Annotated in this window: 51 protein-coding genes and 1 riboswitch (2 of these 52 cut by a window edge); of the genes, 33 read left to right on the top strand and 18 right to left on the bottom strand. The window is 68.2% G+C overall.

What is annotated here, in order from left to right:
* Window positions 1–991: the 3' portion of an ABC transporter substrate-binding protein gene (locus tag ACSLUQ_RS14920; RefSeq protein ID WP_461808961.1), read on the top strand. Its footprint begins 602 nt before the window's first position; only the last 991 of its 1,593 coding nucleotides appear in the window; its start codon lies off the left edge, out of view; it ends in the stop codon at window positions 989–991.
* Window positions 992–1,089: 98 nt separating this feature from the next.
* The gene (locus tag ACSLUQ_RS14915) at window positions 1,090–2,034 is read left to right on the top strand and encodes an isoaspartyl peptidase/L-asparaginase family protein (protein ID WP_461808960.1); all 945 of its coding nucleotides are present in this window, start codon (window positions 1,090–1,092) and stop codon (window positions 2,032–2,034) included.
* A 57-nt stretch (window positions 2,035–2,091) separates the two neighbouring features.
* Here the strand turns inward: ACSLUQ_RS14915 and ACSLUQ_RS14910 are convergent, their stop codons facing one another.
* The gene (locus ACSLUQ_RS14910; protein WP_461808959.1) at window positions 2,092–2,757 is read right to left on the bottom strand and encodes a TetR/AcrR family transcriptional regulator; all 666 of its coding nucleotides are present in this window, start codon (window positions 2,755–2,757) and stop codon (window positions 2,092–2,094) included.
* A gap of 454 nt (window positions 2,758–3,211) precedes the next feature.
* On the opposite strand from ACSLUQ_RS14910, the gene ACSLUQ_RS14905 reads away from it, so the two are divergent.
* Entirely contained in the window at window positions 3,212–4,393 is a 1,182-nt protein-coding gene (locus ACSLUQ_RS14905; protein WP_417771744.1) for an HlyD family secretion protein, read from the top strand.
* Window positions 4,394–4,404: 11 nt separating this feature from the next.
* Window positions 4,405–5,976 carry a DHA2 family efflux MFS transporter permease subunit gene (locus ACSLUQ_RS14900; RefSeq protein ID WP_461808958.1) on the top strand — a complete coding sequence of 524 codons (1,572 nt, stop codon included), beginning with the start codon at window positions 4,405–4,407 and terminating at the stop codon, window positions 5,974–5,976.
* 162 nt (window positions 5,977–6,138) lie between these two features.
* Here ACSLUQ_RS14900 and ACSLUQ_RS14895 read toward each other — a convergent pair whose 3' ends face one another.
* The 9 genes from ACSLUQ_RS14895 to ACSLUQ_RS14855 all read right to left on the bottom strand — a co-directional run bounded on the left by ACSLUQ_RS14895 (window position 6,139) and on the right by ACSLUQ_RS14855 (window position 17,148).
* The gene (locus tag ACSLUQ_RS14895) at window positions 6,139–7,440 is read right to left on the bottom strand and encodes a TRAP transporter large permease (RefSeq protein WP_417771746.1); all 1,302 of its coding nucleotides are present in this window, start codon (window positions 7,438–7,440) and stop codon (window positions 6,139–6,141) included.
* Window positions 7,441–7,449: 9 nt separating this feature from the next.
* On the bottom strand, window positions 7,450–7,968 hold the full coding sequence (locus ACSLUQ_RS14890) for a TRAP transporter small permease (protein WP_417771747.1): 519 nt from the start codon (window positions 7,966–7,968) through the stop codon (window positions 7,450–7,452).
* Between the two features lie 31 nt (window positions 7,969–7,999).
* Window positions 8,000–8,989 carry a TRAP transporter substrate-binding protein gene (locus tag ACSLUQ_RS14885; protein ID WP_417771748.1) on the bottom strand — a complete coding sequence of 330 codons (990 nt, stop codon included), beginning with the start codon at window positions 8,987–8,989 and terminating at the stop codon, window positions 8,000–8,002.
* Between the two features lie 286 nt (window positions 8,990–9,275).
* The gene (locus ACSLUQ_RS14880) at window positions 9,276–9,977 is read right to left on the bottom strand and encodes a FadR/GntR family transcriptional regulator (RefSeq protein ID WP_417771749.1); all 702 of its coding nucleotides are present in this window, start codon (window positions 9,975–9,977) and stop codon (window positions 9,276–9,278) included.
* An 88-nt stretch (window positions 9,978–10,065) separates the two neighbouring features.
* On the bottom strand, window positions 10,066–10,536 hold the full coding sequence (locus tag ACSLUQ_RS14875; RefSeq protein ID WP_461808957.1) for a RidA family protein: 471 nt from the start codon (window positions 10,534–10,536) through the stop codon (window positions 10,066–10,068).
* 1 nt (window position 10,537) lies between these two features.
* Window positions 10,538–11,740: an aminotransferase class I/II-fold pyridoxal phosphate-dependent enzyme gene (locus ACSLUQ_RS14870; protein ID WP_461808956.1), complete on the bottom strand. Its 1,203-nt coding sequence runs from the start codon at window positions 11,738–11,740 to the stop codon at window positions 10,538–10,540.
* A 29-nt stretch (window positions 11,741–11,769) separates the two neighbouring features.
* Window positions 11,770–13,407, bottom strand: a complete 1,638-nt coding sequence (locus ACSLUQ_RS14865) for a hydantoinase B/oxoprolinase family protein (protein WP_417771752.1) — start codon at window positions 13,405–13,407, stop codon at window positions 11,770–11,772.
* Between the two features lie 14 nt (window positions 13,408–13,421).
* On the bottom strand, window positions 13,422–15,506 hold the full coding sequence (locus ACSLUQ_RS14860; protein WP_461808955.1) for a hydantoinase/oxoprolinase family protein: 2,085 nt from the start codon (window positions 15,504–15,506) through the stop codon (window positions 13,422–13,424).
* 130 nt (window positions 15,507–15,636) lie between these two features.
* A complete protein-coding gene (locus tag ACSLUQ_RS14855; RefSeq protein ID WP_461808954.1) occupies window positions 15,637–17,148 on the bottom strand; it encodes an aldehyde dehydrogenase (NADP(+)) in 1,512 nt (503 codons plus the stop codon).
* A gap of 218 nt (window positions 17,149–17,366) precedes the next feature.
* Between ACSLUQ_RS14855 and kdgD the strand changes: the two genes are divergently transcribed.
* Complete coding sequence (kdgD, locus tag ACSLUQ_RS14850) at window positions 17,367–18,281, top strand: 5-dehydro-4-deoxyglucarate dehydratase (RefSeq protein ID WP_417771755.1); 915 nt, start codon at window positions 17,367–17,369, stop codon at window positions 18,279–18,281.
* Window positions 18,282–18,411: 130 nt separating this feature from the next.
* Here the strand turns inward: kdgD and ACSLUQ_RS14845 are convergent, their stop codons facing one another.
* On the bottom strand, window positions 18,412–19,083 hold the full coding sequence (locus tag ACSLUQ_RS14845) for an IclR family transcriptional regulator (RefSeq protein ID WP_461808953.1): 672 nt from the start codon (window positions 19,081–19,083) through the stop codon (window positions 18,412–18,414).
* A 119-nt stretch (window positions 19,084–19,202) separates the two neighbouring features.
* Here ACSLUQ_RS14845 and ACSLUQ_RS14840 point away from each other — a divergent pair, with 119 nt between their 5' ends.
* The 6 genes from ACSLUQ_RS14840 to ACSLUQ_RS14815 all read left to right on the top strand — a co-directional run bounded on the left by ACSLUQ_RS14840 (window position 19,203) and on the right by ACSLUQ_RS14815 (window position 27,150).
* Complete coding sequence (locus ACSLUQ_RS14840; RefSeq protein WP_461808952.1) at window positions 19,203–21,542, top strand: cytochrome P450; 2,340 nt, start codon at window positions 19,203–19,205, stop codon at window positions 21,540–21,542.
* Between the two features lie 66 nt (window positions 21,543–21,608).
* The gene (locus ACSLUQ_RS14835; RefSeq protein WP_417771758.1) at window positions 21,609–22,634 is read left to right on the top strand and encodes a TRAP transporter substrate-binding protein; all 1,026 of its coding nucleotides are present in this window, start codon (window positions 21,609–21,611) and stop codon (window positions 22,632–22,634) included.
* Window positions 22,612–23,175 (top strand): TRAP transporter small permease, encoded by a 564-nt coding sequence (locus tag ACSLUQ_RS14830; protein WP_417771759.1) that lies wholly within the window; start codon window positions 22,612–22,614, stop codon window positions 23,173–23,175. Before ACSLUQ_RS14835 ends, ACSLUQ_RS14830 begins: the two co-directional genes overlap by 23 nt.
* Window positions 23,175–24,476 carry a TRAP transporter large permease gene (locus tag ACSLUQ_RS14825; RefSeq protein ID WP_417771760.1) on the top strand — a complete coding sequence of 434 codons (1,302 nt, stop codon included), beginning with the start codon at window positions 23,175–23,177 and terminating at the stop codon, window positions 24,474–24,476. The genes ACSLUQ_RS14830 and ACSLUQ_RS14825 overlap by 1 nt, the downstream gene beginning before the upstream one ends.
* Window positions 24,477–24,666: 190 nt before the next feature.
* Window positions 24,667–26,559 (top strand): asparagine synthase (glutamine-hydrolyzing), encoded by a 1,893-nt coding sequence (gene asnB, locus ACSLUQ_RS14820; protein WP_461808951.1) that lies wholly within the window; start codon window positions 24,667–24,669, stop codon window positions 26,557–26,559.
* A 69-nt stretch (window positions 26,560–26,628) separates the two neighbouring features.
* The gene (locus ACSLUQ_RS14815; RefSeq protein ID WP_461808950.1) at window positions 26,629–27,150 is read left to right on the top strand and encodes a GNAT family N-acetyltransferase; all 522 of its coding nucleotides are present in this window, start codon (window positions 26,629–26,631) and stop codon (window positions 27,148–27,150) included.
* Between the two features lie 41 nt (window positions 27,151–27,191).
* On the opposite strand, the gene ACSLUQ_RS14810 is transcribed toward ACSLUQ_RS14815, so the two are convergent.
* On the bottom strand, window positions 27,192–27,518 hold the full coding sequence (locus ACSLUQ_RS14810) for a hypothetical protein (RefSeq protein ID WP_417771763.1): 327 nt from the start codon (window positions 27,516–27,518) through the stop codon (window positions 27,192–27,194).
* A 441-nt stretch (window positions 27,519–27,959) separates the two neighbouring features.
* Here ACSLUQ_RS14810 and ACSLUQ_RS14805 point away from each other — a divergent pair, with 441 nt between their 5' ends.
* From ACSLUQ_RS14805 to ACSLUQ_RS14740, 14 genes are all read left to right on the top strand, one after another.
* Complete coding sequence (locus ACSLUQ_RS14805) at window positions 27,960–28,820, top strand: TauD/TfdA dioxygenase family protein (protein WP_461808949.1); 861 nt, start codon at window positions 27,960–27,962, stop codon at window positions 28,818–28,820.
* Between the two features lie 33 nt (window positions 28,821–28,853).
* The gene (locus ACSLUQ_RS14800) at window positions 28,854–31,007 is read left to right on the top strand and encodes a GNAT family N-acetyltransferase (protein WP_461808948.1); all 2,154 of its coding nucleotides are present in this window, start codon (window positions 28,854–28,856) and stop codon (window positions 31,005–31,007) included.
* Window positions 31,000–32,391 (top strand): hypothetical protein, encoded by a 1,392-nt coding sequence (locus tag ACSLUQ_RS14795; protein ID WP_461808947.1) that lies wholly within the window; start codon window positions 31,000–31,002, stop codon window positions 32,389–32,391. Before ACSLUQ_RS14800 ends, ACSLUQ_RS14795 begins: the two co-directional genes overlap by 8 nt.
* A gap of 42 nt (window positions 32,392–32,433) precedes the next feature.
* Window positions 32,434–33,201, top strand: coding sequence for a class I SAM-dependent methyltransferase (locus ACSLUQ_RS14790; RefSeq protein WP_461808946.1), 768 nt, complete (start codon window positions 32,434–32,436; stop codon window positions 33,199–33,201).
* Window positions 33,202–33,205: 4 nt separating this feature from the next.
* Window positions 33,206–34,504, top strand: a complete 1,299-nt coding sequence (locus ACSLUQ_RS14785) for a diaminopimelate decarboxylase family protein (protein ID WP_461808945.1) — start codon at window positions 33,206–33,208, stop codon at window positions 34,502–34,504.
* Between the two features lie 14 nt (window positions 34,505–34,518).
* Window positions 34,519–34,621, top strand: a riboswitch (TPP riboswitch).
* A gap of 121 nt (window positions 34,622–34,742) precedes the next feature.
* Window positions 34,743–35,597, top strand: a complete 855-nt coding sequence (thiD, locus tag ACSLUQ_RS14780; RefSeq protein ID WP_461808944.1) for a bifunctional hydroxymethylpyrimidine kinase/phosphomethylpyrimidine kinase — start codon at window positions 34,743–34,745, stop codon at window positions 35,595–35,597.
* Window positions 35,594–36,634 (top strand): glycine oxidase ThiO, encoded by a 1,041-nt coding sequence (gene thiO / locus ACSLUQ_RS14775; RefSeq protein ID WP_417771770.1) that lies wholly within the window; start codon window positions 35,594–35,596, stop codon window positions 36,632–36,634. The genes thiD and thiO overlap by 4 nt, the downstream gene beginning before the upstream one ends.
* Window positions 36,603–36,800, top strand: coding sequence for a sulfur carrier protein ThiS (thiS, locus tag ACSLUQ_RS14770; RefSeq protein WP_417771771.1), 198 nt, complete (start codon window positions 36,603–36,605; stop codon window positions 36,798–36,800). Before thiO ends, thiS begins: the two co-directional genes overlap by 32 nt.
* Before the next feature lie 3 nt (window positions 36,801–36,803).
* The gene (locus ACSLUQ_RS14765; protein WP_461808943.1) at window positions 36,804–37,577 is read left to right on the top strand and encodes a thiazole synthase; all 774 of its coding nucleotides are present in this window, start codon (window positions 36,804–36,806) and stop codon (window positions 37,575–37,577) included.
* Window positions 37,574–38,224, top strand: coding sequence for a thiamine phosphate synthase (locus ACSLUQ_RS14760; protein WP_461808942.1), 651 nt, complete (start codon window positions 37,574–37,576; stop codon window positions 38,222–38,224). The genes ACSLUQ_RS14765 and ACSLUQ_RS14760 overlap by 4 nt, the downstream gene beginning before the upstream one ends.
* A gap of 17 nt (window positions 38,225–38,241) precedes the next feature.
* Entirely contained in the window at window positions 38,242–39,177 is a 936-nt protein-coding gene (locus tag ACSLUQ_RS14755) for an ABC transporter substrate-binding protein (RefSeq protein ID WP_417771774.1), read from the top strand.
* A 45-nt stretch (window positions 39,178–39,222) separates the two neighbouring features.
* Window positions 39,223–39,957: a thiaminase II gene (gene tenA, locus ACSLUQ_RS14750; protein WP_461808941.1), complete on the top strand. Its 735-nt coding sequence runs from the start codon at window positions 39,223–39,225 to the stop codon at window positions 39,955–39,957.
* Complete coding sequence (locus ACSLUQ_RS14745; protein WP_461808940.1) at window positions 39,954–40,682, top strand: ABC transporter ATP-binding protein; 729 nt, start codon at window positions 39,954–39,956, stop codon at window positions 40,680–40,682. The genes tenA and ACSLUQ_RS14745 overlap by 4 nt, the downstream gene beginning before the upstream one ends.
* A complete protein-coding gene (locus ACSLUQ_RS14740; RefSeq protein ID WP_417771777.1) occupies window positions 40,679–41,455 on the top strand; it encodes an ABC transporter permease in 777 nt (258 codons plus the stop codon). The genes ACSLUQ_RS14745 and ACSLUQ_RS14740 overlap by 4 nt, the downstream gene beginning before the upstream one ends.
* A 25-nt stretch (window positions 41,456–41,480) precedes the next feature.
* Here ACSLUQ_RS14740 and ACSLUQ_RS14735 read toward each other — a convergent pair whose 3' ends face one another.
* Entirely contained in the window at window positions 41,481–42,152 is a 672-nt protein-coding gene (locus ACSLUQ_RS14735) for a thiamine diphosphokinase (RefSeq protein WP_461808939.1), read from the bottom strand.
* Between the two features lie 116 nt (window positions 42,153–42,268).
* On the opposite strand from ACSLUQ_RS14735, the gene ACSLUQ_RS14730 reads away from it, so the two are divergent.
* Window positions 42,269–43,612 carry an NAD(P)H-dependent oxidoreductase gene (locus ACSLUQ_RS14730; RefSeq protein ID WP_461808938.1) on the top strand — a complete coding sequence of 448 codons (1,344 nt, stop codon included), beginning with the start codon at window positions 42,269–42,271 and terminating at the stop codon, window positions 43,610–43,612.
* Window positions 43,613–43,823: 211 nt separating this feature from the next.
* On the top strand, window positions 43,824–44,441 hold the full coding sequence (locus tag ACSLUQ_RS14725; RefSeq protein ID WP_461808937.1) for a CoxG family protein: 618 nt from the start codon (window positions 43,824–43,826) through the stop codon (window positions 44,439–44,441).
* Between the two features lie 36 nt (window positions 44,442–44,477).
* On the opposite strand, the gene ACSLUQ_RS14720 is transcribed toward ACSLUQ_RS14725, so the two are convergent.
* Window positions 44,478–45,137, bottom strand: a complete 660-nt coding sequence (locus ACSLUQ_RS14720; protein WP_417771781.1) for a TetR/AcrR family transcriptional regulator — start codon at window positions 45,135–45,137, stop codon at window positions 44,478–44,480.
* Window positions 45,138–45,301: 164 nt separating this feature from the next.
* On the opposite strand from ACSLUQ_RS14720, the gene ACSLUQ_RS14715 reads away from it, so the two are divergent.
* The 6 genes from ACSLUQ_RS14715 to ACSLUQ_RS14690 all read left to right on the top strand — a co-directional run bounded on the left by ACSLUQ_RS14715 (window position 45,302) and on the right by ACSLUQ_RS14690 (window position 52,158).
* Window positions 45,302–46,177 (top strand): FAD binding domain-containing protein, encoded by an 876-nt coding sequence (locus tag ACSLUQ_RS14715; protein WP_461808936.1) that lies wholly within the window; start codon window positions 45,302–45,304, stop codon window positions 46,175–46,177.
* Window positions 46,170–46,673 carry a (2Fe-2S)-binding protein gene (locus ACSLUQ_RS14710; protein ID WP_417771783.1) on the top strand — a complete coding sequence of 168 codons (504 nt, stop codon included), beginning with the start codon at window positions 46,170–46,172 and terminating at the stop codon, window positions 46,671–46,673. The genes ACSLUQ_RS14715 and ACSLUQ_RS14710 overlap by 8 nt, the downstream gene beginning before the upstream one ends.
* Window positions 46,667–49,042 (top strand): xanthine dehydrogenase family protein molybdopterin-binding subunit, encoded by a 2,376-nt coding sequence (locus ACSLUQ_RS14705; protein WP_461808935.1) that lies wholly within the window; start codon window positions 46,667–46,669, stop codon window positions 49,040–49,042. The genes ACSLUQ_RS14710 and ACSLUQ_RS14705 overlap by 7 nt, the downstream gene beginning before the upstream one ends.
* A gap of 56 nt (window positions 49,043–49,098) precedes the next feature.
* On the top strand, window positions 49,099–50,175 hold the full coding sequence (locus ACSLUQ_RS14700) for a C4-dicarboxylate TRAP transporter substrate-binding protein (RefSeq protein ID WP_417771785.1): 1,077 nt from the start codon (window positions 49,099–49,101) through the stop codon (window positions 50,173–50,175).
* A 64-nt stretch (window positions 50,176–50,239) separates the two neighbouring features.
* Window positions 50,240–50,839, top strand: coding sequence for a TRAP transporter small permease subunit (locus ACSLUQ_RS14695; RefSeq protein ID WP_461808934.1), 600 nt, complete (start codon window positions 50,240–50,242; stop codon window positions 50,837–50,839).
* A complete protein-coding gene (locus ACSLUQ_RS14690) occupies window positions 50,836–52,158 on the top strand; it encodes a TRAP transporter large permease (protein WP_417771787.1) in 1,323 nt (440 codons plus the stop codon). The genes ACSLUQ_RS14695 and ACSLUQ_RS14690 overlap by 4 nt, the downstream gene beginning before the upstream one ends.
* 24 nt (window positions 52,159–52,182) lie before the next feature.
* On the opposite strand, the gene ACSLUQ_RS14685 is transcribed toward ACSLUQ_RS14690, so the two are convergent.
* The 4 genes in view from ACSLUQ_RS14685 to ACSLUQ_RS14670 are tightly spaced (at most 29 nt apart) and all read right to left on the bottom strand, a layout consistent with a single transcriptional unit that may run on beyond the window.
* Window positions 52,183–53,220: an NAD(P)-dependent alcohol dehydrogenase gene (locus ACSLUQ_RS14685; RefSeq protein ID WP_461808933.1), complete on the bottom strand. Its 1,038-nt coding sequence runs from the start codon at window positions 53,218–53,220 to the stop codon at window positions 52,183–52,185.
* Window positions 53,221–53,244: 24 nt separating this feature from the next.
* Window positions 53,245–54,006 (bottom strand): SDR family NAD(P)-dependent oxidoreductase, encoded by a 762-nt coding sequence (locus tag ACSLUQ_RS14680; protein ID WP_461808932.1) that lies wholly within the window; start codon window positions 54,004–54,006, stop codon window positions 53,245–53,247.
* A gap of 29 nt (window positions 54,007–54,035) precedes the next feature.
* A complete protein-coding gene (locus ACSLUQ_RS14675; protein ID WP_461808931.1) occupies window positions 54,036–54,995 on the bottom strand; it encodes a C-terminal binding protein in 960 nt (319 codons plus the stop codon).
* A protein-coding gene (locus tag ACSLUQ_RS14670; protein ID WP_417771791.1) for a fumarylacetoacetate hydrolase family protein crosses the window boundary here: on the bottom strand, window positions 54,992–55,531 show its 3' portion. It continues 606 nt past the right edge of the window; the window shows 540 of its 1,146 coding nt (coding positions 607–1,146); the start codon falls outside the window, past its right edge; its stop codon occupies window positions 54,992–54,994. Before ACSLUQ_RS14670 ends, ACSLUQ_RS14675 begins: the two co-directional genes overlap by 4 nt.

The raw sequence follows: 55,531 nt of genomic DNA, 5'->3' as shown, positions 1-55,531 counted from the left end.
GGAAGAGCTGGTGCTCGAGAGCTTCGATGGTTACTGGGGCGGCAAGGAGCCCTGGGACAAGGTGGTGCGCAAGGAGATCCCCAACGATGCCGCCCGCGTCGCCCAGCTCAAGGCCGGCCAGGTCGACCTGATCGCCCGCGTTCCCGCCTCCGACATTGCGACGCTGGAGCGGGATTCGAGCGTCAATCTGGTGCGCGAGAACAGCGTCTATCTCTTCAACGTCTCCTTCGACTTCCGCGAGAACACACCGCAGGTCACGGCGAAGGACGGTTCGGCGCTCGCCGCAAATCCCTTCCGCGATCCGCGCGTGCGTGAGGCCTTCGATCTCGCCATCGACCGCGAGACGATCACCGAGATCGCCATGGAAGGCATGGGCACCGCCCAGTCGCAGCTCGTGACGCCGAACATCTTCGGCTACAATCCCGAGATTGCCGTTCCGACGCCGGATGTGGCGAAGGCGAAAGCGCTGCTGGCCGATGCCGGCTATCCGGACGGCTTCAAGGTGGTGTTCTCCTTCACCAACGACCGCCTGCCGGGCGACAAGGACGTCGGCACGACCATCGCGCAGATGCTGGCCGCCATCGGCATCGAGGCGGAGGCGAACGCTCTCCCGGGCGCCGTCTTCTTCCCCGCCAACACGCGCGGCGACTTCTCGCTGACCATGTCGGGTTGGGGCACGCTGACGGGCGAGGCCAACTACACGCTCTCTTCGCTGGTCCACACCAATGAGCCGGAAAAGAAGCTCGGCGCGTTCAACGTGCGCGGCTACTCCAATCCCGAGATGGACAAGCTGATCGAGACGGCGGCCTCCGAGATGGACGTGGCCAAGCGCGAGAAGGCGCTCCAGGATGCCAACGCGCTGGTGGCGAGCGACCGGCCGAACCTGCCGATCGCCTCGATCGTCACCGCCTGGGGCATGAAGAACGGGCTCACCATCACCCCGCGCTCCGACGAGGACACGCTGGCGATGAACATCCGCCCGGCCAAGTGATCGCGCGGGCTGGCTGACAGATCGGGCCGGGTCCGTCGGGACCCGGCCTTTTTTCGGACATTCCGCCGCGGGTGGCGGGAGCATTGGAGATTTCGGATATGGGTCCTGTCGCGCTGGCAATTCACGGCGGTTGCGGTGTCATGGCGAAGCTCGACCTGAGCGAGGAGGAATGGGTCGCCGCGCGCGCCGACCTGGCCCGCGCGCTCGCTGCGGGCTGGGCTGTCCTCAGGGCAGGTGGCCCGGCGCTTGATGCGGTCGAGGCGGCGGTCGTGGTCATGGAGGACAGCCCCCATTTCAACGCCGGTTACGGCGCTGCGCTGAACACCGCCGGCGCTCATGAACTCGACGCCTCGATCATGGACGGCGCGAGCCTTTCCGCCGGCGGTGTGACGCTGGCCGCCCGCATCCGCAATCCGGTAAAGGCGGCGCGCAAGGTGATGGAAGCTGGCGATGCGGTGCTGCTTGGTGGCCCGGCGGCGGATGATTTCGCCCGTTCCGCCGGTCTCGCCATGGTCGAGCCCGACTATTTCACCACCCCGCGTCGGGTTCAGGCTCTGGCCGCTATGAAGGCCCATCGGGCTGCGGGAACGGCGGCGAAGGCGAGCGAGGCGGAAAAGCACGGCACCGTCGGCGCGGTTGCGCTCGATGGCCGCGGCCATCTCGCCGCCGCGACCTCGACCGGCGGCTACAACGACAAGCCGGCGGGGCGCATCGGCGACAGCCCCATCGCCGGGGCCGGAACCTACGCACGCGACGGCGTCTGCGCCGTTTCGGGCACCGGCAAGGGGGAGTATTTCATCCTGCATGCGGTCGGCCACGAAGTGGCGAGCCGTGTCGCCTATCTGGGCGAAAGCCTGGAAGCGGCGGCAGACAAGGTGATCCGGGGCGATCTGGCCGAGGTGAAGGTCGGTGCCGGTCTCGTCGCGGTCGGCGCGGACGGGTCCATCGCCGCTCCCTACAACACCGACGGCATGTTCCGTGGCTGGGTGACGCCGCAGGGCGAGACCTTCGTGGCAAGCCACGCCGAGGTCTTCCGCGTCTGAGGCGGATGGCGCAGGGACACGCCCGCGTCGCGGCGGGCGTGTCCGAAATCCCTTGCCTCAGGCTTTCTTGCCGTAGGCGGCGAGAAACACGCTGACGGCGGAGGAGACGACCCGGTCGATCTCCGCCTGGGTGAATTCGGTGCCGGGCACGAACATTGCCCGCTTCAGCAGGCTCGAGCCGCACAAGTCGATGAAATGGCTGGCGGCAAGCTCGGTATCCGGGCAGGTGAGGTCGCCGCTGGCCACGCGCCGGTCGAGCACCTTGGCCAGGCGCCCGATCCCCTTCATCGGCCCGGCCTCATAGAGCAGTTTGCCGAACTCGGGGAACTGTTCGGTTGCCCCGATCACCATGCGCAGCGTCGACAGCCGTTCCGGGCGCATCATCTTGGCCAGAAAGCGCTGGGCCACGTTGACGAGCTGGTCGCGGATGTCGCCCGACATGTCGTCGCACTGCAGGAAGGTCTCGGCCTGGTCGAGCCGCTCTTCCAGGATAAGCGCGCGAAACAGCGCCGCCTTGTTCTCGAAGTAGACGTAGAGCGTGCCCTTGGAAACGCCCGCGGTGCGCGCCACCATTTCCATCGAGGCGCCGTCGTAGCCATGCGCGCGGAATGCGGAACGCGCGCCAGCCAGGATCTGCCGACGCTTTGCCGTGTCGGGCTGGTCCTGCGTGTCGTTGTCGCTGTCCGTTCCCCGGGCTCCGGGCTGGATTGCTGTCTTCGTCATTCCTGTCGCCTCAGCCTGACCGGTCCCCCTTGCCACCTCGCGGGATCCTCGAAAGCTCTCCGACAGATATCCCGTTCGGCCCATTCCGGCCATCGCGTTTTCCGCGTTTGTGATAGTCGCCGGGCAAGAGGCGCCGTCCGCGCCATCTGCCCGATATTGTTGCGATGCAGCGCAGGGCAGCGGCGGCCAAACCGCGCCTTTGCTTAACCCTGTTGCCGGAGGGCGGCAATCATTTCGCACTGCACACACGCAAGCGCTCTTGCAAAAGGGCGCCGGCTCGCTCTATATAAGCGACTGACCGAACCGTTCAGTCAAGAGAGATATTTGCGAATGGCTGAAGCCTTCGCCCCGGCTTTTCCGCAAGGCGCGCGAAGGCCGATCAATGCGCAAGCAAGGTGTCTTTATCGTGAGTGCAGATGATACTCGGACCGGCTCCGCGCCGGCGGGCGGCGCCGTGAGCGCCGCAAACGGCGACCAGGGCGGCTCGGGCGGTGTTCCGGCAACGGCGTCCTCGTCCATCTCGTCTTCGGAGGCTTCCCCGCAAAAGCCGAAGAAGAGCGGCGGCAAGGCCAAGCGCATCTTTCTGGTGCTTGCGCTTATCGGCCTTGCCGCCGGCACCTATGAGGGGCACGCCTGGTGGACCCACGGCCGGTTCATGGAAACGACGGACGACGCCTATGTCGACACCGACATCACCGTGGTCCTGTCCAAGGTGTCAGGCTATGTCGCCAGCATCAAGGCGGTGGACAACGCGCCGGTGAAGGCGGGCGACGTGCTTCTGCGCATCGACGACGGCGACTATAGGCTCGCGGTCGAGGCCGCCCGCGACAGCCTCGCCTCGGCGAAGGCCGCCGTTGCGCGGATCTCCGAGCAGGTCATCGCCAGCCAGGCCTCCGTGCGCGAGGCCGAGGCAGGTGTTCTGGTCGCCCAGGCGACACGCGAGGATGCCGAACTCATCTTCCAGCGCCGCGAGAAGCTGACGAAGAACAACGTCGTCAGCCAGGCGACTCTCGATACCGCCCGCACCGACCGCAAGGCGGCCGACGCCAATGTGGAGAAGGCTCGAGCCGCCGTCGAACTCGCCAAGGCCAATGTCGCGGTTCTGGAAAGCCAGAAGAACGAGGCGGAAACCTCCGTGAAATCGGCCGAGACCGCACTTGAGAAGGCCGAGCGCGATCTCGGCTTCACGGTCGTGCGCGCCCCCGTCGACGGTATCTTCGGCAACCGCGCCGCTCAGGTCGGCAGCTTTCTTCAGGCCGGCAGCCGCCTGGCCGCCATCGTTCCCCTCAAGTCGGCCCATGTCGAGGCCAACTTCAAGGAAACTCAGCTCGGGGGCATCGCCGAGGGCGGCGACGTGACCTTCACCGTCGATGCCTATCCGGACGTCGTGATGCGCGGCAAGGTCGAGAGCATCTCGCCGGCGACCGGGTCCGTCTTCAGCCTGCTGCCGCCGGAAAACGCCACCGGCAACTTCACCAAGGTCGTCCAGCGCGTGCCGGTGAAGATTCTGGTCGACGCGCATGACGCCGCGGACCATCCGCTGCGCGCGGGCATGTCGGTCATCGTCGAGGTCGACACCCGCACCGGCGGGCGCCTGGCCGGGGCCGACGGCTCCAGCATCGCCGACAGGCGCTAAGGGGGCGGACGATGTCGAGCAAGGTCGCTGGAGGCGCGGTGGCGGAGCCGAGCTTCGACGGGCGCAAGCTGTTCACCTTCCTGTGCATGGTGTTCGGCATGTTCATGGCGATCCTGGACATCCAGATCGTCTCCGCCTCGCTGCCCGAGATCCAGGCCGGCCTTGGCGCGTCGCGCGATGACATCGCCTGGGTGCAGACGGCCTATCTGATCGCCGAGGTGATCATGATCCCGCTGTCGGGCTACCTGTCGCGGATGCTGTCGACGCGCTGGATGTTCGCCATCTCCGCCGCCGGCTTCACCTTGATGAGCATGATGTGCGCCACCGCCACGACCATCAACGAGATGATCGTCTGGCGTGCGCTCCAGGGCTTCATCGGCGGTGGCATGATCCCGACGGTCTTCGCCTCCGCCTACATCATCTTCCCGCGCGAGAAATTTTCCATCGTCTCGCCGATGATCGGCCTCGTGGCGACGCTCGCGCCCACCATCGGCCCGACGCTCGGCGGCTATCTGACCGAATTCGGCTCCTGGCACTGGCTGTTCCTGATCAACGTCGTGCCGGGCATCCTTGTCACCATCGCGGCGGTGACGCTGATCGACTTCGACGAGCCGGACTGGTCGCTGATCGACCATTTCGACTGGGTGGGATTCGCCTCCATGGCGATCTTCCTCGGCTCGCTCGAATTCGTGCTCGAGGAGGGCGCCGGCGACGACTGGTTCCAGAGCGAGGAGATCCTGCTCTTCACCGTGGTTTCGGCGACGGCGGCCATGATCTTCTTCTGGCGGGCCTTCACCGCGCGAGAACCGGTGGTCGATCTCAGGGCGTTTTCCGACAAGAATTTCACCATGGGCTGCATCTTCAGCTTCACCATGGGCATCGGCCTCTACGGGCTGACCTATCTCTACCCGGTCTATCTGAGCTCGGTGCGCGGCTACAATTCGCTGCAGATCGGCGAGACCATGTTCGTTTCCGGCGCGGCGATGTTCCTGACCGCGCCGATTGCCGGGCGGCTGATGAGCCTTCTCGATCCGCGGGTGATGATGGGCATCGGCTTCGCCGGCTTCGGCATCGGCACCTGGATGGTGACCGGCCTCACCCACGACTGGGATTTCTGGGAGCTGTTCGTGCCGCAGATCCTGCGCGGCTGCTCGCTGATGATCTGCATGGTGCCGATCAACAACATAGCCCTTGGCATGCTGCCGCCGTCGATGATCAAGAACGCCTCCGGCCTGTTCAACCTGACCCGGAATCTTGGCGGCGCCGTGGGGCTTGCGGTCATCGGCACGGTGCTGACCAACCGCCAGGATTTCCACTATGCGCGGCTTTCCGAAAGCCTCAACTGGTCGCGGCCGGTTGTCAACGAGACGCTGAACATGATGACCGGCGCCTACAGTTCGCTCGGCGATCTCGCTGACAAGGCGGGGCTCAAGGCGCTGTCCGGCATCGTCACCCGCGAGGCCTTCGTCATGTCCTTCGCGGATGTGTTCTACCTGCTCACCTGGCTGTTCTTCGCGCTGCTTTTCGCGCTGTTCTTCGTCGAGCGGCCGAAGGCCATGGGCGGTGGCGGCGGCGGTCACTGAGCCCCTGCCGGTCGCGGCGTTTCCCCCCTTGCAATAAAAAAGACGCCGCCTGCCTTCCGATGGAAGGAGGCGGCGTCCAGGTGCCTGCTCCGTCTTCCGATCACGGGAAGAGGCGGGGCAGCGACGCCGGCGACGGGGGGCAGCCGCCGGCGGAAAAGGCTGTCAGCGCATCAGCTCCGGCAGCCAGAGCACGATGTCCGGGAAGGCCGCGATCACCACGAGCAGGGCCATCAGCAGGAGGAAGAACGGGAAGGTCGCCTTGGCGATCGTCAGGATGTTCTCCCCCGTCACGCTCTGCATCACGAACAGGTTGAAGCCGACCGGTGGTGTGATCTGCGCCGCCTCAATCAGGATCGTGATGAAGATGCCGAACCAGACGAGATCGATGCCCGCACCCTGCACCATCGGCAGCATCACCGAGGAGGTGAGCACGATGATCGAGATGCCTTCCAGGAAGCACCCGAGCACGAGGATCAGCACCGCCAGAACGGCAAGCAGTGCGTAGGGCGACAGGTTCAGGCTGTTCACCCATTGGGCCAGTTCGCGCGGCAGGTCGACGAAGGCGACGGCGATCGACAGGCACGCCGCGCAGCCGATGATGAAGGAGATCATGCAGGAGGTTCTGACCGCGGCCATGACCCCGTCCATGAAGCTCTCGCGGGTCAGCGAGCGGCTCATCGCCGACAGGCCGAGCGCACCGAGCACGCCGACGACGGCGGCCTCGGTCGGGGTGGCGTAGCCGCCGTAGATCGAGCCGATGACCAGCGCGATCAGGCTGACGGTCGGGCCGAGGCTGCGGATCGCCATCATCCGTTCCCGCCAGGAAATCCTGCCCTCGCGGGTCGGCATGGCGTCCTTGTTGATCAGGCTCCAGATTGCCGTGTAGCCCATGAACAGGGTGATCAGCAGCAGGCCCGGCACGACGCCGGCGATGAACAGCCGCCCGATGGATTGCTCCGCCGTCACGCCGTAGACGATCATGATGATCGACGGCGGGATCAGCAGGCCGAGCGTTCCCGAGCCGGCGAGCGTACCGACCGTCATCTTGATCGGATAGTCGCGCTTGCCGAGTTCCGGCACCGTCATCCGGCCGATGGTGGCGCAGGTGACGGCCGAGGAGCCGGTGATCGCCGCCAGCACGCCGCATCCCAGGATGTTGACGTGGAGCAGGCCTCCCGGCAGCCGTCCGACCAGCGGCGACAGCCCTCGGAACATGTCCGAGGACAGGTTCGAGCGGAACAGGATCTCGCCCATCCAGACGAACAGGGGAAGCGATGTCAGCGCCCAGCCCCAACTGTTGTCCCAGAGCGTCGAGGCGATCAGCGAGCCCATTGGCGCCGAGGTGAAGATGCCCATCATCAGCATGCCGACGGCGAGCAGCGTGACGGAGACCCAGACGCCGACGGCGAGAAATCCGAAGATCAGGACGATCAGGACGATCGCGGAAATGAATGTCATGTCCATGGTGCGTCCTCAGTCCGCGTGGGTGTCTTCGGGATGCTCGTCGACGGCGTAGCTGGGGACGCGGCCGAGGAGGATCGTGACGAGGTCGTCGAGGATGGCGACGGCGAAGAGCGTGACGCCGATCGAGACGCCCAGCTGGGGGATCCAGAAGGGCATGGCGAGCAGGCCGGGGCTGACGTCGTGGTATTCGTAGGACTGCATCGTCAGCGCGATGACGTGCCAGGCCAGGAAGCTGATCGTCGCACCGGCGATCAGGCAGTTGAGGATCTCGAAGATCCGCTTCGGGCCCCTGGGAAGCAGCCGGACCAGCAGGGTGATGCGGACGTGGCTGCCCTTTCGGAACGTGTGGGCCAGGCCGAAAAAGGTGGAGGCGGCCAGGCATAGCCCGGCCGCCTCCGTGGAATCGACCGTGACCGACATCCACCGGGCGACGACCTGAACGATGATCGTGACGCCGATGCCGACCAGGAACAGGGCGGCGGCATAGCCGGCTGCCGAATAAAGACCGTCCAACGTGCGTCGGATCATGGTCGGTTCCTCCGGGTTCGGTGGTTTCGGCTTACTTCAGCGACGCCTGATAGGCTTCGTAGACGGCCTTTTCCTCATCGCTGGCCCGGGTCATCCAGTCGGCGACCATCTGCTTGCCGATCACGTCGATCCGGTCGAGGACGTCCTGCGGCGCCTGGTTGATGGTCATGCCGTGGTCCTTGAGCACCTGCTCGCGCTCGGCGCTGGCAGCCTTGGCCATTTCCCAGCCGCGCGCGGTTGCCTTCTCGCCTTCCTCGACCACGATGGCGCGCACGTCGTCGGGCAGGGAGCGCAGGGCGCGCTGGTTGACGATGATGGCGTTCTTGTTGTGCATCGTGCCGGTGTAGGTGAAGACGTTGAGATAGTCCCAGACCTGCACGTCGGTGCCCGACTGGGCACTGGTCCACAGCGCGTCGATCATGCCGGTGGCAAACGCCTGCGGCACTTCGGCGAAGGGCAGGATGATGGCGATCGCGCCGAGTTCCTTGCCCATGACCTGGGTCTGCTGCGAGTAGATGCGCAGACGCACGTCCTTGATGTCGTCAAGCGACTTGATCGGCTCCTTGGTGTAGAAGCCCTGTCCCGGCCAGGCCACATAGGTGAGGACCTGCATGCCGTAGCGACCGAACCACTTGTCGTAGAACGGCTTTTGCGCCTCCATCAGCTTCCAGGACTTGTCGAAGGTCGGCACCACGCCGGGGATGTTGTCGAGGTTGAACATCTCCTGCTCGTTGCCGTAGACGCCCATGCGGATCTCGCCGATCTCGACCTGGCCGGACTGCACGGCGCGCTTGATGTTGTCGAGCTTGATCAGGCTGTCGTTCGAACGCAGGTCGATCTTCAGCTCACCCTTGGTGCGCTCCTCGACGGCCTCGATGAACTTGCGGATGTTCTGCGTGAAGAAGCTGCTTTCCGGGTAGCCGGAAGCCATCGTCCATTGTGTGGCGGCCATGGCGGACGAGGCTGTGGCGAGCGTCGCGGAGGCCAGGGCCATCACGCGGAAAAGGCGCTTGAGAGACATTTCATTCTCCGTCTGTCGGGGCGGTACCCAGCTGTTTTCGGAAGGTCGGAACGGGCAATTGGACTTGCCTCTCTACTTGTGTGTGTAGACTGTCATATGTTGTCATATGTGTCAAAAAAATATCGCGCCGCACCGCCCTTTCGGCGGGGCGCGCGGAGGCGGGCGCAGGAAGGCCAGCGACCGATGGACCGGCTTGTCGGGATCTTCCGCCCGAGGGGGGCTTGTCGGGATTTCAGGCGAGAACAGACGCTGGACGGCCAGCGTCTGCGGGGTCAGGCAAGCGCTGTCAGGCCACGGCCTGACGGTAGCGGTTCATGCTGTCGCCGAGATGGACACGCATCGCGTCGCGCGCCGCTTCCGGGTCCCGTTTCTCGATCGCGTCGAGAATGGCGAGGTGCTCCTCATGGAGCTTCTCGCGATACCCGGTCGCCTCGGGGCGCAGGGCGCCGGCGCGGATGCGCAGGCGCGGGATGATCTGCGGGCCGAGGAAATCGAGAAAGCGCTCGAAATAGGCGTTACCGGTTGCCCGGGCGATGGCGATGTGGAAGTCGAAATCGAGCCGCCCGCCGGCGTCCTCGCCATCGACGGGCTCCGCCTCGATCCTGGACAGTGCGAGGCGGATGTCCTTGAGCTGCTTGGCGCTGCGGCGTTCGGCGGCGAGGGCCGCCGCCTCGAGCTCGACGCCGAGGCGCAGCTCCAGGATGTGCAGGATCTCCTGCACGGCGGATTCAGGAACCGGCGATATTTCGAAGGGCAGCAGGCGCGGCGCGTCATTGACGAAGACGCCGATGCCCTGGCGCGAGGTCAGCAACCCGTCGGCGCGCAGCGAGGCGATGGCCTCGCGCACGACGGTGCGGCTGACGCCGTATTCGCGACACAGGTCCGTCTCGGTCGGGATCTTTTCGCCCGGGAGATAGACCTTGTCCTCGATCTTCAGCATCAGCTGCTTCTTGAGCTGAGAGGAAAGGCTCTCCCGTCTGCCGAGCATTTGCGGTCCTTCTTGGCGCGTTGTCACAAGTGAGCCATCATATAACAGACCACGCCCGCAGACCAGCGGTTGCGGCCATTGCGCCGCGTCAATTCCGTGGATCGACCAGCAGGATAGCCTCGACCTCGACGCTCATGTCGTGGGGCAGCGAGCCGACGCCGATGGCGCTGCGCGCGTGCCGCCCGACATCGCCGAGAACGGCGATGAAGAGGTCCGAGCATCCGTCGATGACCTTGGGATGCTCGCGGTAGCCGGGCACCGCGTTGACCATGCCGAGCAGCTTGACCACGGCGCGGATCTGCCCGAGATCGCCAAGCTCGGCGTGGGCGGCGGCCAGGAGCTGGAGCCCGGCCGACTGGGCGTGCTCCCGGGCCTCCTGCGTCGTGACGGTCTCGCCGACGCGACCGCTGGCGACCGTACCGTCGGCGCTGGCGCCTCCCCGGCCGGACAGAAACAGCAGGTCGCCCGCGCGGCGGGCCGGCACATAGGCACCGGCCGCCTTGCGGATCGCGGGGAGCTCAAGGCCGAGGGCCGCGAGCTTCTCGTAGGGGCTCGTCATCTCAGGCAAGGTCCGAGAACGCCTTGGCCAGTCGGGCGCAGGCGGTTTCCACCATGTCCTGCGAGATGGCGAAGGACATGCGGATATAGGGTGAGAGCCCGAAGGCCGCCCCCGGGACGACGGCCAGGCCGGCCGCCTCGAGAACATGTTCCGCGATCGCCGCGTCGTCGGTGAGCACCGTCCCGTCCGGGGTGCGCCGGCCGATGAGGTCGCTGCAGTCGATGAACGCATAGAACGCGCCTTCCGGGGGCCGCACGCGAATTCCCGGAACCGCCTTCAGTCCTTCCAGCATGGCATTGCGGCGGGCGCTGTATTCCTTGCCCGCGGTGGCGATGAAATCCTGCGGGCCGGTCAGGGCGGCGACCGCCGCGGCCTGCGAGATCGAGCAGGGATTGGAGGTCGACTGCGACTGGATCTTGGCCATGGCCTTGATCAGGTCGGCGGGACCCGCGGCATAGCCGATGCGCCAGCCGGTCATCGCATAAGCCTTGGACACCCCGTTGACGATCAGCGTGCGCGCGCGCAGGTCCGGGCAGGCGGTCAGGAACGAGGGCGCCTCAGCGCCGTCGTGCCGGATGTGCTCGTAGATCTCGTCGGAAAGCACGATGAGGCGCGGATGACGCTTGATCACCTCGCCGAGCGCCTGCAGCTCGGTCTGCGTGTAGGCGGAACCGGACGGGTTGTTTGGCGAGTTGAGCAGCAGCCAGCGGGTCTGCGGCGAAAGCGCCACCTCCAGCCGGCCCGGCGTCAGCTTGAAGCCCTCCTCGAACGGGCATCGGACCACCTTCGGCGCGGCACCCAGGAGCAGTGCCATGTCGGTGTAGGAGACCCAGTAGGGCGCGGGCACGAGCACCTCGTCACCCGGCTCGATCGTGGCCATCAGCGCGTTGAAGATGATCTGCTTGGCGCCATTGCCGGCGGAGATTTCCTCCCGCGAGAAATGCAGGCCGTTCTCGCGGGCGAATTTCGCCGCGATGGCGTCCTTCAGTTCCGGGGTGCCGTCGGCGGCGGTGTAGTGGGTCTGGCCGGCACGCATCGCCGCGACGGCGGCCTCGACGACATGGGCGGGCGTGTCGAAGTCCGGCTCGCCGACGCTCACGTCGATGATGTCGCGGCCCTGCCGGCGCATGTCCTTGGCCCGCACCGACACCGCCATCGCCGGCGACAGCTTGATCCGCCGCGCGCGTTCTGATTCGAAGGTCATGGGATCTGTCCCTTGTGCTTGCGGTCGGCTCATTTCTCGATCACGTAGCCGAAGGCGACGTCGCGCGCGGCAGCCTCCGGGTCGCGCTTTTCCGTCGGGCCGTAGCCGCCGCCGCCGGGCAGCGAGAGCACCAGCCGGCGGTCATGCGGCACGTGCTGGCGCCCCTTGGAGGCAAGGCGGGTGCCGTCGTCGAGCGTCACCGAGCCGGCCTGGCCGTCGCCGCCGCCGGCGCGTCCGCGCGCCGGATGGTCGATACGGTCGAACATGGCGTTGAAGGTGAACTCGTGGCCTTCCGCCGCGCCGATCTCGACCACCTGGCCGAGGCCGCCGCGGTACTGGCCGGCGCCGCCGGAGCCCTCGCGCAGCTCCTTGCGCCAGAAGATCACCGGGCCGACATGCTCGGTCGCCTCGATCGACATGGAGTGCACGCCACTTGGGAATGCGGTTGCGCTCAGCCCGTCGAGCGTGGCGCGCGCGCCGGCGCCGCCGCTGTTGAACAGCAGCACCTCGGCACGGCGGCCGCCGTCGGCCGGCGCCTTGTCGCCCTGCAGCGGCCTTGCGCTCACATGCAGGTTCCACAGCGCGCCGGAGCCTTCCGCCGGGATCTTGCCCGGCAGCATCTTGTGCACCGCGCCAAGAACCGCGTCGGGAATGAAGTGGCCGAGCACGTGGCGCACGGCCACGGGGGCGGGGCGCTGGGCATTGAGGATGCAGGTCGTCGGCGCCTCGAAGCGGAACGGCTGCAGCGAGCCGTGGTTGTTCGGGATGTCCGGGGCCAGCGCGCACTTCAGGCCGTAGCAGGCATAGGCCTTGGAGTAGATCATCGGCACGTTGATACCGAGCGGGCTCGGGCCGGAGGTTCCGTCGAAATCGGCGAGGATATGGTCCTCGGCGACATCGATGCGCACGGCGATATCGACCGGACTGCCGTAGCCGTCGACGCGCATGACGTTGTCGTAGGAGCCCTTCGGCAGGGCGGCGATCCGCTCCAGCGTCGCCGTGTAGCTGCGGTCGAAGACGAAGTCGGCCAGCGCCTCGAGGTCGTCGAGGTCGAATTCGCCCATCATGTCCATGAGCCGGCGGTGGCCGGTCTCGTTGCAGGCCGCGAGCGAGAAGATGTCGCCGACCACCTGATCCGCCTCGCGCACGTTGTTGCGCAGGATGTTGACGAGATCGCGGTTCACCTGGCCACGCTCGACGAACTTCATGATCGGGATGAAGATGCCTTCCTCGTAGACCTCGTTGGCGTCGGGGCCGAAGCCGCGTCCGCCCACGTCGACCACATGCGCGGTGCAGGCGAAGAAGCCGACGAGCCGGCCCTTGCGGAAGGACGGCGTCACCATGGTGATGTCGAGCAGGTGGCCCGTGCCCTTCCATGGATCGTTGGTGATGTAGACGTCGCCCTCGAAGATGTTGTCTTCGCCGATGTCCTTGATGAAATGGCCGACGGCCTCGGCCATGGCGTTGACGTGGCCGGGCGTTCCGGTCACCGCCTGGGCGATCATCAGGCCGCCGCGGTTGAAGACGCCGGCCGAGAGATCGCCCGATTCACGCACGCTGGTGCTGAAGGCGGTGCGGATGAGGGTGATCGCCTGTTCCTCGACGACGGAGATCAGGCGGTTCCACATGACCTGCATGTGGACGTCGGAGAGAGGGGATGCGGTCATTGTGTCTTCCTCGATCATGCCTTCGACCGGACCAGCAGGCAGCCGTCCGCCTGGACGACGGCCTCCTGGGCGTCGGTGATGATGGTCGTCGTCTCGTTCTCGGTGATGATGGCGGGGCCGGCGATGCAGTCGCCGAGCGCCATGGCGTCGCGGGCGACGACGGAGGCCTCGACGAAGCGCGCGGCCCTGGTCTCGAACATCTGGCGGCGTTCGTCCGTCTCGATCCTGCGGCTCGCGTCGACCCGCTCGACCCGCGGCGCCGGATAGGCCTCGGAGCTTGCCCGCAGCGACCAGCTGATGATCTCGATGTCGAGCGTGTCGATCAGGCGTCCGAAGAGCTGCTCGTAGACCGTTTCGAAGCCCTTGCGGAACGCGGTGACGTCATCGCCGGCGTAATCGCGCACTTCGACGGTGACCGGCACCTCCCAGCCCTGGCCGACGTAGCGCATGTAGGCGGTGCACTCGAGGGTGGGAACCGCGTCCGGCGCGCCGGAGCGCACGAAGGAGGTGGCTTCCTCGGTCAGGTCCTTGAGCACGGCATTGACCCGGCCGGCGTCGAAGGCGCCGAGACGGATGTAGGAGCTGCGCACGGACTCAAAGCCGAAGGGCGCGCGCAGGAAGCCGATTGCCGAGCCGACGCCGGCGCCCGGCGGCACCAGCAGTTCGTCGATGCCAAGCTTCTCGCACAGGCGCCCGGCGTGCAACGGCGCGGCGCCGCCGAAGGCGATCATCGTGTAGTCGGCAAGTTCCATGCCGTTCTCCACCGCGTGCATGCGCGCGGCGTTGCTCATGTTCTCGTCGACCACCTCGCAGATGCCGAAGGCGGCGGTGGCGACATCCGTGCCGAGCGGGCCGGACAGGTCGCGCGCCACGGCGCCTTCTGCGGCGGGCTGGTCCAGCGTCATCGTGCCGCCGGCGAAGCCCTCGGCGCAAAGCTTGCCGAGCAGGAGGTCGGCGTCGGTGACCGTCGGCCGGTCGCCGCCGCGTCCGTAGCAGGCCGGGCCGGGCTCGGAGCCGGCGCTGTGCGGGCCGACGCGGATCTGGCGCATGGAATCGACGGAGGCGATGGAGCCGCCGCCCGCGCCGATCTCCACCATCTCGATCACCGGGATCGAGATCGGCATGCCGCTGCCCTTCTTGAAGCGATAGGTGCGCGCCACCTCGAAGGTCTTGGCGGTCTTCGGCATCTGGTCGTCGATGAGGCAGATCTTCGCCGTGGTGCCGCCCATGTCGTAGGAGAGCACGCGCGACAGGCCGTGGCGCTTGGCGATGTGGGCGGCGAAGATCGCGCCGCCGGCGGGGCCGGATTCAAGCAGGCGCACCGGAAACTCGATGGCGCTCTCGACGCTGATGATGCCGCCGCCCGAATGGATCATGAAGACCGGGCAGTTGGTGCCCGCTTCCCGCAGGCTGTCGATCAGCCGGGTCAGGTAGGAGGCCATCAGCGGCTTGACGTAGGCGTTGGCGCAGACGGTGTTGAAGCGCTGGAACTCGCGCATCTGCGGCGAGACCTCGCAGGAGATCGACACCGAGAGGTCGGGCTTGCGGGCCAGCAGCGCGTCGCGCACCTGCCGCTCGTGGTCGCCGTTGGCATAGGAGTGGATGAGCCCGATGGCGATGCTCTCGAAGCCGCCGGCAAGGACCGTCTCGACCAGCGCGTCGAGCTCGCCGGCGTCGATCTCCTTCAGCACCTTGCCGGAGGCGTCGATGCGCGCGTCGAGGACGAAGCGCTCGTCGCGAGGCACCAGCGGCGCGGGCAGCACGATGTCGAGGTCATACTGCTCGAACCGGTTCTCGGTCCGCATCTCGATCACGTCGCGGAACCCCTTGGACGTGATCAGCGCGGTGCGTGCGCCGCGCCGCTCGATCAGCGCGTTGGTGGCGAGCGTCGTGCCGTGGATGATCGTGTCGATCTGCGACAGCGCCACGCCGGCCTTTTCGGCGACCAGTCTGACACCGTCGACGATGCCCTGCTCGGGTGCCGTGTAGTTGGTCAGCACCTTGGCCGAGTGCATGGTGTCGCCGACTTCCATGGCAACATCGGTGAAGGTTCCGCCAATGTCGGCCCCTACCCTGATTTGCATGCCGTCCTTCGTCATCTTTGTCGGGTCTCCGGTTGGCTGCGATCGCGGGCTTGCGCCGCGTATCGCCAGAAAGTGTATCAGTTGTATGACAACATATCTTTGCTGAAAGTCAAGTGATATGACGTCTGATTAGTTGGCGTGAGGATCAGTTCGCGGCATCTTCGGGAAGCAGTTCCGCGGGCACGTTCTGGAAGCAGACCGGCCGCAGGAAACGGCGGATGGCCAGCGTTCCGACGCTGGTGGCGCCGAAGTTGGTCGATGCGGGGTAGGGGCCACCGTGGACCATGGCATCGCACACTTCCACGCCGGTCGGGAAGCCGTTGACGAGGACGCGGCCGGCCTTGCGCTCCAGCACCGGCATCAGTGCCGCGGCGGTCGCGTTGTCGGCGGCTTCCATCTGCAGCGTTGCCGTGAGCTGGCCCTTGAGTCCGCGGGCAAGTTCGAGCCGCTCCGCGTCGGAGGCGACGGTGACGACGAGGCCCAGCGGCCCGAACACTTCCTCCGCCAGCTTCGGCTCGGCGAGGAAGCGCGCCGCGTCGGTGCGCAGCAGCACCGGCACGGCCTCGCGCGCCCCGCTTTCGCGCGTCGCGCAGAGCGAACCGCCGGCGAGCGCCGAAAGCTCGTCCGCGCCGTTGCGGAAGGCGGTGGCGATCCCGTCGGTCAGCATGGTCTGCGCCGGAACCTCGGCGAGTGTGGCGAGCGCGGCGGCGACGAAGTTGTCGGCGGCCGCGGCGTCGATCACCAGAAGCCCGGGGTTGGTGCAGAACTGGCCGGCGCCCATGGCCAGCGACTGGGCCCAGCCGCTGGCGATGTCGGTGCCGCGCGCGGCCAGCGCGCCGTCCAGCACGAAGACGGGATTGATGGAGCCAAGTTCGCCGAAGAAGGGGATCGGCTCGGCGCGGCGGGCGCAAAGGTCGAACAGCGCCCGGCCGCCGGCAAGCGAGCCGGTAAAGCCGACGGCGCTGATCAGCGGATGGGTGACGAGCGCCGTGCCGGCCTCGCGGCTGTCGCTCTGCACCAGGCTGAAGACGCCGGCGTCGAGGCCGCAGGCGCGGCGGGCGGCGTCGATCGCCTCGGCGACGATCTCGCCGGTCGCCGGATGCGCCTGATGACCCTTGACCACGACGGGGCAACCGGCGGCAAGCGCCGAGGCGGTGTCGCCGCCGGCGGTGGAGAAAGCGAGCGGGAAGTTGGAGGCGCCGAAGACGGCGACCGGACCGAGCGGCCGCTGCACCATGCGCAGCTCCGGGCGTGGCGGCTGGCGGTCGGGCAGGGCCTCGTCGACGCGCAGGTCCAGATACGCGCCCTTGCGGATATGCGTGGCGAAGAGGCGGAGCTGGCCCGTCGTGCGGCCGCGCTCTCCCTGAATGCGGGCTTGCGGCAATCCGGTTTCGGCGACGGCGAGGCGGGTCAGGTCCTCGGCGCGCGCCTCGATCTCATCGGCGATCCGCTCCAGGAACACCGCGCGCTCATCGCGGGTGGTGCGCGAAAACGCCGGAAAGGCGGCGTCCGCCGCCCGTGCGGCCCGGTCCACCTCGCCAGCACCGCCGCGACAGAAGCTGTGGGCGGGGCCGGTGACGGGCGAACTGTCGAAGCGCGCGCCGCTGTCCACCCGCTCGCCTGCGATCAGATGGTGTCCATGGGGCTGATAGGTCATGAGGCGATCCCTTTGTCTGGCGCCGCGCCCGACAGCGCGGCAGGTGCGATCCGCCATCTTCCGGGGCACGCCGGCCGTTGCCGTCGGGCGGTCCGGAAAGGGGATATGTTCTGTGTCCGGGATACGATCATAAAATAAGACATCATACAACAGTTGACTTTCATCTGAGAGCCGGTAGAAGCTCCAGAAGCATATGAATGCTAACGAGGAGCGCATCCATGGACCCGATCGAACTGAAGGAAAAGCTGGCGTCTGGCCTTCTCTCCTTCCCGGTCACGCACTTCGATGCCGAAGGGCGTTTCAACGGCGAGAGCTACCGGCGGCACATCGAGTGGCTGTCGGGTTATGAGGCCGCGGGCCTTTTCGCGGCAGGAGGAACGGGCGAGTTCTTCTCGCTCGCCCCCTCGGAGATCCCCGGGATCGTCCGCGCCGCCAAGGAAGCCTCGGGCAAGCTGCCGATCGTCGCCGGTTGCGGCTATGGCACGGAGATGGCTGTCGAGATCGCGAAGCAGGCGGAAGCCGCCGGCGCCGACGGCCTGCTGCTGCTGCCGCACTATCTGATCGACGCACCGCAGGAGGGCCTCTACGCCCATGCCCGGGCCGTGTGCGACGCCGTTTCCATCGGCGTGATGATCTACAACCGCGACAACGCCATCTACAAGGCCGACACCGTCGCCCGCCTCTGCGAGGATTGCCCGAACCTGATCGGCTTCAAGGACGGCAGCGGCGAGATGGGCTCTGTGCGCCAGGTCACGGCCACCATGGGCGACCGGCTGACCTATCTCGGCGGCATGCCGACGGCGGAGCTCTTTGCCGAGGCCTATCTGGCGGCCGGCTTCACCACCTATTCGTCGGCGGTGTTCAACTTCATCCCGGCGATGGCGGTGGACTTCTACAAGTCCCTGCGCGCTGGCGACACCGCTGCCTGCGAGGCGCATCTGAAGAATTTCTTCTTCCCGTTCATGGCCCTGCGCAACCGCGCTCCGGGTTATGCGGTTTCGCTCATCAAGGCCGGCGTCCGCCGTCAGGGCTACGCCGCCGGTTCGGTGCGCTCGCCGCTGACCGACCCGACGGCCGAGGAGGAGGCGATGCTCGCCGACCTCATCGCGCGCCAGCCCGGCCGCACCGTCTGAGGTCGCGCCGGCGCCCTGCCGGCCCGCGACACTGTCTGAAAAAAGAAAGCCGCGGCACGGACCTTCGTGCCGCGGCTTTTTGCATGCGCGACGCTGCCGCGCCCCGGCCGGCCTGCTGGCGCGGCCGCGCTCAGGCTTCCCGGTCGGCGATGCGGCGGGCGCAATCGAGCGCCGCCTTCGCCGCCGCGTCGATGTCCAGGTCCTGCAGCGCCACCACGCCGACGCAGCCCTCGATGCGAAAGGCCGAGCGGTCCGGATAGACGATGGGGGCGGCGACGCCGACCGCGCCCGCCTGCAACTCGCCCCGGGTGACGGCATAGCCGTCGGCGCGCGCCCGTCGCACCGCCTCCGCATCATCGGGCCCTTCCGGCCGCAGCGCGGCGATGGCGATGCCCGCCGCGCCCCGGTCCAGCGGATGACGGCTGCCGACCCTGTAGGACACGCCGAGCAGCATGCCCTTGGGCTCGGCCACCTGGATCGCCACGCATTCGCTGCCGTGACCGACACACAGGAACGCCGTCGCGCCGGCGCGCTCGGCCAGGTCCTGCAACAGCGGGCGGACCCTGGCGCGCAGTTGCGGCTCGACGCGCGAGGCAAGCGCCACGATGCCGCCGCCAAGCGAGATGCGCCCGCCGTCGCCGCGCACCACCAGAAGATGCTCCTCCAGCGTCGCCACCAGCCGATAGGCGATGGCCCGGTGCACGCCGAGCGCCTGAGCGATCTCGGCAATCGTCAGCCCGTCTTCTCTTTCCGCGATCCGTTCCAGCACGCTCAGTCCGCGCGACAATGTTTGCAGGCTCATGCCCGACGCTGCCCCCTGTCAGTGTTGACACCTATTCCGGTGCCCGGTATCGTTTCAGATAACGAACATATTGTGCGTTATTTGTAAATCGTGCAATGGCAGACTACGAGGGAGGCTTCATGACGTCCAATGTGGCGGAACCGCAGGCGCGGTCCGGTGCTGCTGGCGGCTGCCCGTTCACGGGCGCTGCGGCCAGTGGTTGTCCCGTTTCCAGCCGGGCGGAAGGGTTCGATCCCTTCGGTCCCGAGTACCAGCTCGATCCGGCCGAGGCGCTGCGCTGGTCGCGCGACGAGCTGCCGGTGTTCTACAGCCCCGGGCTCGGCTACTGGGTGGTCAGCCGCTACGACGACATCAAGGCGGTCTTCCGCGACAACATCACCTTCTCGCCCGCCATCGCCCTGGAGAAGATCACCCCGGTCTCCCAGGACGCGCTCGACGTGCTCAAGCGCTATGACTACGCGATGAACCGCACGCTGGTGAACGAGGACGAGCCCCAGCACACCGAGCGCCGCCGGGCGCTGATGAAGGCCTTCGAGCCGGAAGAGCTGCACCATCACGAGGCGATGGTCCGCAGTCTGACGCGCGAGTACATCGACCGTTTCGTCGACCGCGGCGAGGCGGATCTCGTCGAGGAAATGCTCTGGGAGCTGCCGCTGACCGTGGCGCTGCACTTCCTTGGCGTGCCCAAGGAGGACATGGACCGCCTGCGCGACTTCTCCGTCGCCCACACGGTCAACACCTGGGGCCGGCCGACCCGCGAGGAGCAGGTTGCCGTCGCCGAGGCTGTCGGCAGCTTCTGGCAATACGCCGGCGAGGTGCTCGAGCGCATGCGCCAGAATCCGGACAGTGATGGCTGGATGCCCTATGCGATCCGCCGCCAGAAGGATCTGCCGGACGTCGTCACCGACAGCTATCTGCACTCCATGATGATGGCGATCATCGTCGCCGCCCATGAGACCACGGCCCATGCCTCGGCCAACATGTTCCGCAGGCTGCTGGAAAACCGCGAGTTGTGGGACGAGATCTGCGCCGATCCCGGCCTCATTCCCAATGCGGTCGAGGAATGCCTGCGCCATTCCGGCTCGGTCGTCGCCTGGCGGCGCATCACCACCGCGCCGGCGGAAATCGGCGGCGTCGAGGTGCCCGAGGGCGCCCGCCTTCTGGTCGTCACCGCCTCGGCCAACCACGATCCGCGCCACTTCGAGAATCCGGACGAGATCGACCTCTACCGCCACAACACGGCCGACCACCTCACCTTCGGCTACGGCAGCCACCAGTGCATGGGCAAGAACCTCGCCCGCATGGAGATGCGCATCTTCCTGGAGGAGTTCACCCGCCGGCTGCCGCACATGCGGCTGAAGGAGCAGGAGTTCACCTTCCTGGCGAACACCTCCTTCCGCGGTCCCGAGCATCTTCTCGTCGCCTGGGATCCGGCGCTCAACCCGGAGCGCGAGGACCCCGCCAGGCTGGTGCCGCGCGCCGACTTCCCCATCGGCGCGCCGCAGGTCAAGGATCTGGCCCGCACGCTCACCGTCGTCGCCCGCACGCAGGTCGCCGAGGACGTCGTCGGCCTGACGCTTGCCGATCCCCAGGGCCGTCCGCTTCCCGAGTGGAGCGCCGGTGCGCATGTCGATCTGCTGTTCGAGGGCTTTGACCGCTCCTATTCGCTGTGCGGCGACCCGGCCGCCCGCGATCGTTTCGAGGTGGCGGTGCTGCGCGAGCAGGCCGGTCGCGGCGGCTCCGCCCATATCCACGCGCATCTCGCCGAAGGCGATACGGTGCGCGTGCGCGGGCCCAAGAACCACTTCCGCCTCGACGAGGAGGCCGAGCGCTACGTGTTGATCGCCGGCGGCATCGGCATCACGCCGATCCTCGCCATGGCCGATCGGCTGAAGCGCCTCGGCAAGGACTATGAGCTGCATTATGCCGGCCGGTCGCGGGCGACGATGGCCTTCGCCGAGCGCGTGCTTGGCGATCATGGCGCGGCCCTGCGGCTGCACGCGGCCGACGAGGGCGCGCGCATGGACCTTGGCGAGATACTTTCCACAGCAACCGGTTCCGGCGTCCAGGTCTATGCCTGCGGGCCCGAAAGGCTGCTGGCGGCGCTGGAAATCATGTCCGCCGGATGGCCGGATGGAACCTTGCATGTCGAGCATTTCCATGGTGGATCGGCGGCGCTCGACCCCAACCGGGAGCAGGCGTTCGAGGTGGAGTTGACCGATTCGGGGTTTGCCGTCACGGTGCCGGCGGATCGTACCCTTCTTGAGTCGTTGCGCGAGGCCGGCATTGACGTCCCGAGCGACTGCGAGGAAGGTCTGTGCGGAACCTGTGAGGTCGCTGTTGTCTCCGGCCCGGTCGATCATCGTGACAAGGTGCTCAGTCGCGCGGAACGCGAGGATGGCAAACGTATGATGGCATGCTGTTCGCGTGCGACAGGGAGGATCCGCCTGGCGCTGTGAGCCGGCGGCGAGACGCGCCACCGGGGGGCTTTCCGGTGGTGGCGACCATGAGGGAGAGGACGTTCAATGAACATGAAGACTGCACTTGCCGGTGTCGCGCTCGCCGCGATGACCGCCGCATCGGCCATGCCGGCCGCCGCACAGGAAATCACGCTGAAGCTCAGCCACTTCCTGCCGCCCGTCCACGGCATCCACACCGACTTCATCGAGCCCTGGGCCAAGGACGTCGAGGCCTGCACCAACGGTCAGGTCAAGATCCAGATCTTCCCGGGCGGAACCCAGCTCGGCAATGTCGCCAAGCAGCAGGAGCAGGTGCTTGCCGGCGTGGTCGACATCGCCCACGGGCTGACCGGCCTGCCGCGCGGCCGCTTCCCGCGCACCTCGGTCATCGACATTCCGTTCCTGACCGATGACGCGGGCGTCGCCACGCAGACCCTTTGGGCGATGTTCCCGGACTATCTTGCACCGGAGTACAAGGGCCTGAAGGTCCTGGCGCTGCACGCCCACAATGGCGGCCTGATCCACACGTCGGAGAAGAAGATCTCCGACATGGAGGACATGAAGGGCATGCGCATCCGCACGCCGAGCCCGGCGGTCTCCGCCATGCTCGAGCAGCTCGGCGCGATTCCCCAGGGCATGCCCCCCGGCCAGGTCTACGAGGGCCTGCAGAAAGGCGTGATCGACGGCACCGTCTTCCCGTGGGATCCGGTCAACTCGTTCAAGCTCTCCGAGGTGCTGAAGTACCACCTCGACGCCGGCGTCTACACGGTCTCCTTCTTCTTCGTGATGAACCAGGCCAAGTATGACGCGCTGCCGGAGAACGTCCGCGGCTGCATCGACCAGTACTCGGGCGATGGTCTGGTCGCCAGGTTCGGCGACTGGTGGGATGCCTGGGATGCCCCGGGCCTCGCCGCCGCCAAGGCCAAGGGCAACGAGATCACCGTTCTTTCCGACGAGGAGCGCGCCCGCTGGCGCGAGGCTCTGGCCCCGATGATCGCTTCCTATCTGGAAACGCTCAAGGGCGAGGGCGTGGAAGATCCCCAGGCGCTCTACAAGGCAGCCCAGGACTATGTCGCACAATTCTCCAAATAATGACCGGGCCGGCGTCGCGAAAGCGGCGCCGGTTTCTCCGCTCGGACCGCTCGGCGTCATCGCCGGGCTGGTCTTCCGGGTCACCGCCCTTGTCGGCATGGCCTGCCTCTTCGGCGCCGGTCTCGTCACCGTCGTCGACATCGTCATGCGGGCGTTCGAAAGCGGCATTCACGGTGCCGTCGACATTGTCCAGCTGCTGATCATGGCGACCGCCTTCACGGCGATCCCCTATGCCTTCTTCAGCGACGGTCATGTCAGCGTCGACATTGTCACCCAGTCCTTCCCGGACCCGGTGCAGAAATTGCTGCGCGCCCTGACCGCCCTTGCCTCGGCGGTCGTCATGGCGCTCATCCTCTACTACGGCTGGGAAGCGGCGAAGCTGCAGATGATGTTCGGCGACAAGTCGCAGAACATCGGCATTCCCTTGATCTGGTACTGGATGCCGCTCATCGTCGGCGCCGGGCTTTCGGTTCTCGCCTGCCTGTTCGTCGCCCTCGAGGCGGCACTCGCCTTTCGCTTTTCCTCCGGAGCCAGACGCTGATGTCCGCACCGCTCGTGGGCCTTCTCGGCTTTGCCGTGACGCTCGTCCTCATTCTGCTGCGCGTGCCGGTCGCCGTCTCCATGGCGCTGACCGGCATCGGCGGCTTCTGGTATCTGAACGGCTGGTCGGGCGTTGCCTTCACGCTGGGCGCGGCCCCCTTCGAGGCGGTCTTTCCCTACAGCCTTTCGGTCGTGCCGCTGTTCATCCTGATGGGCGTCTTCGCCGCACAGGCCGGCCTCTCGCGCTCGCTCTACGACGCGGTCAACGCCTTCACCGGCCATTTCCGCGGCGGCCTCGCCATGGCCACCATCGGCGCCTGCGCCCTTTTCGGCGCGGTCTGCGGCTCTTCGCTGGCAACCAGCGCCACCATGTGTCAGGTCGCCCTGCCGCAGATGCGCCGCCACGGTTATGACGACCGTCTCGCCACCGCCTCCATCGCCGCCGGCGGCACGCTTGGCGTGCTCATCCCGCCGTCGGTGATCCTGGTGCTCTACGGCCTGCTGACGGAAACCTCCATCGGCCAGCTTTTCGTCGCCGCGCTGCTGCCCGGACTGCTCGCGACGCTGCTCTACATGGGCGCCATCTGGGTGCAGGTGCGCCGCAAGCCCGAGCTCGGGCCGGCGAGCGAGCGTCAGTCGTGGCGCGAGCGACTGCGCGTGCTCGGGCGGGTGTGGAACGTGCTGCTGCTGTTCCTGGTGGTCATCGGCGGCATGTATCTCGGCTGGTTCTCGCCAACCGAAGCCGCCGCCGTCGGTGCGCTCGGCGCCTTCGCCATGGCGTTGCTGTCGGGCCGGCTCAGCCGCGCGACCTTCATCGACGGCATCACCCAGACCGCCCAGACCTCCGGCATGATCTTCATGATCCTGATCGGCGCGGGCCTGTTCAACTATTTTATCGAGACCTCGAACCTTCCCTCCTTCCTGGTCGGGACGATCCAGGACGCGGGGCTGGCTCCCTACACGGTGCTGTTTCTCGTCATCCTGTTCTACATCGGGCTCGGCTGCGTCATGGACGCGCTGTCGATGGTGCTGCTCACCATCCCGTTCATCTTCCCGATGGTCGCCGCCCTCGACTTCAATCCCGTCTGGTTCGGCATCATCGTCGTCACCGTCGCCGAGATCGGCCTGATCACGCCGCCGGTGGGCATGAACCTCTTCGTCATCCAGGCCGCGGCCCCGGATGTGCGCCAGGCGACGATCTTCAAGGGCATCGGCCCCTTCCTGGTCGCTGATGTCGTCCGCATTGCCATTCTGGTGGCGATCCCGGCGATCTCGCTCTGGCTGCCCGGCATGATGTTCTAGGGCCGGACATTGATCCCGCGATATCGAAAGGCCGGCGCTTGCGCCGGCCTTTTTCGTCTCCGGTGGCCGTAAAACAAAATGCAATCACAAGTCGAATTGTAAGGAGAAAAAGCACGCTATAGTATCAGTACCAGGGCGGACGCGGGTCCATTGCCGCCGGCCGGCCGCGCCGCACCCTGGGGGCACGGACATGAGCGGATTCGTCGGTTGGGTCGATTTCGACCGGGATCTCACCGCCCGCGTGCCGGTGGTCGAGGCGATGACCGCGACCATGGCCAGCCGGGGGCCGGATGGCGGCGGCACATGGGTGACGCCGCGCGCGGCGCTGGGCCTTCGCCGCCTGCGCCACGGCGGACCGGGGGCGGGCGGGTTTCTCCCCGCCCATCTCGCCGTCGGCGGGTCGGAACTTGCCGCCGTCATGATCGGCGCACTCGACAACCGCGAGGCGCTTGCCGAAGCCTTCGTCGGCGTGGGTGCCGGGGCTGGTCTTGCGCCAACAGGGCGGGAGGCAGCGCCGGACGGCGACGACACGCAACTCGTTCTCGCCGCCTATCTGGCGCTTGGCATCGAGGCCTTCGCCCGCCTCGACGGCAGCTTCGCCATCGCTCTTTGGGACGGGCGCGCCCGCGCGCTGCATCTCGTGCGCGACCGCTTCGGCGTGCGACCGCTCTATTACCATTCCTACGCCTCCGGCTGCCTTTTTGCCTCCGAGCCGAAGGGCATCATGGCCAATCCGCTGTTCGAGGCGCGGCTCGACCTGACGATGCTGCCGATCGTGCTGCAGCCGCGCATGGCCGCCGCTGGCGAGACACCGCTCAAGAACCTGCACGAGGTCCCGCCGGCAAGCGTTGTCAGCCTGTGTCCCGAGGGGCTGGGACAGCGCCGCTACTGGCGGCTGGAAAGCGCCCCGCACACCGACGACGCCGGAACCACGACGCAAACGGTCCGCGATCTTCTTGCCCGCGCCGTCGCCCGCCAGGCGCCGGAAGAGGCGAAGCTGGCCGCGATGCTTTCGGGCGGGCTCGATTCCACCTCTGTCGCGGCGCTGGCGGTGGCGGCGCGGCGTGTTGCCAATGGCGGCGGCGGAGATCCGCTGTCGACCTGGTGTCTGGCCTTCGAGGGCGACACGCGCCATTTCCAGGCGAGCGAGTTGCGCCCGGACGTGGATGCGCCCTTCGCCGCGATGGCGGCGCGCCATCTCGCCACGCGCCACACCACGCTTACCGCCTCGACGGAGGATCTGCTCGCGGTCCTGCCGGCCACCCGTCGCGCCCGCGATCTGCCGGCCTGGGGCCAGTTCGACGCCTCCATGTATCGGCTTTTCGCCGCCATGCGCGGCTCCGCCCGCCTCGGTCTTTCGGGCGAGGCGGCGGACGAGATCTTCGGCGGCTATCCGCATTTCTTCAAGCCGGAGCTGCTGGCGCGCGACGGCTTCCCCTGGGCCGGTGATGGGGTGCGCCTTGCCGACTATCTCGCCCCGGACGTGGCGCGCCTGTGCGAGCCGCGCACCCAGGAGGCCGAGCGCTGCCGGGCGCTGCTTGCGGATGTGCCCCGGCTTGCGGGAGAGCCGGCGGCGGAGGCGCGTATGCGCGAGGTGCTCTACCTCGGCATGGCCGGCCCCCTCTCGGTCATCCTCGACCGCAAGGACCGCATGAGCATGGCCCATGGGCTGGAGCTGCGGGTGCCCTTCCTCGACCATCATCTCGTCCAGTACGTCTGGAACGTGCCGTGGAGCATGAAGGCGGACGGCGGCACCAAGGGGTTGCTGAAGCGCGCCATGGCCGACCTGCTGCCGCCCGACACCTTGACCCGGCGCAAGAGCGCCTATCCGCACGTCCAGCATCCCGACTACGACGCGGGCCTGCTGCGCGCGGCGCGCGCCCTTGCCCTCGACGGCGGCTCGCCCGTCGCGGAGCTGTTCGACCTCCCCCGTCTCGCCGGCCTGGTCGAGGACATCTCCCGGGGAAATGCCGCGCGCCTGTCCGGCACCATGCTCCCCGGCGGCGCAAGCCTGCCGCACATGCTGATTCAGCTTGTCGAATTCTCCGAATGGGTGAAGGACTACGGGATCTCCTTGCGGTGAGAGGCGGCTCCGGCCGGCGATGGGCCTCCCCCGTGGCACTTCAGGCGGACGATGGAAATGGCGAGCGACATGAGCGACCCCCGCGAGGTGGAGACCGGTGCGTCCGGGCTGGCTCTGCGTGCGGTCGAGGCCGGGGACGCGGAGGCGGTCGCGGCGCTGGTGCGTGCGGCCTTCGCCGAACTCGCCGCGCGGGTCGATCCGCCGCCCTCTGCCCTGCACGAGACCGGCGCGCGGGTCGCGGCCCATCTGGCGGCCGGCGGCGCGGGCGTGCTGATCGCGTCGACAGCTTCCGCCGAGGACGCGCTGCTTGCCGCCTGCCTGTGGCACCCGGTGGAGGGCGGGCTCCATCTTGCCCGCCTCGCTGTTTGTCCCGCGCATCGGCGAAAGGGGCTGGCGCTTGCCTTGCTGGCCGCCGCGGAAGCCGCGGCGCGCGCTGCCGGCCAGCGCCGGCTGGTGCTGCAGACGCGGTTGCCGCTCGTTTCCAACCGCCGGCTGTTCGCGCGCGCCGGCTTTCGCGAGGTGTCCTTTCATGCCCATCCGGGGCACCTGGAACCGACCTTCGTGGAGATGCAGCGCGATCTCGACGTCTGAAATGGCTGTTCGCAACGCTGTGCGGGATGCGTCCTGCGGCCTCAGCCGCGCGGCTTGCGCCGGGCGATGATCTCCGCGATCCGGTCCGCGTCCTCGGCCTGCAGGTGGCGGCCGGTGTCGAGCAATTCGCTCATGTATTCGTCATAGGTCAGGCCGAGCCGCGCCGCCTTCTTCACCCGGAACATCGCCACGTCGCGAGAGGGAGCCTGGAACGCCGCCTTGCGTGCCGCCCGCCAGGCCACATAGGTGCGGATCGGCCCCGTCCCCCAGGCGGGCACATGCGGCTCGTCGAGCGGCGGGCCGCCGTTGTGACCGATCTCGGCCACCGCGCTCGGCGCGGGCGAGCGTCGGGCGCGGGGCTTTGGCATGCCGTATCGCCTGGGAAATCCCTGCAAGTTGGTCGCATCCTGTGAGAAGAGCCGCTTCCTGGCGCCGGAATATTTCCTTGTTCTTCGAAGATGACAGCAAAATCAAGCGGATTTTCGGACATATAGTCTTGACAAATTGCCTGCATAGCCGGCGGAAGCCTCCGAGCGTTGCATTGGGTTCCCGTCTGTTCCGCGCCCCTGAAAGCCGGCGAGGACAGTCCGGAGCGCGGAGGATTGGCGGAAATCGGAAGGATTTGGTGCGCTCGGCTGCGGCCGCTTCGGGGTTTCGCCGCGCGGTCGCGCTCCTGAGTGGGATCAAAATGACGTAGGGGCAGAGTCTGCTTGACTCTTAAAAGTGTCCGTTGCAATCTTTGTATTATACACGTTTTAAGTGTCTATAAGTTTTTTCATCCACCTCTCTCACACAAAAGAGGGGGTTTCATGATTGAGCTTGTTCCCATTACCGAACGGATCGGAACCGAGGTTCGCGGCGTCGACGTCACCGAGGGGATTTCGACACGGGATTTCGATCGGATCTATCAAGCCTGGATCGACAGCACCATCCTGCTGTTTCGCGGCCAGTCGATGACGCCTGACCAGCATGTGGACTTCACCCGGCGCTTCGGCGAGGTGGTGAGCTACACGCGCAAGGAGTTCGCCGCCGAGCGTCCCGAGATCCTCATCCTGTCCAACATCGCCAGGAACGGCCGGCTGATCGGCTCGCCGGTGAGCGGGCGGGTCTGGCACACCGACGGCCACTATCTGGACGAGCCGCCGGCCGGTTCGATGCTGCATGCCCTCGAGGTTCCCCCGCAGGGCGGCGATACGTGGTTCGCCAACATGTTCGCCGCCTGGGAAGACCTGCCGGAGCAGGTGAAGCGGCGCATCGAGGGGCGCGAGGTGGTCATCTCCCGCGTCCAGTCACGGCCCTACAACTATCCCGATCGGCCGCCGCCGACGGAGGCGGAGCGCGCTGAATGGCGCGACATGCCGCAGCCGATGGTGCTGACCCACCCCGAGAACGGCCGCAAGGCGGTCTATGCCGGCGGCAACGTGCCCTGGCGGATCGTCGGCATGGAGGAGAGCGATAGCGCGCCGCTGGTCACCTTCGTCCAGGAGTTCTCGGTGCAGCCGCGCTTCACCTACCGGCATCGCTGGCGGGCCGGCGACATCATCCTCTGGGACAACCGCAGCGCCATGCACCGGGCGACCGGCTACGACATGACCCGCTGGCGGCGCCTGATGCACCGCACCACGCTGGCCGCGCGGCACGGGCCCGACGAGGCCGCCACGCGACACTGACGCGGCCCGTCGGCCGGGCGAGAGGAGGGGTGGATGATCGGCGAGTGCGACTATGCGATTGTCGGCGGCGGGGCGGCCGGACTGGTGCTCGCCGACCGGCTGAGCGCCGATCCGCGGGTGCGCGTCGTGGTCATCGAGGCCGGGCGGCGGCGGCGCTCGCCGCTCCTGTCCGTTCCCGCCGGCGAGACGCTGCTTCTCGGCAACCCGCGCTACGACTGGCGGTTTCGCACGCAGCCGGATGGCACCCTCGAGGGCCGGCAGCTCGCCGTGCCGCGCGGCCGGTTGCTCGGCGGCTCTACGGCGATCAACGGCATGATCTTCGTGCGCGGCCAGCGCGACGATTTCGACGGTTGGGCGCGCGCCGGCTGCGAGGGCTGGGGGTGGGACGATGTCCTGCCCTTCTTTCGCGCGCTGGAGGACTGGCAGGGCGGGGAGGAGACCGCGCGCGGCGTCGGCGGACCGATCCGCGTCGAGCTTCCGCGTCACCGCGAGCCGCTTGCCGAGATCTTTCTCAAGGCCACCGTCGAGGCCGGCTTCGCGCTCAATCCCGACTACAATTCCGGCGATCTGGAGGGCTTCGCGCCGGCACAGATCACCGCCCGCTCCGGCCGTCGCTCTTGCGTTCTCGACGGGCATCTCGCCGAAGCCGCCGGCCGCGAGAATCTGCGGATCCTCTGCGATGCGGAGGCGACCGGCCTGTGGTTCGACAAGGAACGCTGCCTTGGCGTCGCGCTGACGCGGGGAGGCGAGACGACGATGCTCCGCGCCCGGGCGGAGACGGTGCTCTGCGCCGGCACCATCGGTTCGCCGAAGCTGCTGGAGCTTTCCGGCATCGGCGATCCCGCGGTGCTGGCGCGCGCCGGCATTGCCCCCCGCCACGCGCTTCCCGGCGTCGGCACGGGCTTTCGCGATCATCTGGCCGCGCGGCTGCGCTGGCGGGTCCGCCCGCCCCCCGGGACGCGGCATCTCACCTTCAACGAGCGCACACGCGGCTTCGCCCTGCTGCGCGAGATCCTGCGTTACGGGGTGAGTCGCACCGGCGTGCTTGCCCAGCCCATCGCCGTAGCCGTCGGCTTTGCCCGCTCCACCCCTGGCGAGCCGGTGCCGGATCTTCAGTTCCATTTCGCTCCGGCAAGCTATCCCGTCTCCGGCAAGAGCCGTCGGCTCGACCGGCAACCGGGCATGACCATCGGCGTCTATCCGATGCGGCCCGACGCGGAAGGCACGGTCCATGTGCAAGGGCCGGATCCCTCCCTTCCGCCCGCCATCGCCACCGCCTTCCTGTCCTGCGCCGCCGACCGCCGGCGCCTGCTGGCCGGCATCGCCATGGCCCGGCGCATCGTCGCCTCCCCCGCCTTTGACGCCTGTCGCGGCGAGGAGCTGGTGCCCGGTCCCGGCGTCATCGGCGAGGAGGCGTTGCTGGCACATCTGCGGGAGAGCGCCGACACCTCCTTTCACCCGGTCGGCACCTGCCGGATGGGAACCGGAGCGAATGCCGTCGTCGATCCGCGTCTGCGCGTTCACGGGCTGGCGGGCCTGCGTGTCGTCGATGCCTCGATCATGCCGACCCATGTCTCGGGCAACACCCAGGCGGCGGCGATGATGATCGCCGAGAAGGGCGCTGCGATGATCCGGGCCGATGCCGAGAGCCCGGCCGCCGTCGCGCCGTGGGTCAGCCCTGCGCCGGCCCGGCCGGGCGACCTCGTCGTCGCCGCCGGAGACCCGCTGGCGGCGGATGTCGTGGCGCTCCTTGCCGCCTCCGAGGAACTTGCCAGCGCGCTCTATCCGCAAGAGAGCGTGCATCTGCTGCCGCGCGCGGCGCTTGCCGATGACCATGTGCGCTTTCTCGTCGCCCGCGACGGCCTCGGGCGCGCGCTCGGCTGCGGCGCGCTTGTGCTGGAAGGCGGCGGCTTCGGCGAGCTCAAGCGCATGTTCGTGGCGGCGCACGCCCGCCGGCGCGGCGTCGGCCGCGCGTTGCTTGCCGGGCTCGACGCGGAGGCGGCGGCGCACGGCCTGCACACGCTGCGGCTGGAGACCGGTGTCGCTCAACCGGAGGCGCTGGCCCTCTACCGCGCGGCCGGCTTTGGCGCATGCCCGCCCTTCGGCGCCTATCGCCCCGACCCGCTCAGCGTCTTCCTGACGCGTCCGCTCGATCCGCAACCTCAAAGGAGTGTGCGCCATGCCTGACCGGTTCGACCACGCCGGCAACCTTGCCCGCGCCTGTGATCACCGCGCCCATCGCGGGGCGTTCTGGCCACCGGCCGAGGCGCATGCGCTGTTCAGCCTCGACATCGCCGCCGCCGCGCCGCCGCTCGATGCGCAAGCCCTTGCGCTTCTGGACGAACTGGGCCGGCTGATCGAGCGCGAATGGGCCGCCTGCAAGGCGAGCCCGCCGCCGTCGCGCGGCCGGTTCCACGATCCAGCACCCATTGCCGACCTGCTCGCGCGGCTGGCCGAGCATCTGCCGCGCGATGCCGACCGCACCGCGCTGCGCCTGCGCGCCGCCGCCATTCGTACGGGCTACACCGAGGAGGGGCTGCGCACGCTTGCCGCCCTCGATGAGGACCTGATGGTCGTCGTCGGCCAGATCGCCACCTGGTACGGCAAGCAGACAGGCGGTCTGCCCACGGCCTTCGCCTGCCGGCGCGACGAGGCGGGAGCCGCGGTCATCGGCGCGGCCTGCGGACAGCTCGCGGCGGTCGAAGCCTGTTTTCGGGACCTGCACACCCATCTGCGGCTCGCGGCGCTTCCCGCCTTCGTGCCGACGCGGCTTTTCTTCATGGCCGGCGAGGGCAACCGTCATCCCAAGCACATCGCCTATTTCCTGCCGGAGGACGAGGGCGTGAAGCGCTCGCCCTACAAGAAGACCTGCTATTTCGCCAACACCCATGCGGCGCTGGTCGAGCGCGTGTCGCTCGCTCATGCCCGGGCGCTGCTCGATCTCGGCGGGCCGTTGCCCGGCACTGTCGCGGCGCTCGGGCCGATCCCGACGCTTGGCGTCTTCGCCCATGAGGCCGGCCATTTCGTTCACCGCGAAGGGGGCGTGTCGTTCCAGGGGCTGAACGCCGCCGACCGCTGGACCTCGGTGGTGCTGCAGGAGGCGGCCGCGGACGTCTTCGGCCTGCTCGCGCTGGCCGAGGTGCTGGCGCCCGCCGCCGGCGCGACGGGCGAGGACGCGGTCGCCTATCACCTGGCCGAATGCCTGCGTTACGTCGACCGCGGCCTCGGGCTCTTTCCCGACAGCGACGGCATGTTTCTCCAGCTTGCCTGGCTCGCGGACTTCGGCGTGCTGGAGGTCGCCGAAGACGGCGCCGGGCGCGCCATCCGGCTTTCCGGCTCCCCCGATGCGGTGCTTGCCGCCTTCCGCGCGCTCGCCCGGGTGCTCGCCGACACGCTGCTCGCCGGCGATGTCGAGCGCTCGCTGGCGCTGGCGCGCGACTTCGGCCCGTCCGGCGGCCTGCGCCGGCTCGCCCCGCTGGTTGCCCGTCTGGCCGCGCACCCGGCGACGACGATCGAATACCTGCAGGAACCGGCGGACGCGGCGCGTGCCGCGGTCGCCATGGCAAGCTAGCCCGAGGGACCGGGCGACAGGATCCGCGAAAGGAGCCAACCGATGGCCGAGATGATCACCGACAGCCTGCCCCGGACCCCGGTCCTTGACCGCGTGCACGCCTACTACTGCACCCGGCTCGACGCCCCGGCGGCGCGCCGGCGCACCATTTACGAGATCTGGGAGGCGGGCGAGGCGCATGATGATTCCGTCACCCCCTCGACCTATTGTCCCGACTACCGCGCCCATATCGGGCTCAAGATCGTGTCGCTGACGCAGCCGGGCGCGCGCATTTTCTCCATCGGCTGCGGCAACGCCTTCGTCGAGGCCGATCTGGTCGGCGGCGGGCGCCACGTGCAGGCCATCGACTGCAACCCGGAGGCCGTGGCGCTGGCAACGCGCAAGGGGCTGGAAGCCTTCGTCTCCGACTTCTTCACCCTGCCCGACGGTCATCTGTCGGGTTTCGACGCGATCTATGCCGACGGGCTGCTCGGGCATCTCTACCGGTCCGACACCGGGCTTGCGGATTTCTTCGGCACGCTGCGCCGGCTGGCGCCGAAGCCCGGCGCGTGGCTGATCTTTTCCAACGACGCGCCGCTCGAGACGGGACACGACGTCGAGCCGCATCGCCGTGTCGCCGATTTCTGGATGCTGTCGCGTGCCAGACTGGTCGCGGAACTGGAGACGGCCGGCTACACGGCGGCGGAGGACTATCACTATCCCTACCTGCGGCCGGTCAGCGGCCTGCGCAACCGCACCATCTGCATCGGCTGCGTGCCCACGGGCTTCCACGCGGGCGGGCACGCGCATCCCTCCGGCGCGGCCGGCTGAGGCGATGCCGGCCGCCCCCGGGTTCGCCGCCCGTCTCGCCGAGGTCGTGCCCACGCTCGCCGAAAGCTATGGAACGCCCTTTCACATCTATGACGAGGCCGGCATCCGCGCCACGCACCGCGCGATGGTCGCGGCCTTCGGTGACTGGCCGGTGACGCAGTATTTTGCCGTCAAGGCACTTCCGAATCCGGCAATCCTTCGCGCCTTGGCGCAGGAGGGGAGCGGCCTCGACTGTTCCTCGCCGGTGGAGCTGCGTCTCGCCGGCGAGGTCGGCGTTTCGGGTGAGGCCATCGTCTTCACCTCCAACAACACGACGCGCGCCGAACTGGCGATGGCGCTGGATCGCGGCGCTCGCATCACCTTCGACGACGCGGCCCATCTGGCACTTGCCACCCAGCTTCCGGCCACGGTCGCCTTCCGCGTCGCCCCGCACGGGGCGGCTGCGACCTCGGCGCTGATGGGGGCGGCCGGCCAGTCGAAGTTCGGCGTTCCCCGCGACCGGCTTGCCGCGGCCTACAGGCTTGCGCTGGCGCGTGGTGCCACCCGGTTCTCCATTCACGGCATGACCTGCGCCAACGAGCTCTCCGTCGCCGTCGCGCTCGCCGCCGCGCGCGATCTGGTCGAGACGGCGCGGACGGTGGAAGCAGAGACCGGCATCGCGTTCGACAGCGTCAATTTCGGCGGCGGCCTCGGCATTCCCTACCGGCCTGGCGAGACGGCGTTCGATTTTGCCGCCTATGCGGCCGGCCTCGTCGCGCTGCTGCGCGAGGCTTTCGCCGGCCGCCGGCCGCGCATCCTCATGGAATGCGGGCGCTACGTTTCGGGTCCGCACGGGGTGCTTGTCGCCCGTGTAGTCAACCGGCTCGACAAGGGGCGGCTCATCGTCGGGCTCGACGCCTCGATGTCGGCGCTGATGCGGCCGGGCTTCTACAGCGCTGCCTATCATCACGTCACGCTGCCCTTCGCCGAGGCCGGACGCGGGCGGGTCACCGCCGATGTGGTCGGCTCGCTTTGCGAGAACGTCGACCGGTTCGCCGTCGACAGGCAGATCGCCGACCCGCGCGTCGGCGATCTGGTCTGGATCCACGACACCGGCGCTCATGGCGCGGCCATGGGCTTCACCTACAACGGCCGGCTGCGGCCGGCGGAGCTGCTTCTGAAAAACGATGGCCGCGTTGTCGAGATCCGCCGCGCTGAGCGGTTCGAGGACTATGTGGCGACCCTCGCCGACGGCACGCGCACCCTCGCGCGAGCGCCGTCCGCAGGCGTCGCCGCGATCCGTCTTGACGGCATCGCCGTCTGATCCTATCGTCCTGCCACTATTCGTTGGGGTGCCTTTGCCGGCTGAGAGACGCGTTCGCGTCAACCCACTGAACCTGATCCGGGTCATGCCGGCGTAGGGAACGAATGACCGCTTCGCCCAGGTCGGGCGAGCAGGCCACGGCCAGGCCATTTGCACTCCCTTCTTCGTCATGACCCCGAAAACCGCCCTGTGGCGGCGTCGGGCTTTGGTCCGCGCCGTCCGACGCGACGGACGAGACGTGACAAAGCAGATCGAACCGCAAGACAGGCGTGCCGACGCCGCTCCGCCCACGGCCATCGCACTGACCATCGCCGGCTCCGACAGCAGCGGCGGGGCAGGCATCCAGGCGGATCTCAAGGCATTTTCGGCCCTTGGCGTCTATGGTGCCAGCGTGCTCACGGCGGTGACCGCCCAGAACACGCGCGCCGTCACCCATATCCACGACATTCCCCTCGACGTGGTCGAGGGGCAGATCGCCGCCGTGCTCGACGACCTTGACGTCGGCGCGATCAAGATCGGCATGCTGTCCTCGCCGGAGATCGTCGCCTGCGTTGCCCGCGCGCTGGCGTCTTATGCCGGCCCGGTGGTGCTCGATCCGGTGATCGTTTCCAAGTCCGGGGCCAAGCTGCTGCGCGACGAGGCCGTCGCCGCGCTGCGCGAGACGCTGTTGCCGCGCGCCACGCTGGTCACCCCGAACCTGCCTGAAGTGGCCGCCCTTCTCGGCGAGGAACCGGCGAGCGAGGAGGCCGGCCGCCTCGAGCAGGGCCGCCGGCTGATGGCGCTCGGGCCTGCCGTGCTGATGAAGGGCGGGCACGCGGACGGCGATGTCTGTGTCGACCTGCTGCTGGCGCCCGGCGCCGCGCCGCTTCGCCTTGCCGCGCCGCGCCTGGCGACGAAGAACACCCACGGCACCGGTTGCACCCTGTCCTCGGCCATCGCCGCCGGCCTGGCGCGCGGCCTGCCGCTCGCCGAGGCCGTGTCGAGCGCGCACGCATGGCTGCATGGGGCGATCGCCGCCGCCGACACACTTGCGGTCGGCTCCGGCCACGGGCCGGTGCATCATTTCTATCGTCTCTGGGGAGCCCGGCCATGACCGACGCCCGTCTGTCCTCTCCGGCCGAAACCGTCTCCGTCATCGGTGGCGGCGTCGTCGGGCTGTGCGTCGCCAGCGCGCTCGCCGAGCGCGGGGCGAAGGTCACCCTGTTCGAGCGCGCGGTGGAGCCGGGGCCGGCCTCCTGTTCCTGGTGGGCCGGCGGCATGCTGGCGCCCTGGTGCGAGGGCGAGAGCGCCGAGGAGCCGGTGGTGCGGCTTGGCGAACAGGCCATCGGCTGGTGGGGCGAGCGCGTCGGCGGCGTGACCCTCGAGGGCTCCCTTGTGGTGGCGCCGGCCCGCGACACGGGCGAGCTGCGTCGCTTCGCGCGGCTTACCTCGCACTTCGAGACGGTCGATGGCGACCGCATCGGCGCGCTTGAGCCGGATCTCGGCGGGCGCTTCCGCGAGGGGCTTTTCTTCGCCGGCGAAGGACATCTGGATCCGCGCCGTGCTCTGGCCGACCTGGCGGCGCGGCTTCCCGGTCTCGGGGTCGAGATGCGCTTCGGTGAGGCGGTCGACCCGGCCGATGCGCCCGGAGACCGGGTTGTCGATTGTCGCGGGCTTGCGGCGCGCGACGAGGTTCCCGGCCTGCGCGGCGTCAAGGGCGAGATGCTGATCGTCCGTTCCGCCGACGTCTCCCTCTCGCGCCCCGTCCGGCTGCTGCATCCGCGCATTCCGCTCTACATCGTGCCGCGCGGCGCGGGTGTCTTCATGATCGGTGCCACCATGATCGAGAGCGACGAGCGCACCCGCATCACGGCCCGCGCCATGATGGAGCTTCTCGGCGGGGCCTATGCGCTGCATCCCGCCTTCGCCGAGGCCGAGATCCTTGAAATCGGCGTCGATGCGCGACCCGCCTTCGCCGACAACCTGCCGCGGCTTCTCGACGACGGCCGCATCCTGCGCGCCGGTGGCACCTATCGCCACGGCTTCCTGCTTGCGCCGGCACTGGCCATGCAGGCGGCCGACCTCTGCCTTGATCCTTCCTCCAGCCCGGAGTTCTTCCATGACCATCATCGTCAACGGCGCTCCGCTTGACCTCGCGCCCGGATCGCTCGCCGCGGTCCTCGAGGCGCTCGACTACGCCGACGCCATCGTCGCGACGGCCGTCAACGGCGAGTTCGTCCCCGCCGAGGAGCGGGCGACGACCCGGGTCCGCGACGGTGATCGTCTCGAGATCCTCGCTCCGATGCAGGGAGGCTGATCCATGCTGACCTTCTACGACACGACCGTCGAGAGCCGGTTGCTGCTCGGCACCGCGCTCTATCCCTCGCCCGCGATCATGGCCGAGGCGATCCGCGCCGGCGGGTCCGACATCGTCACGGTCTCGCTGCGGCGCGAATCCGGGTCCTCGCGCTCGGGGCAGGACTTCTGGTCCTTCATCCGCGACCTCGGCGTCAAGGTGCTGCCCAACACCGCCGGCTGCCATTCGGTCAAGGAGGCGGTGACCACGGCGAAGATGGCCCGCGAGGTCTTCGGCACGTCCTGGATCAAGCTCGAGGTCATCAACGACGCCGAGACGCTGGCGCCCGACGTCGTCGGCCTCGTCGAGGCGGCGCGCATCCTGTGTGACGACGGCTTCCAGGTCTTTCCCTATTGCACGGAAGACCTCGGTATCGCCGAGCGGCTGCTTGCCGCCGGCTGCAAGGTCCTGATGCCCTGGGGCGCGCCCATCGGCTCGGCCCGGGGCCTCAACAATGTCTATGGGCTGCGCGCCATGCGCGCCCATTTTCCCGAGGTTCCGCTCGTCGTCGACGCCGGCCTCGGCGTTCCCTCCCATGCGGCCGCCGCCATGGAGCTCGGCTTCGACGCGGTGCTGCTCAACACGGCGGTCGCCAAGGCGGGCGATCCGGTCCGCATGGCGGACGCCTTCGGACGGGCGGTCGCCGCCGGCCGCCTCGCCCATGAGGCGGTGGCGATGGAGCCGCGCGACATGGCTGCCCCCTCGACCCCGGTTCTCGGAAAGGCCTTTCTCGAATGACCGCCTTCAAGCTCGATCCCTTCTATCCGATCGTCGACAGTGCCGACTGGGTCGAGCGGCTGGTGCCGCTCGGTGTCCGGTTGATCCAGCTTCGCATCAAGGACGGCGACGCCGCCTGGCTGCGCGGCGAGATCCGCCGCGCCGAGGGCTTCGCCGTCCGGCACCGCTGCATGCTGGTCGTCAACGACCACTGGGAGATCGCCATCGACGAGGCCTGCCGCTTCGTCCATCTCGGTCAGGAGGATCTTGCCGGTGCCGACCTGGCCGCGATCCGCGCCGCCGGCATCGGCCTCGGCCTGTCGAGCCACGACCATGACGAACTGGAAACGGCGGTCGCCGCCGGTCCCGACTACATCGCGCTCGGGCCCGTCTATCCCACGATCCTGAAGAAGATGAAGTGGGCGCCCCAGGGGCTGGAGCGGATCGGCGAATGGAAGCGGCGGATCGGGGATATCCCGCTCGTCGCCATCGGCGGCATGACCGCCGAGCGCGCCCCCGGCGCCTTCGAGCATGGCGCCGACATCGTTTCCGTGGTCACCGACATCACGCTCAATGCCGATCCCGAGGCGCGCACGCGCCAGTGGATCGAGGTCACCCGGGCGCACGACAAATCGGCGTCCCGGGGCGACAGGATTTCGAAATTCTAGCACGTGAAAGGCCCGAAATGCGCAAGCTCGCCCTTGTTCTCGCCCTGCTCGTCAGCCTGCCGGCCGCCGCCGCCGACAAGATGACCCTGCTTCTCGACTGGTACGTCAACCCGGACCACGGCCCGGTGATCCTGGCCCGGGAACTCGGTTATTTCGCTGATGAAGGCCTCGACGTCGAGATCATCGCCCCGGCCGATCCGTCGGCACCGCCCAAGATGGTCGCTGCTGGCAAGGCCGATCTCGCTGTTTCCTACCAGCCGCAGATCCACCTTCAGGTGGCCGAGGGGCTGCCGCTCAAGCGGGTCGGGACGCTGATCGCCTCGCCGCTCAACTGCTTGATGGTAAAGGACGATGGCCCGATCAAGTCGATCGCCGACCTCAAGGGTCGCAAGATCGGCTATTCGGTCTCCGGCGTCGAGAGCGCCCAGGTGACGGCGCTTCTCAAGCGCCACGGCATGACGGCCGATGACGTCGAGATGATCAACGTCAACTGGTCGCTGGCGCCCGCCGTCATGTCCGGGCAGGTCGACGCGGTGATCGGCGCCTACCGCAACGTCGAGCTGCACCAGATGGAGCTCCAGGGTGTCAAGGGCCGCTGCTTCTTCATCGAGGAGGAAGGTGTCCCCCCCTATGACGAGCTGATCTACGTCGCCAATCCGCAGACGATGGACAAGGATAAGATCGCCCGCTTCCTCGCCGCCACCGAGCGCGCCACCCAGTATATCGTCAACCATCCGCAAGAGAGCTTCGCGCTCTACGCGGCGACCTCTCCGGAGCTCGACGACGAACTCAACAAGCGCTCCTTCGCCGACACCGTGCGCCGCTTCGCCCTGCGCCCGGCCGCCCTCGACTACGGCCGCTATGCCCGCTTCGAGGCCTTCCTCAAGGAGAGCGGCCTGATCGAGACGATCCGCCCGGTTTCCGACATCGCCCTCGACGTATCGGCCCCGTAAGGCGGCACCGACCGAGGACAACGGACAACGAGGAGAGATCCGCAGATGACGATGACACCCCGCGTTTCGCAGGACTTCGGCCCGGACTTCGGCTCGAGGAGCTTCGCCCTCATGCGCGCCGAGGCCGGCGATGCCTGGCGGGCGTACACCCGCCACGCCTTCGTGGAGCGGCTTGGCGACGGCACGCTGCCGCAGGAGGCGTTCCTGCACTACCTGGTTCAGGACTATGTGTTCCTCTACCACTTTGCCCGCGCCTGGGCGCTCGCGGTCGTCAAGGCCGGTTCGATCGAGGAGGCACGTTTCGCCGCCGGAACGGTCGACGGGTTGCTGAACACCGAGATGAGCCTTCATGTCGAGATCTGCGGCAAGGCCGGCATTGCCGAAACGGCGCTTATCGAGGCGGCCGAGGAACGGGAAAATCTCGCCTACACCCGCTATGTGCTGGACGCGGGCATGTCGGGAGATTTCCTCGACCTGATCGTGGCGCTCTCTCCCTGTGTGCTCGGCTACGGCGAGATCGGCCTCAGGCTCGCCCGCGAGGCGGCCCCCGGCACGCCCTACCGCCAGTGGATCGACACCTATGCCGGCGACGACTATCAGGACATCTGCCGAAAGGTCGGTGCCCTGATCGACGGCGCGACCCGTGCAAGGCTTGGCGACGATCCCACAGCACTTGCGCGCTGGGCGTCGGTGTCGAAGCGTTTCCGTACCGCGACGGAGCTTGAAATCTCCTTCTGGGACATGGGGTTGCGTGGCGGGGGAAAGGCCGGATCGGCGTGAGCGAAGCCCCGACCCTGCGGCTTTCCGGCGATTTCGATCACGCCGGGAGGCCGCTCTTCTCCGGTCTCGACCTGACGATTTCCGCCGGCGGCTGGACCTGCCTGCTCGGCCCCTCGGGCGTCGGCAAGTCCACCGTTCTGCGGTTGCTTGCCGGGCTCGACACCGGCGGTCGCTTTTCCGGCACGATCACCGCCGACGACAACAAGGCGGTCGCGGGCCGGATCGCCTTCATGGCCCAGACCGATCTGCTCGCGCCCTGGCTCGACGTGCTCGGCAACGTCACTCTCGGTGCCCGCCTGCGCGGCGAACGCGCCGATCTCGAGCGGGCCCGTGCGCTGGTCGAGCGGGTGGGGCTTACCGAACATGCGGCCAAGCTGCCGGCGAGCCTCTCCGGCGGCATGCGCCAGCGGGTGGCGCTGGCCCGCGTGCTCATGGAAGACCGGCCCATCGTGCTTCTCGACGAACCCTTCGCCGCCCTTGACGCACGCACCCGCGCCGAGATGCAGGAGCTTGCCTTCGAGACGCTGGAAGGCCGCACGGTGCTGCTCGTCACCCATGATCCAGCGGAAGCGGTGCGCCTCGGACACCGCATTTTCATCTTCTCCGAACAAGGGCTTGCGGAGGTGGAGGCGCCCGCGCTGTTGCCCATCCGCGCGGTCGAGGCGCCGGAGACGATGGACATGCAGGTCCGGCTTTTCCGGGCCTTGAAGGGGGAAGCTGCATGAGCGGGACACAGGGATTTGCCGGGAGGCTTGGTGACGGGCTCATTGCCGCCGCCGTTGCGCTCGGCGCCTGGCAGGCGATTGTCTGGGCGACCGGCGCACCGGCCTTCATCCTGCCCGGCCCCGTTCGCGTCGCCGAGACGCTCGTCGCCAATGCCGGTCTCATCGCCGATCATGCGACCACCACCATCGCCGAGGTCCTGATCGGTCTCGCCCTTGGCGCCGGGCTCGGGGGGGCGACCGCCCTCTATCTGATGGTCTCGCCTCTGGCGCGGCGCATCGTGCTGCCGATCATGGTCTTCAGCCAGGCGGTCCCGGTCTTCGCGCTCGCTCCGATCCTGACCCTGTGGCTCGGATTCGGCATGATCTCGAAGATCGCCATGGCGCTGCTGATCATCTACTTTCCGGTGGTCTCGACCTTCTACGACGGACTGCGACGCACCGATCCGGGCCTGCTCGATCTTGCCCGCACCATGGGCGCGACGCCGGCCAGGACGCTCTTCTTCCTGAGGCTTCCCGCCGGTCTGCCGGCCTTCGGCTCGGGCCTGCGTCTTGCCGCCGTCTACGCGCCCATCGGCGCCGTCATCGGCGAATGGGTCGGCGCCTCGAAGGGCCTTGGCTACCTGATGCTGCTGGCCAACGGTCAGGTCAAGACGGACCTGATGTTCGCCAGCCTCTTCGTGCTGGCGATCTTCGCCGTGGCGCTCTACGGGGTGGTTTCCTGGCTGACCCGGCGCATGGTCTCCTGGTCGCGGGAAAGCACCGACACGATCTGACGTCGGTCGCGGAGGCAGGTTCGGCTCAGCCTGCTTCCGGCTCGTCCCTGTCGTCCGGCCGCGCCAGCAGGACGCCGATGCCTTTCTCGAGCGTGACGGCGATGGTGTCGCGCTCGCGCGCCACCCGGTTCGACAGGGTCAGCGAGCCGCCCATCGGCACGAACTTGCGTGACAGCGGCCAGCGCACGCCTTCAAGCGTCAGTCCGCTCAGGTCGGTGATGGCGAGCACGGAAAAGAGCGCGCCCGCCTCAAGCGCGATCTCCCGGCGGCCCGGCAGGACCGGCCAGGCCTCCTCGCTGCCGCTGGTCATCAGGACCGGAATCCCGCGCCGCGCCAGGGCCACGCCGTTGAGCACGTTCTGCATGGCGTGGTCGGAGCGCGCGCCCCCCAGCGCGCCGGCGATCACCAGCCCATCGGCGCCGCGCGCCAGCGCCTCCTCGACCGCGATTTCGCCATCGGTCATGTCCTTGGCCGCCGGATAGGCATCGCGCGGCACGTCGGGAAAGGCGGCATGCAGGTCGTCGCTGCTGGAATCGAAGTCGCCGACCCACAGCTCGGGCGTCAGGCCGAGGGTGCGCGCGTGGCGAATGCCGTTGTCGGCGGCGATCACCCGCGCGCCTTCGACTTGTCGCGAAAGACGCTGCGTCGGCGTCAATTCGCCGCCGAGCAGGATCAGAAACGGCGCTCGAGGCTGCATGGTCGGTGGCTCTCCCTGCGTGGGGCGGTGTGGTGCGGGGCGTCCCCGGGCGGGCGCGATTGTGCTTGTCATAGCTGTTTTTCATGGCCCATTCTCCGCAAAAAGGGAGGAAAGTCATGAATCTGTCTCGCATGCTCGCGGCCCGCGACACGGCCGGGCGTCCCGTTCGCGTCGCCATCATCGGCGCGGGAAAGTTCGGCTCAATGTATCTGACGCAAGCCCGCCTGACGCGCGGCGTGCATGTCGCCGCGATCATCGATCTCGACCCGGCCCGGGCCCGGCGCACGCTCGCCACCTGCGGCTGGCCGGACGAGCAGTCGACAGCCGGCTCCCTCGACGCGGCGATCGATACCGGCGCGACCCTTGTCACCGACAATCTGGCCGGTGTGCTCGCCGACGGGCGCATCGACGTGGTCATCGAGGCCACCGGCGACCCGGCCGTCGGCATCCGCCACGCGCTCGCCGCCATCGAGGCGGGCAAGCATCTGATCATGGTCAACGTCGAGGCGGATGTGCTCGCCGGTCCGCTGCTGGCGCGCCGCGCCGAGGCTGCCGGTCTCGTCTATTCGCTCGCCTGGGGCGACCAGCCGGCGCTCATCTGCGAGCATGTCGACTGGGCGCGGACCTGTGGTTTCAAGGTCGTCTGCGCCGGCAAGGGCACGCGCTACCTGCCGACCTATCACAAGCTGACACCGGAGACCGTGTGGGACGTGCTGGTCCAGTACCTGGGCATCACCGACCGCAGCCTGATCAACCCGAAGATGTTCAACTCGTTCCTCGATGGCACCAAGTCGGGGATCGAGATGACGGCGGTCTGCAATGCCACCGGCCTGGTCGCGCAGGAGGACGGGCTGTCGTTTCCGCCGGCGAGCCGCTTCGAGCTGTCGAGCGTGCTGCGCCCGCGCGAGGCCGGTGGCACCCTGCCGATCACCGGCACGACCGAGGTCGTGTCCTCGCTCACCCGTGACGGCGCGGACGTTCCCCATCACCTTGCCATGGGCACGTTCGTCGTGATCGAGGCTGAGACCGATTACGCCAGCCGCTGCTTCAGCGAGTATCACATGCTGGAAGACGAGACCGGCCGCTACGCTGCTCTCTATCGGCCGACCCATATGATCGGCATGGAACTCGGCGTGTCGGTGGCCTCCGCGGTGCTGCGCCGGGAGCCGACCGGATCGCCCGTGGGCTTTGTCGCCGATGTGGTGGCGACCGCCAAGCGCGACCTCAAGGCCGGCGAGATGCTCGACGGCGAGGGTGGGGCGACCGTCTGGGGCAAGCAGCAGCCGGCGGCCAGGTCGCTGGCCGGCGGCTGCCTGCCGCTCGGTCTCGCTGCCAACGTCCGGCTCGTGCGGGATGTGGCCGAGGGTGCCATGCTGAGGTGGGACGACGTGGCGATCGACACCACGGAAACCGCCGTTCGCTTCCGCCGCGAGATGGAAGAGACCTTCGCTCCCACCTGAGGCGAAGCTGCCTCCCCGGGGCCGGAAAGGCCGGCCGCGGGCACCCGCGCCGGCTCGCCGGCGTCGCCCGGCCCGCCCGACCTTGGCCCAACAGCTTGCGCCAGCTCCGTCCGCCTGTCTTGCGTATTAATTTATCGAATGATAAATAACGAAAGACGCACGCGGCCTGATCCGGCGCGGGCGGATGTGTCTTGCGGATGGGGAGGGGGCGATGGACCTTTCGGGAGTGTATGAGATCGCCGCGCCGCGGCAGCGGGTTTGGGAAGCGCTAACGGAAGCCGACAGCCTCGCCCGGATCCTGCCCGGCTGCGAGCATCTGGAGGCGACGGGCGAGAACAGCTATGCGGCCGTGGCGAGCGTCAAGGTCGGACCGATCCGCGCGCGCTTTCGCGGCAAGGTGCGGCTGGAGGACATGCTGCACCTGGAGAGCTTTCGCATCGTCGGATCCGGCGATGGCGGTGCCTCCGGACAGGCGAAGGGGGCGGCCGTGATCCGGCTGGAGGAGACCGGGAGCGGAACCCGCATCGCCTATACGGCCGAGACGGTGATGAGCGGCAAGCTCGCCGCGCTGGGCGGCCGGCTTGTCGAAGCGGTTTCGATGCGCAACATCCGGCTGATGATGGAGGCGCTGGAGCGGGAGGTCACGGGCGGCGGCGCTCCGGTGACAGCGGGGGCTCCGGCCGTCGGCGTGGCGGGTGGCCTGCCCGCATCAGCGGCCGCGGGCGGGGCGGAACGGCTTCTTCGCGCCATTCTCCTGCAGGCGCGGGTCAATGGCGTGCTGCTGGCGCTTGCCGTCCTGCTGCTCGCCGCGGGCCTGCTCGCCGGTTAGCGGCGGAGCGCCGCCAATGGCGTCGGCAGGTCGGCTCTAGCCGTCTGCCGCCGTTTGTGCGGCGAGCATCGCCGGCAGCGCTTTCGGGAAACCTCCGAGAAACGTCTCGATGGCGCTGTCGACCACCGCGTCGACATCGTCCTCGATGGGGATCTCGTAGATCCACTTGCGGATGCCGCGATAGACGAAGGTGCCGTGAAAGGACCATGCAAGGTCTGTCTCGCGGCTGGTCACGGGCACCTCTTCCGGCGTGGGCAGTCCCGCCTCGTGGCGCATTTCCCGGCACAGCGGCTCGATCAGCTTTTCGCGGACCTGCTCCAGATAGCGCCGGTTCAGGCTTTCGCCCTTCATGCCGGCAAGGATCAGGATCCTGAGCCATTCGCGGTTGTCGATGACCCGCGCGTAGTCGCGGTAGATCCGTGACAGCCGGTCGCGCAGGGGCAGCGCGCGGTCGACGAGGATGGTCTGCCAGTCCTCCTTCCAGCGGCCGACGAAGACGTCCTGGTAGACCCTCTCGATCAGCGCGTCCTTGCTGGAGAAATAGCGGTAGAGCAGTGGCTGGGTGATGCCGATGCGCTTCGCCAGCTCGCGGGTCTGCCCGCCGAATCCCTGGTCGGCGAAGAAGGAGATCGCCTCGGCGACGATCTGTCTTTCGCGGAGTTCCGGCGAAAGTCGTTTCCTGTCCTTCACATCCATTCTGGTCCGCCCGCTTTTGCCTGTCTGCTTAGCCGCTGCCCGCAGGCGCATCAAGCGACAGAAAATCCATATTGACTCGGGGTCGCGATGATGTTGTTATTTATCAAACGATAAACAAAAAAAGCGACCGACAACGGCCGCGAGGAAGCCGCCGGGGGGAGGACATGAAGGCAGCGCCTTTCGATTACGTGCGCGTGTCAAGTTTCGACGAGATCCACGACATCTTCGCCGCCTATGGCGACGATGCGCAGGTGATCGCCGGCGGACAGAGCCTCGTGCCGGCCATGGCGATGCGCATGGCGCGGCCGAAGGTGCTCGTCGACATCGCCGGCCTGCCCGGCCTTGCCGGCATTCGCGAGACGGCGGACGCGATCGAGATTGGCGCGATGACGCGCTATGCGGATCTTCGCGGCTCCGCGCTCGTCGCCCGCCATGCCCCGCTGGTTCACGCGGCCGTGCCGTTGATCGCCCATGAGGCGATCCGCTCGCGCGGCACGCTCGGCGGCAATCTCGTCCATGCCGATCCCGCCTCCGAAATGCCGGCGGTCATGCTGGCGCTCGACGCGACGATCCTCGTCACGGGCCAGGCCGGCGTGCGTGCGGTGCCGGCACAGGACTTCTTCCTCGGCACCTATGCGGTCGACCTGGAGCCTGGCGAGATCGTCTCGGCGATCCGCGTTCCCGCCGCCCGGGCCGACCAGCGTTGCGGCATCGACGAATTCGCCCGCCGCGCCGGCGATTACGCCGCCGTCGGCGGGGCCTTCCGCATCGATCTGGAGGGGGCACGCATCGCCGGCGCCCGGCTCGCCTTCTTCGCCGTTGCCGACAAGGCGCAGCGGGCGCGCGCCGCCGAGGAGGCGCTCGCCGGCCAGTCGCTCGCCGATCTCGACACCGGCCCCGTGCTCGATGCTCTGACCGATGACATCGCGCCCACGGCCGATCTTCACAATGGCGTGGCCACCAAGCGCCATCTCATGCGCGTGCTGACCGTGCGCCTTCTTCGCGACATTGCAACCGGGGCCGGACCGACCCATGGATAGTCTCTTTCCCGTTACCCTGACGCTCAACGGCAGAACCGTGACCCATGAGGCGCCACAGCGCATGACGCTGGCCGACTTCCTGCGTCACACGGTGGGGCTGACGGCAACGCATCTGGGCTGCGAACACGGCGTGTGCGGTGCCTGCACGGTCTATGTCGACGGCCGCATCGCCCGCGCCTGCCTGATGTTCGCCATCCAGGCCGAGGGCTGTGACGTGCGCACCCTCGAAGGGCTTGCCGACGATCCGGCGATGCGGGTGCTGCAGCGCCATTTCCACGAGCGCAACGCCCTGCAATGCGGCTTCTGTACCAGCGGCATGCTGCTGACCGCGCATCAGTATCTGGCCTCGGACGAGACGCCGACGCGCGCCGGCTTGCGCGACTATATCTCGGGCAACTTCTGCCGCTGCACGGGCTATCACGCCATCGTCGACGCGACGCTTGCCGCCGCCGAGGAACTGGCGATGGCGCCGGCCGGGGAGGCCGCGCCGTGCTGAAGCCGCAGGACACCGAAAGCGGGCGCCAGGATTTCGTCGGGCAGCGGGTGCCGCGCGAGAACGCCCGGCGTCTCGCCGAGGGCCGGGGGCGCTATGTCGATGACATTGCCTTCCGCAACCTTGCCCATGTCGCCTTCGTGCGCAGCCCTCATGCCCATGCCCGGATCCTGTCGGTCGACATCGAGGCGGCGCGGGCGCTGCCGGGGGTGATCGACGTCGTCACCGGCGAGGACATGAAGACCATGTGCCGCCCGTGGGTCGGTGTTCTCGGCCATTTTCCGGGGCTGAAGTCGCCCGAGCAATATCCGCTCGCCGTCGGGCGCGCGCTCTGGCACGGGGAGCCGATCGTCGCGGTTCTCGCCGACAGCCGCGCGCTCGCGGAGGATGGCGCTGACCTTGTCGAGGTCGACTGGGAGGCGTTGCCGGCGCTTGTCGATGCGGAGACGGCACTCGCCCCGCAGACGGAGGTCCTGCACCCTGACCTCGGCGACAATCTCGCCTTCCGCCTCGACCTGCACAAGGGCGAGGTCGAGGCGGCCTTCGCCGGCGCCGCCCATGTGGCGGAGGGTGAGTTCCACTTTGGTCGCCACACCGGGCTGACGCTGGAGCCGCGCTCGATGGTCGCCGACTTCGACCCGTCGCTTCGCCAGCTCACCGTGCATCATTCCACCCAGACGCCCTTCCAGATGCAGGACGTCTTTGCCCGCCACTTCGACCTTGAGGAAGGTCATGTGCGGGTAATCGCGCCGGATGTGGGCGGTTCCTTCGGCCTCAAGCTCCATGTCTACGGCGAGGAGATGGCAGCCTGCGCGCTCGCCATCCGCCACGGCCGTCCGGTCAAGTTCGTGGCCGACCGGCTGGAGGCCTTCCAGACCGACATCCACGCCCGCGACCACCGGGTGAAGGCGCGCATGGCGGTCTCCGCCGAGGGCGAGATCCTGGCCATGGACGTCGACGACCTGACCGGAATCGGGCCTTTTTCGGTCTATCCGCGCACCAGCGCGGTGGAGGGCAACCAGGCGATTCGCCTGATGGGCGGTCCCTACCGGATGCCGGCGTACCGCGGTCGCCTCAGCGTCGTCTTCCAGAACAAGACGCCGATGTGCCAGTACCGCGCCGTTGGCCATCCGGTCGCCTGCGCGGTGACCGAGGGGCTCGTCGACCAGGCAGCCCGGGCGCTGGGCATCGACCCGCTCGACATGCGCCGGCGCAATGTGGTGACGCAGGACATGTATCCCCACACCTCGCCGACGGGCTACATCTTCGAGCGCCTGTCGCACGAGGAATGCCACGCCCGTCTCGCTGCGATGATGGACTACGACCGGTTGCGGCGGGAGCAGGCGGAGGCGCGCCGGCGCGGCGTCCATCGCGGCATCGGCTTTGCCACCTTCATCGAGATCACCAACCCCGGGCCGGCCTTCTACGGCGTCGGCGGCGCGCGCATCTCGGCGCAGGACGGCTGCGTGATGAAGATGGAGCCCTCCGGCGACATCCGCGTCATGGTCAGCGTCACGGAGCAGGGCCAGGGTACCGAGACGATCATGGCCCAGATCGCCGCGACCCACCTCGGCGTGCCGCTGGAGCGGGTCAAGGTCTACACCGGCGACACCCAGACGTCTCCCTATGGCGGAGCCACCTGGGCCTCGCGCGGGGCCGGCATCGGCGGCGTCGCGGTGATGAAGACGGCGGCGGCACTCAAGGACAACCTGCTTGCGGTCGCCGCCACCATCCTGCAGACGCAGGCGGAGGCGCTCGACATCCATGGCGGTGAGGTGGTGACCAGGGCGACCGGCGAGCCACGCCTGCCGCTGAGCGAGCTCGGCCGCATCGCCTACTTCCGGCCCGACACGCTGCCGGCCGGCTTTCATGCCGAGATGACCGCCGCGCGCCACCATGTGCCCCAGGGCTACCCCTTCGCCTTCACCAATGGCGTCCAGGCCTCGTATCTGGAAGTCGATGTCGACACCGGCCAGGTGCGCCTGCTCGATCACTGGGTGGTGGAAGACTGCGGCACGGTGATCAACCCGCTTCTGGTCGACGAGCAGGTGCGCGGCGGCGTCGTGCAGGGCCTCGGCGGGGCACTGTTCGAGGAATGTCTCTACAGCCCCGAGGGCCAGCTCCTGTGCGGCACCATGGCCGACTATCTGGCACCGATGGCCGCCGAGATGCCCGACATCCACGTGGGGCACGTGGAGACCCCGACCGAAACCTCGCCGCTGGGCGCCAAGGGCGTCGGCGAGGCCGGTACGGCGGCCGCGCCGGCGGCCGTCATGAACGCGATCAACGATGCGCTCGCGCCCTTCGGCGCCAGCGTGTCGCGGATGCCTTTCACGCCCGAGCGCATATTGCAGGCGCTCGGCAAGGTCTGACGCCTCCCCCGCAGAAGGGGAGCGATGATTAGGAACGCAAGATGGAGGAAAACCGCATGAAGTCCTGCAAGGCCCTGTTGGCCGCAACGGCGCTCCTGTCGCTCTCCGCGACGGCCGCCTCCGCACTCGAGGAAATCAACCTCACCATCGCCTCGAGCCATCCCACGACCATTCACTGGGTCGGCGTGATGGACGAGGTGTTCAAGCCGGCGGTGAACCGCCTTCTGGAGGAAGAGGGCTCGGATTACCGCATCGTCTGGACGGAGGCCTACGGCGGGTCGCTCTACAAGTACCGGGAGACGCTGAGCGCGGTTGCCAACAACCTCACCGACATCGGCTGGATCGGCACCTTGTGGGAAAGCTCGTCGCTGCCGCTGCAGAACGTCACCTATTTCGCGCCCTTCGCCACCGACGATCTCGCCACGGTGCTTTCTGTCGTCGACAGCATTCAGGAGGAGTTCCCGGAGATCACCGCGACCTGGGAGCAGAACAATGTCGTCTTCCTCGGCGGCGCCGGCACGGACAGCTACGACCTGCTGACGAACTTCCCGGTCAACTCGGTCGCCGACCTCGACGGGCGCAAGATCTCCGCGCCCGGCGTTTCGGCGACCTGGCTCGAGGGTACCGGCGCCATCCCCGTCGATGGCGGGCTGACCACCTACTACACCGATATCCAGACCGGCGTTTCCGAGGGCACGCTGTCCTTTGCCACCGGCATCCTGCCGACCAAGGTGCATGAGGTTGCCCCCTACATTACCAGGGTCAACATCGGTGCCATGTATCTCGGCGCCGTGGGCATGAACAAGGACCGGTTCGACAGCATGCCGGAGGATGTCCAGAAGGCCATCGTCGCCGCCGGCAAGCTCTACCGTGACGCGCTGGCGAAACAGATCACCGAGAACAGCGCGGCGGCCATGGCGCAGATGGAGAAGGAGGGGGCGAAGATCAGCACCCTTCCCGAGGCCGAGCGCAAGAAGTGGGTCGATGGCCTGCCAGACATCGCCGCCAAATGGGTGGAGACCAACGAGGCCGCCGGCCTGCCGGCGAAGCTCGTGATGCGGGAGTACATGTCCCGCCTCAAGGCCGCCGGCAAGGAGCCCGCCCGCGACTGGTCGGCCGGTCTCACGGACTGATCAAGGAACGAACCAACGTGCCTCCGCGCGGCCACGGCCGCGCGGAGGCAAACCGGGGGAAGAGATGACCAGCGAGATTTCACAGGCGGGCAAGACGCCGCCGGCCGCGCGAAAGAGCCTGCCCGCGCGGCTGCTTGCGGGCGCGCTCAGCGCCCTGTCCTGGCTCGGCGGCATCTGGCTGGTGGCGTTGATGGCGCTCATCTGCTGCGACGTGATCGGGCGGTCCTTCTTCAACGCGCCGATCACCGGCGTCGCCGAGATCGCGTCCTTCTCGATCATCGGCATCGTCAGCCTGCAGCTTCCCGAGACGATCCTGCACAACCGGCTGACGCGCACCGATCTCGTCATCGCGCCGCTGGGCGCGCGCTTTCCCGCGGCAGCCGGTCTGCTTGAGGCGCTGTTTGCGCTCGCCGGCCTCGCCGTCTTCGCGGTGACGCTCGGCGGCAGCATCGGCTTTCTGGAAAAGAGCATCGCGACGTCCGAGTTCTATGGCGTGCAGGGGGTCTTCACCTTTCCGACCTGGCCGGTGCGTCTGATGCTTGTCACCGGGCTCGCCGCGTCGGCGCTCGCCTTCACCGTCCGCATCTGGGTGTCGCTGATGGCCGTCGGCCGGGGCCGCGCGGACGCCACGTATGCCGCATCGGCACAGGAGGAGCGGTCGTGAGCGCGCTTGAAATCGGACTGGTCCTCATCGCCCTGTTGCTGCCGCTGATCCTCGTCGGCCTGCACATCGGCGTTGCGCTCATGCTGCTATCCTTCGTCGGCGTCTGGCTGATGCGCGGCAATTTCGACCTGGCGACGCGGCTCATGTCGCTGACCTTCTACGGCGGCATTTCCGACTACATCTTCGCCACCATCCCGATGTTCGTTCTGATGGGACTGTTGATCAGCATCTCGAACGTCGGCAAGGACACGTTCGACGTGGCCGAATGGGCGCTGCGCAAGGTCAAGGGCGGGCTCGGCGTCGCCACGGTCGCCTCCAACACGGTGTTTGCTGCCGTCACCGGCATTTCCATCGCCTCGGCGGCGGTCTTCACCCGCGTCGCGGTACCGGAGATGATCCGCCACGGCTACCAGCCGCGCTTCGCCGTCGGCGCGGTCGCCGGCAGTTCGATCCTTGGCATGCTGATCCCGCCGAGCCTGCTGCTGATCATCTACGGGGTGCTTGCCGAGGAATCCATCGGCCGCATGTTTCTTGCCGGCCTCATTCCCGGCCTGATCATGGCGCTTGCCTTCATCGCCATGATCCTGTTTGTCGCCCGCTTCCTGCCGGGTTCGGTGATCGTGCCCGGCCACCAGGTGAAGATCGAGCACAGCGAGACCCTCGGCTCGGCCCTGCGCAAGCTCTTCCCGCTCGCCGCGCTCGTCGTCCTGGTGCTCGGCGGCCTCTACAGCGGCTATTTCACGCCGACGGAGGCCGGCGCCGTGGGGGCTGCCGGCGCGCTGGTGGTGACGCTGCTGCGCGGTCGGCTGACGGGTGCGAACAGCCGCCAGATCATCCGCGAGACCGGCTATATCTCCGTCGGCATCCTGTTTCTGCTGATTGCCGCGGGCACCTATTCGCGCATGCTGACCATGGCCGGCATCCCGATGGAAGTCGGCCGGCTGATCGGCGAACTCGGCCTGGGGGCCTACGGCTTCCTCGCCGTCTATGTGCTGCTGGTGCTGCTTCTCGGCATGATCCTCGACAGCACCTCGATCCTGCTGATCGTGGTGCCGATCGCCGCTCCCATCGCCAAGTCGCTGGGGCTCGACCTGATCCACTTCGGCATCATCACGGTCATCGCCGTCGAGATCGGCCTGCTGACGCCGCCCTTCGGCATTTCCGCCTTCACGGTGAAATCCTCGCTCGACGACGACCGGATCAAGGTCGAGACGATCTTTCTCGGGGCGGCCCCCTATGTGGGGATCATGCTCGCCGTTCTGGTGCTGATCGCACTGGTGCCGGCGACGACCACGTGGCTCGCCCGCGGGCTGATGTAGCGCGCGGGCGTCCGGTGCGCGGGCTCAGGCGAAGGCGATCTGGATCTTGACGTCGTCGGGGCGGGCGGCATCGGCGCGCTCGAAGGCGGCGATGCTGTCCCCGAACGGATAGGTCGCCGACACCAGCGGCTTGACGTCGATGCGGCCGCTGGCCATCAGCGCCACCGCGCGGTCGTAGACATTGGCGTAGCGAAACACCGTCGCTACCGCGATCTCGCGCAGCTGCAGCGAGACGATATCGATCGGAACCGGGCCGGTGGGCATGCCGATGCAGGTGAGCGTGCCGCCCGGGCGCACGAGGGCTGCGACCTCCGAAAAGGCGGCGGCCGCACCGGAACACTCGAACATCGCGTCGACGCCCCATCCGCCGGTCGCCGCTCGCACGGCTCCGGCAAGCGTGCCCTCGTGCGCGGCGACCGGCACGATCCCGTCGTAGCGTGCCGCGATCTCCAGCTTCGCCGCGGCCGGATCGTAGACGAGCACGCGCGCGCAGCCGGCGGCCAGGGCCGACAGCGCGGTGAGGATGCCGATCGGGCCGGCGCCGGTGACCAGCGCCACGTCGCCAGCCTTGACCGGCGTCTTCATCATCGCCTGCAACCCGACGGCGAGCGGCTCCACCATCGCCCCTTCGGCCTGGCTGACGTTTTCCGGCAGCCGGTAGCACAGGTCCGCCGGATGGATCACCTCCGGCGTCAGGCATCCGTGGTCGGGCGGCGTCGCCCAGAAGGTGAGGGAGGGGTCGAGATTGTAGAGCCCTATCCGGCTTTCCCGGCTGGCGAAGTCGGGCACGCCCGGCTCGATGCAGACCCTGTCGCCGACCGCGAGCCCGCTCACTTCCGCTCCGCATTCCAGCACCGTACCAGCGCCTTCATGGCCGAGAACCATAGGATTCTCGACGACGAAGGGGCCGATGCGGCCGTGCCGGTAATAGTGGATGTCGCTGCCGCACACGCCGACCACATCCATGCGAATGCGCACGTCGCGGGGGCCGAGTGTCCAGCCGAGGTCGATGTCGCGCAGCCGAAGCTCGCGTGCGCGCTCCAGAACAAGGGCAAGGGACATGGGGTCCTCCCGGGGTGTCTTGCGTCAGATGCAGGTGTAGCCGGCGTCGGCGCGCACGATGGCGCCGGTCATCAGGCTCGAGGCGTCGGAGGCGAGGAACTGGACGATGGAGCCGATCTCCTCCGGCTGGCCCATGCGCCCGCCCGGCGTCAGGTCGATCCAGCGCTCGATCAGCCCCGGCTGGCTCTCCAGCCCGTCGAGCAGCGGTGTTGCCACATAGGTCGGCGCGACGGCGTTGACCCGCACGCCCCGCGTTGCCCATTCGACGGCGAGCGAGCGGGTCAGATGGTGCACGCCGGCCTTGGAGGCGTTGTAGTGGCACTGCGGCTGCGGCGTGTTGACGATGTCGCCGGACATGGAGCCAATGTTGACGATGGAGCCGCGACCGGCCGCCAGCATGCGCCGGCCGAACGCCCGGCAGGTCTTGAAGACGCCGGTCAGATTGACGTCGATCACCTTCTGCCATTCGTCGTCGCTCATGTCCTGCGCCGGCACGTTGGAGACGATGCCGGCGTTGCAGACGAGAATGTCGAGCGGCTCCAGCGTGGCCGCCAGGTCGTCAAGACGGGCGCTGTCGGTGACATCGAGGGCGGCGGCGCTGGCGATTGCCCCGCCCGCCCGCAGCGTTTCGGCCCGGGCCTCGGCCCGTGCGGCGTCGATGTCGGTGACGATCACCCGCGCTCCGGTCTCCGCCAGCGCCGCCGCGCAGGCGGCGCCGATGCCCTGGCCCGCGCCGGTGACGAGCGCCAGCTTGCCGGTAAGATCAAGTCTCGAACGATAGGTCATCGCCCCTCCCTCGGGTGGTTCGGCAGGTTTCAGGTCAGCGCGCAGCGCAGCTGCTCGCCGCGCAGCGCGCGCATCGCCTCCTCGGCTGCCAGTTGCTGCAGTCGGCGCACGGAGGCATCGGAATAGAAGGCCGCATGCGGCGACAGGATCGCGTTCGGGGCCTTGCGCAGGGCCGCATCCGGCGCCAGCGGCTCGGTCTCGAACACGTCGAGCCCGGCGCCGGCGAGATGTCCTGAGGACAGGCTCGCCGCCAGTGCGTCGTCGTCGACGAGGCCGCCGCGCGACACGTTGATCAGGATCGCGCCGCGCTTCATGCGCGCCAGCGCCTTCGCGTCGATGACGTGGCGCGTCTCGGGGGTGAGCGGCACATGCAGCGACAGGATGTCGGCACGCGCGATCAGCGCGTCGCGTGGCACCGGCTCGATGCCGCGTGCCTCGGCCTCGCGGCTGCTCACATAGGGGTCATGGCCGATGAGCGCACAGCCGAAGCCCGCCATCCGCCGGGCGAAGGCCTGGGCGATGCGGCCCATGCCGAGAATGCCGACGGTGGCCTGGCGCAGCGAGGGAACCGCCTCCACCATGGCACCGATCCGCCAGTCGCCGGCGCGGATGCCGGCGTCGAAGGCGCGAAGCCGGCGGGCGAGCGCCAGCGCCAGCGCCGCCGCGTGGTCGGCAACCTCCTCGATGCCGTAGTCCGGAACGTTGCAGACACGCACACCGAGCTGGCGGGCCGCCTCCAGGTCGACATTGTCGGTGCCGACCCCGTAGCGAACCACCGTGGCGCCGGGGGCAAGGCCGGCGAGCACCCGCCGCGTCATCGGCGCGAAATTGTTGAGCACGACCTGCGCGCCTCCGGTGGCGGCGAGTGTCTGCGCCTCGTCAGCGCACTGGTTGTCGCTGAAGTTGGCGCCGCATGCCTCGGCGGCCGCGCGTTCCTGCGCGGTGCCGCCGAAGGACTGGTCGGTGACGACGAGACGCTTCTTGCTCACGAGCCGCTCCGCCGCGCGATGTCGCGCATCGCCTGGCGCAGGCCGTAGGTCCAGGGTCGCGCCTTATCGGAAGTGGTCACCGTGTTGCGCAGCGTGCCGAGAAGCGGGGTCGAGATCTCGACCACATCGCCGGGCCGGTGGGTGAAGCCCGAGCCGGGCTCCGCCCGGTCCTGCGTCGGGGCGAACATGGTGCCGAGGAAGAGGACGAAGCCATCGGGGTACTGGTGGCAGGCATTGAGCGTCTGGCGCACGAGCTCAGCCGGCTTGCGGCTGATCTCGGCCATGTCCGAGTGGCCTTCCATCACGAAGCCGTCCTGGCCGGTGACCTTGAGGGCGATCGTCGCCCGCTCGATGTCGGCGAGCGCGAATTCCGCGTCGAAAAGGCGGATGAAGGGGCCGAGCGCGCAGGAGGCATTGTTGTCCTTGGCCTTGCCGAGCAGCAGGGCCGAGCGTCCCTCGACGTCGCGCAGATTGACGTCATTGCCGAGCGTCGCGCCGACGATGCCGCCGCGGCTGTCGACGGCAAGCACCACCTC

The organism is Stappia sp. ICDLI1TA098 (assembly GCF_054880955.1).
This window is presented reverse-complemented; position numbering and strand designations above follow the sequence as displayed.

What these genes read in the sequence shown, in the direction of transcription:
- ACSLUQ_RS14785 (WP_461808945.1), top strand. Translation starts at nt 33,206, where the DNA reads ATGCCGGCCGCCCCCGGGTTCGCCGCCCGTCTCGCCGAGGTCGTGCCC.
- ACSLUQ_RS14680 (WP_461808932.1), bottom strand. Translation starts at nt 54,006, where the DNA reads ATGACCTATCGTTCGAGACTTGATCTTACCGGCAAGCTGGCGCTCGTC.
- ACSLUQ_RS14840 (WP_461808952.1), top strand. Translation starts at nt 19,203, where the DNA reads ATGACGTCCAATGTGGCGGAACCGCAGGCGCGGTCCGGTGCTGCTGGC.
- ACSLUQ_RS14700 (WP_417771785.1), top strand. Translation starts at nt 49,099, where the DNA reads ATGAAGTCCTGCAAGGCCCTGTTGGCCGCAACGGCGCTCCTGTCGCTC.
- kdgD (WP_417771755.1), top strand. Translation starts at nt 17,367, where the DNA reads ATGGACCCGATCGAACTGAAGGAAAAGCTGGCGTCTGGCCTTCTCTCC.
- ACSLUQ_RS14730 (WP_461808938.1), top strand. Translation starts at nt 42,269, where the DNA reads ATGAATCTGTCTCGCATGCTCGCGGCCCGCGACACGGCCGGGCGTCCC.
- ACSLUQ_RS14885 (WP_417771748.1), bottom strand. Translation starts at nt 8,989, where the DNA reads ATGTCTCTCAAGCGCCTTTTCCGCGTGATGGCCCTGGCCTCCGCGACG.
- ACSLUQ_RS14795 (WP_461808947.1), top strand. Translation starts at nt 31,000, where the DNA reads ATGCCTGACCGGTTCGACCACGCCGGCAACCTTGCCCGCGCCTGTGAT.
- ACSLUQ_RS14830 (WP_417771759.1), top strand. Translation starts at nt 22,612, where the DNA reads ATGTCGCACAATTCTCCAAATAATGACCGGGCCGGCGTCGCGAAAGCG.
- ACSLUQ_RS14900 (WP_461808958.1), top strand. Translation starts at nt 4,405, where the DNA reads ATGTCGAGCAAGGTCGCTGGAGGCGCGGTGGCGGAGCCGAGCTTCGAC.
- ACSLUQ_RS14865 (WP_417771752.1), bottom strand. Translation starts at nt 13,407, where the DNA reads ATGACCGCATCCCCTCTCTCCGACGTCCACATGCAGGTCATGTGGAAC.
- ACSLUQ_RS14695 (WP_461808934.1), top strand. Translation starts at nt 50,240, where the DNA reads ATGACCAGCGAGATTTCACAGGCGGGCAAGACGCCGCCGGCCGCGCGA.
- ACSLUQ_RS14755 (WP_417771774.1), top strand. Translation starts at nt 38,242, where the DNA reads ATGCGCAAGCTCGCCCTTGTTCTCGCCCTGCTCGTCAGCCTGCCGGCC.
- ACSLUQ_RS14715 (WP_461808936.1), top strand. Translation starts at nt 45,302, where the DNA reads ATGAAGGCAGCGCCTTTCGATTACGTGCGCGTGTCAAGTTTCGACGAG.
- ACSLUQ_RS14845 (WP_461808953.1), bottom strand. Translation starts at nt 19,083, where the DNA reads ATGAGCCTGCAAACATTGTCGCGCGGACTGAGCGTGCTGGAACGGATC.
- ACSLUQ_RS14720 (WP_417771781.1), bottom strand. Translation starts at nt 45,137, where the DNA reads ATGGATGTGAAGGACAGGAAACGACTTTCGCCGGAACTCCGCGAAAGA.
- ACSLUQ_RS14805 (WP_461808949.1), top strand. Translation starts at nt 27,960, where the DNA reads ATGATTGAGCTTGTTCCCATTACCGAACGGATCGGAACCGAGGTTCGC.
- ACSLUQ_RS14710 (WP_417771783.1), top strand. Translation starts at nt 46,170, where the DNA reads ATGGATAGTCTCTTTCCCGTTACCCTGACGCTCAACGGCAGAACCGTG.
- ACSLUQ_RS14915 (WP_461808960.1), top strand. Translation starts at nt 1,090, where the DNA reads ATGGGTCCTGTCGCGCTGGCAATTCACGGCGGTTGCGGTGTCATGGCG.
- tenA (WP_461808941.1), top strand. Translation starts at nt 39,223, where the DNA reads ATGACGATGACACCCCGCGTTTCGCAGGACTTCGGCCCGGACTTCGGC.
- ACSLUQ_RS14825 (WP_417771760.1), top strand. Translation starts at nt 23,175, where the DNA reads ATGTCCGCACCGCTCGTGGGCCTTCTCGGCTTTGCCGTGACGCTCGTC.
- ACSLUQ_RS14880 (WP_417771749.1), bottom strand. Translation starts at nt 9,977, where the DNA reads ATGCTCGGCAGACGGGAGAGCCTTTCCTCTCAGCTCAAGAAGCAGCTG.
- thiS (WP_417771771.1), top strand. Translation starts at nt 36,603, where the DNA reads ATGACCATCATCGTCAACGGCGCTCCGCTTGACCTCGCGCCCGGATCG.
- ACSLUQ_RS14875 (WP_461808957.1), bottom strand. Translation starts at nt 10,536, where the DNA reads ATGACGAGCCCCTACGAGAAGCTCGCGGCCCTCGGCCTTGAGCTCCCC.
- ACSLUQ_RS14800 (WP_461808948.1), top strand. Translation starts at nt 28,854, where the DNA reads ATGATCGGCGAGTGCGACTATGCGATTGTCGGCGGCGGGGCGGCCGGA.
- ACSLUQ_RS14835 (WP_417771758.1), top strand. Translation starts at nt 21,609, where the DNA reads ATGAACATGAAGACTGCACTTGCCGGTGTCGCGCTCGCCGCGATGACC.
- ACSLUQ_RS14910 (WP_461808959.1), bottom strand. Translation starts at nt 2,757, where the DNA reads ATGACGAAGACAGCAATCCAGCCCGGAGCCCGGGGAACGGACAGCGAC.
- ACSLUQ_RS14685 (WP_461808933.1), bottom strand. Translation starts at nt 53,220, where the DNA reads ATGTCCCTTGCCCTTGTTCTGGAGCGCGCACGCGAGCTTCGGCTGCGC.
- thiO (WP_417771770.1), top strand. Translation starts at nt 35,594, where the DNA reads ATGACCGACGCCCGTCTGTCCTCTCCGGCCGAAACCGTCTCCGTCATC.
- ACSLUQ_RS14735 (WP_461808939.1), bottom strand. Translation starts at nt 42,152, where the DNA reads ATGCAGCCTCGAGCGCCGTTTCTGATCCTGCTCGGCGGCGAATTGACG.
- ACSLUQ_RS14890 (WP_417771747.1), bottom strand. Translation starts at nt 7,968, where the DNA reads ATGATCCGACGCACGTTGGACGGTCTTTATTCGGCAGCCGGCTATGCC.
- ACSLUQ_RS14870 (WP_461808956.1), bottom strand. Translation starts at nt 11,740, where the DNA reads ATGACCTTCGAATCAGAACGCGCGCGGCGGATCAAGCTGTCGCCGGCG.
- ACSLUQ_RS14810 (WP_417771763.1), bottom strand. Translation starts at nt 27,518, where the DNA reads ATGCCAAAGCCCCGCGCCCGACGCTCGCCCGCGCCGAGCGCGGTGGCC.
- ACSLUQ_RS14895 (WP_417771746.1), bottom strand. Translation starts at nt 7,440, where the DNA reads ATGGACATGACATTCATTTCCGCGATCGTCCTGATCGTCCTGATCTTC.
- asnB (WP_461808951.1), top strand. Translation starts at nt 24,667, where the DNA reads ATGAGCGGATTCGTCGGTTGGGTCGATTTCGACCGGGATCTCACCGCC.
- ACSLUQ_RS14740 (WP_417771777.1), top strand. Translation starts at nt 40,679, where the DNA reads ATGAGCGGGACACAGGGATTTGCCGGGAGGCTTGGTGACGGGCTCATT.
- ACSLUQ_RS14725 (WP_461808937.1), top strand. Translation starts at nt 43,824, where the DNA reads ATGGACCTTTCGGGAGTGTATGAGATCGCCGCGCCGCGGCAGCGGGTT.
- ACSLUQ_RS14760 (WP_461808942.1), top strand. Translation starts at nt 37,574, where the DNA reads ATGACCGCCTTCAAGCTCGATCCCTTCTATCCGATCGTCGACAGTGCC.
- ACSLUQ_RS14790 (WP_461808946.1), top strand. Translation starts at nt 32,434, where the DNA reads ATGGCCGAGATGATCACCGACAGCCTGCCCCGGACCCCGGTCCTTGAC.
- ACSLUQ_RS14765 (WP_461808943.1), top strand. Translation starts at nt 36,804, where the DNA reads ATGCTGACCTTCTACGACACGACCGTCGAGAGCCGGTTGCTGCTCGGC.
- ACSLUQ_RS14815 (WP_461808950.1), top strand. Translation starts at nt 26,629, where the DNA reads ATGAGCGACCCCCGCGAGGTGGAGACCGGTGCGTCCGGGCTGGCTCTG.
- ACSLUQ_RS14855 (WP_461808954.1), bottom strand. Translation starts at nt 17,148, where the DNA reads ATGACCTATCAGCCCCATGGACACCATCTGATCGCAGGCGAGCGGGTG.
- ACSLUQ_RS14860 (WP_461808955.1), bottom strand. Translation starts at nt 15,506, where the DNA reads ATGACGAAGGACGGCATGCAAATCAGGGTAGGGGCCGACATTGGCGGA.